This is a genomic window from Sphingobacterium hotanense (assembly GCF_008274825.1).
GTDB classification, from domain to species: domain Bacteria; phylum Bacteroidota; class Bacteroidia; order Sphingobacteriales; family Sphingobacteriaceae; genus Sphingobacterium; species Sphingobacterium hotanense.
In genome coordinates this window covers 230,686-288,356 of sequence record NZ_CP030848.1, presented here as the reverse complement: position 1 = coordinate 288,356, position 57,671 = coordinate 230,686, and the positions used below count along the sequence as shown (strand labels likewise).

Annotated in this window: 50 protein-coding genes (1 of these 50 running past the window's edge); 14 read left to right on the top strand and 36 right to left on the bottom strand. The window is 41.3% G+C overall.

Annotated features, from left to right (window positions below; translation table 11 throughout):
- From DSM08_RS01245 to mobA, 3 genes are all read right to left on the bottom strand, one after another.
- Positions 1 to 1,848: the 5' portion of a TonB-dependent receptor gene (locus tag DSM08_RS01245; RefSeq protein WP_149524437.1), read on the bottom strand. 324 nt of this gene lie to the left of the window's left edge; 1,848 of the gene's 2,172 nt are visible here — the first part of the coding sequence; the start codon lies at positions 1,846 to 1,848; its stop codon lies off the left edge, out of view.
- A 452-nt stretch (positions 1,849 to 2,300) separates the two neighbouring features.
- Positions 2,301 to 3,566 (bottom strand): conjugal transfer protein MobB, encoded by a 1,266-nt coding sequence (gene mobB / locus DSM08_RS01235; protein WP_149524435.1) that lies wholly within the window; start codon positions 3,564 to 3,566, stop codon positions 2,301 to 2,303.
- A 4-nt stretch (positions 3,567 to 3,570) separates the two neighbouring features.
- Positions 3,571 to 4,005: a conjugal transfer protein MobA gene (gene mobA / locus DSM08_RS01230; protein WP_149524434.1), complete on the bottom strand. Its 435-nt coding sequence runs from the start codon at positions 4,003 to 4,005 to the stop codon at positions 3,571 to 3,573.
- Positions 4,006 to 4,500: 495 nt separating this feature from the next.
- On the opposite strand from mobA, the gene DSM08_RS01225 reads away from it, so the two are divergent.
- Entirely contained in the window at positions 4,501 to 4,938 is a 438-nt protein-coding gene (locus DSM08_RS01225; RefSeq protein WP_149524433.1) for a DUF3408 domain-containing protein, read from the top strand.
- 25 nt (positions 4,939 to 4,963) lie between these two features.
- On the opposite strand, the gene arsB is transcribed toward DSM08_RS01225, so the two are convergent.
- From arsB to DSM08_RS01200, 5 genes are read right to left on the bottom strand one after another with little or no spacing between them, the layout of a single operon-like run.
- Entirely contained in the window at positions 4,964 to 5,995 is a 1,032-nt protein-coding gene (gene arsB, locus DSM08_RS01220) for an ACR3 family arsenite efflux transporter (protein ID WP_149524432.1), read from the bottom strand.
- Positions 5,996 to 5,998: 3 nt separating this feature from the next.
- Complete coding sequence (locus tag DSM08_RS01215) at positions 5,999 to 6,613, bottom strand: low molecular weight phosphatase family protein (protein WP_149524431.1); 615 nt, start codon at positions 6,611 to 6,613, stop codon at positions 5,999 to 6,001.
- A gap of 19 nt (positions 6,614 to 6,632) precedes the next feature.
- On the bottom strand, positions 6,633 to 7,097 hold the full coding sequence (locus DSM08_RS01210; RefSeq protein ID WP_149524430.1) for a DUF6428 family protein: 465 nt from the start codon (positions 7,095 to 7,097) through the stop codon (positions 6,633 to 6,635).
- Between the two features lie 52 nt (positions 7,098 to 7,149).
- Positions 7,150 to 7,716, bottom strand: a complete 567-nt coding sequence (locus DSM08_RS01205; protein ID WP_149524429.1) for a hypothetical protein — start codon at positions 7,714 to 7,716, stop codon at positions 7,150 to 7,152.
- Between the two features lie 4 nt (positions 7,717 to 7,720).
- Positions 7,721 to 8,047 (bottom strand): ArsR/SmtB family transcription factor, encoded by a 327-nt coding sequence (locus tag DSM08_RS01200; protein WP_149524428.1) that lies wholly within the window; start codon positions 8,045 to 8,047, stop codon positions 7,721 to 7,723.
- 403 nt (positions 8,048 to 8,450) lie between these two features.
- Between DSM08_RS01200 and DSM08_RS19250 the strand changes: the two genes are divergently transcribed.
- Positions 8,451 to 9,599, top strand: a complete 1,149-nt coding sequence (locus DSM08_RS19250) for an MSCRAMM family protein (RefSeq protein ID WP_246172387.1) — start codon at positions 8,451 to 8,453, stop codon at positions 9,597 to 9,599.
- Positions 9,600 to 11,971: 2,372 nt separating this feature from the next.
- Here DSM08_RS19250 and DSM08_RS01190 read toward each other — a convergent pair.
- Complete coding sequence (locus DSM08_RS01190) at positions 11,972 to 12,604, bottom strand: response regulator (protein WP_149524427.1); 633 nt, start codon at positions 12,602 to 12,604, stop codon at positions 11,972 to 11,974.
- Positions 12,597 to 14,510 (bottom strand): tetratricopeptide repeat-containing sensor histidine kinase, encoded by a 1,914-nt coding sequence (locus DSM08_RS01185; RefSeq protein ID WP_223110849.1) that lies wholly within the window; start codon positions 14,508 to 14,510, stop codon positions 12,597 to 12,599. The genes DSM08_RS01190 and DSM08_RS01185 overlap by 8 nt, the downstream gene beginning before the upstream one ends.
- Positions 14,511 to 14,720: 210 nt before the next feature.
- Between DSM08_RS01185 and DSM08_RS01180 the strand changes: the two genes are divergently transcribed.
- On the top strand, positions 14,721 to 15,182 hold the full coding sequence (locus DSM08_RS01180; RefSeq protein ID WP_149524425.1) for a hypothetical protein: 462 nt from the start codon (positions 14,721 to 14,723) through the stop codon (positions 15,180 to 15,182).
- A 271-nt stretch (positions 15,183 to 15,453) separates the two neighbouring features.
- Positions 15,454 to 16,464, top strand: coding sequence for an OmpA family protein (locus DSM08_RS01175; RefSeq protein WP_149524424.1), 1,011 nt, complete (start codon positions 15,454 to 15,456; stop codon positions 16,462 to 16,464).
- A 473-nt stretch (positions 16,465 to 16,937) separates the two neighbouring features.
- Here DSM08_RS01175 and DSM08_RS01170 read toward each other — a convergent pair whose 3' ends face one another.
- The 16 genes from DSM08_RS01170 to DSM08_RS01095 form a co-directional block, all read right to left on the bottom strand.
- Positions 16,938 to 17,513 (bottom strand): ferritin-like domain-containing protein, encoded by a 576-nt coding sequence (locus DSM08_RS01170; RefSeq protein ID WP_149524423.1) that lies wholly within the window; start codon positions 17,511 to 17,513, stop codon positions 16,938 to 16,940.
- Positions 17,514 to 17,970: 457 nt separating this feature from the next.
- Positions 17,971 to 18,744, bottom strand: coding sequence for a hypothetical protein (locus DSM08_RS01165; RefSeq protein ID WP_149524422.1), 774 nt, complete (start codon positions 18,742 to 18,744; stop codon positions 17,971 to 17,973).
- Positions 18,745 to 18,765: 21 nt separating this feature from the next.
- Positions 18,766 to 19,563, bottom strand: a complete 798-nt coding sequence (gene traN, locus DSM08_RS01160; protein ID WP_262713921.1) for a conjugative transposon protein TraN — start codon at positions 19,561 to 19,563, stop codon at positions 18,766 to 18,768.
- A 40-nt stretch (positions 19,564 to 19,603) separates the two neighbouring features.
- Positions 19,604 to 20,851 (bottom strand): conjugative transposon protein TraM, encoded by a 1,248-nt coding sequence (gene traM / locus DSM08_RS01155; protein ID WP_149524420.1) that lies wholly within the window; start codon positions 20,849 to 20,851, stop codon positions 19,604 to 19,606.
- Positions 20,841 to 21,257: a hypothetical protein gene (locus DSM08_RS01150; protein WP_149524419.1), complete on the bottom strand. Its 417-nt coding sequence runs from the start codon at positions 21,255 to 21,257 to the stop codon at positions 20,841 to 20,843. Before DSM08_RS01150 ends, traM begins: the two co-directional genes overlap by 11 nt.
- Positions 21,257 to 21,877, bottom strand: coding sequence for a conjugative transposon protein TraK (gene traK / locus DSM08_RS01145; RefSeq protein WP_149524418.1), 621 nt, complete (start codon positions 21,875 to 21,877; stop codon positions 21,257 to 21,259). Before traK ends, DSM08_RS01150 begins: the two co-directional genes overlap by 1 nt.
- 12 nt (positions 21,878 to 21,889) lie before the next feature.
- The gene (gene traJ, locus DSM08_RS01140) at positions 21,890 to 23,083 is read right to left on the bottom strand and encodes a conjugative transposon protein TraJ (protein ID WP_246172386.1); all 1,194 of its coding nucleotides are present in this window, start codon (positions 23,081 to 23,083) and stop codon (positions 21,890 to 21,892) included.
- Positions 23,084 to 23,109: 26 nt separating this feature from the next.
- On the bottom strand, positions 23,110 to 23,736 hold the full coding sequence (locus tag DSM08_RS01135; RefSeq protein ID WP_149524416.1) for a TerB family tellurite resistance protein: 627 nt from the start codon (positions 23,734 to 23,736) through the stop codon (positions 23,110 to 23,112).
- Positions 23,726 to 24,385, bottom strand: a complete 660-nt coding sequence (locus DSM08_RS01130) for a hypothetical protein (RefSeq protein ID WP_149524415.1) — start codon at positions 24,383 to 24,385, stop codon at positions 23,726 to 23,728. The genes DSM08_RS01135 and DSM08_RS01130 overlap by 11 nt, the downstream gene beginning before the upstream one ends.
- Positions 24,386 to 24,396: 11 nt before the next feature.
- Positions 24,397 to 25,077, bottom strand: a complete 681-nt coding sequence (locus DSM08_RS01125) for a conjugal transfer protein TraI (protein WP_149524414.1) — start codon at positions 25,075 to 25,077, stop codon at positions 24,397 to 24,399.
- A 1-nt stretch (position 25,078) separates the two neighbouring features.
- A complete protein-coding gene (locus tag DSM08_RS01120; protein ID WP_149524413.1) occupies positions 25,079 to 27,562 on the bottom strand; it encodes a TraG family conjugative transposon ATPase in 2,484 nt (827 codons plus the stop codon).
- Between the two features lie 10 nt (positions 27,563 to 27,572).
- Positions 27,573 to 27,896 carry a DUF4133 domain-containing protein gene (locus tag DSM08_RS01115; protein WP_149524412.1) on the bottom strand — a complete coding sequence of 108 codons (324 nt, stop codon included), beginning with the start codon at positions 27,894 to 27,896 and terminating at the stop codon, positions 27,573 to 27,575.
- A 13-nt stretch (positions 27,897 to 27,909) separates the two neighbouring features.
- Positions 27,910 to 28,185: a DUF4134 domain-containing protein gene (locus DSM08_RS01110; protein WP_246172582.1), complete on the bottom strand. Its 276-nt coding sequence runs from the start codon at positions 28,183 to 28,185 to the stop codon at positions 27,910 to 27,912.
- Positions 28,186 to 28,356: 171 nt separating this feature from the next.
- Entirely contained in the window at positions 28,357 to 28,791 is a 435-nt protein-coding gene (locus DSM08_RS01105; protein ID WP_149524410.1) for a hypothetical protein, read from the bottom strand.
- A gap of 672 nt (positions 28,792 to 29,463) precedes the next feature.
- Positions 29,464 to 31,140, bottom strand: a complete 1,677-nt coding sequence (locus DSM08_RS01100; RefSeq protein WP_149524409.1) for a RagB/SusD family nutrient uptake outer membrane protein — start codon at positions 31,138 to 31,140, stop codon at positions 29,464 to 29,466.
- An 8-nt stretch (positions 31,141 to 31,148) separates the two neighbouring features.
- Positions 31,149 to 34,247, bottom strand: a complete 3,099-nt coding sequence (locus DSM08_RS01095; RefSeq protein WP_149524408.1) for a SusC/RagA family TonB-linked outer membrane protein — start codon at positions 34,245 to 34,247, stop codon at positions 31,149 to 31,151.
- A gap of 462 nt (positions 34,248 to 34,709) precedes the next feature.
- On the opposite strand from DSM08_RS01095, the gene DSM08_RS01090 reads away from it, so the two are divergent.
- The 6 genes from DSM08_RS01090 to DSM08_RS01065 all read left to right on the top strand — a co-directional run bounded on the left by DSM08_RS01090 (position 34,710) and on the right by DSM08_RS01065 (position 41,821).
- Positions 34,710 to 35,216: an RNA polymerase sigma factor gene (locus DSM08_RS01090; protein WP_149524407.1), complete on the top strand. Its 507-nt coding sequence runs from the start codon at positions 34,710 to 34,712 to the stop codon at positions 35,214 to 35,216.
- A 691-nt stretch (positions 35,217 to 35,907) separates the two neighbouring features.
- A complete protein-coding gene (locus tag DSM08_RS01085; RefSeq protein WP_149524406.1) occupies positions 35,908 to 36,813 on the top strand; it encodes a toprim domain-containing protein in 906 nt (301 codons plus the stop codon).
- A gap of 11 nt (positions 36,814 to 36,824) precedes the next feature.
- The gene (locus DSM08_RS01080) at positions 36,825 to 37,175 is read left to right on the top strand and encodes a plasmid mobilization protein (protein WP_149524405.1); all 351 of its coding nucleotides are present in this window, start codon (positions 36,825 to 36,827) and stop codon (positions 37,173 to 37,175) included.
- 13 nt (positions 37,176 to 37,188) lie between these two features.
- Positions 37,189 to 38,286 (top strand): relaxase/mobilization nuclease domain-containing protein, encoded by a 1,098-nt coding sequence (locus DSM08_RS01075; protein ID WP_187773936.1) that lies wholly within the window; start codon positions 37,189 to 37,191, stop codon positions 38,284 to 38,286.
- Position 38,287: 1 nt separating this feature from the next.
- On the top strand, positions 38,288 to 40,276 hold the full coding sequence (gene mobC, locus DSM08_RS01070; RefSeq protein ID WP_149524403.1) for a conjugal transfer protein MobC: 1,989 nt from the start codon (positions 38,288 to 38,290) through the stop codon (positions 40,274 to 40,276).
- Between the two features lie 1,341 nt (positions 40,277 to 41,617).
- Positions 41,618 to 41,821 carry a hypothetical protein gene (locus DSM08_RS01065; RefSeq protein WP_149524402.1) on the top strand — a complete coding sequence of 68 codons (204 nt, stop codon included), beginning with the start codon at positions 41,618 to 41,620 and terminating at the stop codon, positions 41,819 to 41,821.
- Between the two features lie 411 nt (positions 41,822 to 42,232).
- On the opposite strand, the gene DSM08_RS01060 is transcribed toward DSM08_RS01065, so the two are convergent.
- The 4 genes from DSM08_RS01060 to DSM08_RS18975 all read right to left on the bottom strand — a co-directional run bounded on the left by DSM08_RS01060 (position 42,233) and on the right by DSM08_RS18975 (position 46,711).
- Entirely contained in the window at positions 42,233 to 43,354 is a 1,122-nt protein-coding gene (locus DSM08_RS01060) for a hypothetical protein (protein WP_149524401.1), read from the bottom strand.
- A 127-nt stretch (positions 43,355 to 43,481) separates the two neighbouring features.
- On the bottom strand, positions 43,482 to 44,228 hold the full coding sequence (locus tag DSM08_RS01055) for a LytR/AlgR family response regulator transcription factor (RefSeq protein ID WP_149524400.1): 747 nt from the start codon (positions 44,226 to 44,228) through the stop codon (positions 43,482 to 43,484).
- A gap of 7 nt (positions 44,229 to 44,235) precedes the next feature.
- The gene (locus DSM08_RS01050; protein ID WP_187773935.1) at positions 44,236 to 45,219 is read right to left on the bottom strand and encodes a histidine kinase; all 984 of its coding nucleotides are present in this window, start codon (positions 45,217 to 45,219) and stop codon (positions 44,236 to 44,238) included.
- 1,192 nt (positions 45,220 to 46,411) lie between these two features.
- A complete protein-coding gene (locus DSM08_RS18975) occupies positions 46,412 to 46,711 on the bottom strand; it encodes a hypothetical protein (protein ID WP_187773934.1) in 300 nt (99 codons plus the stop codon).
- A gap of 112 nt (positions 46,712 to 46,823) precedes the next feature.
- On the opposite strand from DSM08_RS18975, the gene DSM08_RS01045 reads away from it, so the two are divergent.
- From DSM08_RS01045 to DSM08_RS01035, 3 genes are all read left to right on the top strand, one after another.
- Positions 46,824 to 47,432: a Crp/Fnr family transcriptional regulator gene (locus DSM08_RS01045; protein ID WP_149524398.1), complete on the top strand. Its 609-nt coding sequence runs from the start codon at positions 46,824 to 46,826 to the stop codon at positions 47,430 to 47,432.
- A gap of 335 nt (positions 47,433 to 47,767) precedes the next feature.
- On the top strand, positions 47,768 to 48,286 hold the full coding sequence (locus tag DSM08_RS01040) for a MauE/DoxX family redox-associated membrane protein (RefSeq protein ID WP_317131793.1): 519 nt from the start codon (positions 47,768 to 47,770) through the stop codon (positions 48,284 to 48,286).
- Between the two features lie 29 nt (positions 48,287 to 48,315).
- Positions 48,316 to 48,603 carry a hypothetical protein gene (locus DSM08_RS01035; protein WP_149524396.1) on the top strand — a complete coding sequence of 96 codons (288 nt, stop codon included), beginning with the start codon at positions 48,316 to 48,318 and terminating at the stop codon, positions 48,601 to 48,603.
- Positions 48,604 to 48,648: 45 nt separating this feature from the next.
- Here the strand turns inward: DSM08_RS01035 and DSM08_RS01030 are convergent, their stop codons facing one another.
- The 3 genes from DSM08_RS01030 to DSM08_RS01020 all read right to left on the bottom strand — a co-directional run bounded on the left by DSM08_RS01030 (position 48,649) and on the right by DSM08_RS01020 (position 54,649).
- Positions 48,649 to 49,956 (bottom strand): RagB/SusD family nutrient uptake outer membrane protein, encoded by a 1,308-nt coding sequence (locus tag DSM08_RS01030; RefSeq protein WP_187773933.1) that lies wholly within the window; start codon positions 49,954 to 49,956, stop codon positions 48,649 to 48,651.
- Between the two features lie 70 nt (positions 49,957 to 50,026).
- Positions 50,027 to 53,236, bottom strand: a complete 3,210-nt coding sequence (locus tag DSM08_RS01025; RefSeq protein ID WP_187773932.1) for a SusC/RagA family TonB-linked outer membrane protein — start codon at positions 53,234 to 53,236, stop codon at positions 50,027 to 50,029.
- Between the two features lie 21 nt (positions 53,237 to 53,257).
- Positions 53,258 to 54,649 (bottom strand): TlpA family protein disulfide reductase, encoded by a 1,392-nt coding sequence (locus DSM08_RS01020; protein WP_149524393.1) that lies wholly within the window; start codon positions 54,647 to 54,649, stop codon positions 53,258 to 53,260.
- 419 nt (positions 54,650 to 55,068) lie between these two features.
- Between DSM08_RS01020 and DSM08_RS01015 the strand changes: the two genes are divergently transcribed.
- Entirely contained in the window at positions 55,069 to 55,320 is a 252-nt protein-coding gene (locus tag DSM08_RS01015; protein WP_149524392.1) for a helix-turn-helix domain-containing protein, read from the top strand.
- On the opposite strand, the gene DSM08_RS01010 is transcribed toward DSM08_RS01015, so the two are convergent.
- The 3 genes from DSM08_RS01010 to DSM08_RS19100 form a co-directional block, all read right to left on the bottom strand.
- On the bottom strand, positions 55,317 to 56,186 hold the full coding sequence (locus DSM08_RS01010; protein ID WP_149524391.1) for a HEPN domain-containing protein: 870 nt from the start codon (positions 56,184 to 56,186) through the stop codon (positions 55,317 to 55,319). The genes DSM08_RS01015 and DSM08_RS01010 overlap by 4 nt on opposite strands.
- 374 nt (positions 56,187 to 56,560) lie before the next feature.
- On the bottom strand, positions 56,561 to 57,364 hold the full coding sequence (locus DSM08_RS01005) for an IS3 family transposase (RefSeq protein WP_223110848.1): 804 nt from the start codon (positions 57,362 to 57,364) through the stop codon (positions 56,561 to 56,563).
- A gap of 20 nt (positions 57,365 to 57,384) precedes the next feature.
- Positions 57,385 to 57,651, bottom strand: coding sequence for a transposase (locus tag DSM08_RS19100; protein ID WP_185218669.1), 267 nt, complete (start codon positions 57,649 to 57,651; stop codon positions 57,385 to 57,387).
- Positions 57,652 to 57,671: the final 20 nt, after the last annotated feature.

Below are 57,671 nucleotides of genomic sequence, written 5' to 3'. Positions count from 1 at the left end.
ATTTTCGGTATTTGTTCCGTTTTCAATCAATCGGGTATCGGTAAAAGTGTAGCCCAAAAACAATTTAAAATCATCATAACCGATTTTGATATTTGTTTCTGTTCCTTTGGTATGAATGTAGCCCGATGAATTGATGAACTGATATGTATTTGTAGCTATATTTTGAAGCAACAAAGGGTTATCCAAATAGGTGTAAAAGAATAAATGATTTATGCTGAATGTCCAATCATCGCCAATATTAGTACGGTAATTTATATCTGCATTTGCTCCGTAGCTTTTTTCCAATTTATTGGTATTATCGTCAATAGGCATTACGTTTTGATATTGTATGCGTTCGCTTTCTTCTGTAAAAATGGTTGGTGTTTTGTAGCCAAATCCGCCCCCGATACGTGAAGTCAATCCGTTTGCAATCTGAAACAATGCCGATACTCTCGGTAAAAAAACAGCTCCGTAATCTATCACGTAATCCGTTCTTAAACCTGTTTCCAATTGAAGCCAATCCGTAGCCTTAAAAGAATTTTGAACGAAAGCCCCGAATGTGGTTTGGTTGTAATCTCTCAACGGAAATGCGGTCATCTGCTTTTCTTTAAAATTGTCCGTCCAAATATTAACGCCTGTTACCCATTCTGACTTTTCTTTGCTGTGGGTATAGCTTGCTTCCGTAAAAGTGGATGTTTGCGTTCCCTCAAACTCGTAATTGGGAATAGCTGTATTGCGGTTAAAATAACTTACGCTGTTCTTTATCTGTACAAAACTGTTTTCGTTTACCGTATGGTCAAAAACAAATTGGGTAGAATAGCGTTGTGTTTTGTTTTCTTCAAAATATTGGTGTGCGTTATCGCCTTTGCCTTTGATGTAAAGCATATCGCCACCCAAACGGTTTTCAATGGTGGTGTTAATGCCGAAGTTCATTTTTGTTTTATCATTGAAGTAAACAAATAATTTAGGGTTCAGTACATACCTTTCAAATTGGGGAATGGCAGAAAGCCCGATTTGTGCAGGGTCGTAAGCTCCGTTGCGATTATGCGAAGCAAATATTGTCGTTCCGATTTTCTTAAACTTCTGTCCGTAAAAACCATTGATGTCTAAACCCCTGCCCGATGTTCCGTTTAAATGAAAACGCAAATCCCTTTCTTCCGTTGGTGTCTTGGAAATCAGATTTACCAAACCTGCTATTGCTCCACCACCGTACAGCGTAGATGTTGAACCTTTAATAACTTCAACCTGCTTTAAGTCAAGCGGTGGAATTTGCAACAAACCCAATCCGCTCGAAGCACCCGAATAAATAGGAAAACCGTCTTTTAAAATTTGCGTATATCGTCCGTCAAGCCCCTGAATACGAATACTTGCATTGGCACTTGTGGGCGATGTGGTTTGTACGTGGATGCCTGTGCTTTCTGCCAAAAGCATACGAATATCCCCTGCTTTCATATTGCCTTTTTCGTCTAACTCCTCACTTCCTATAAACTCAATACGTGTGGGGATATTTTGGATAGTTCTTGTACTTCTTGTTGATGAAATAACGATTTCTTCCAAATCTTCCGATTGTTCATAAAGTAGGATTTCAATCGGAGCTGTATCTTCTAACGGAAAATTAAAGCTGTCGGTACGTTGGGCAAAACCGATATAACTAAATTGAATTTCTTGCAAACCGTTTGCAATACCTGTTAATATAATCTGTCCGTTTTCATCGGAAATTGTGGCGATTGTAGTGCCTGTTACCTGTGCGGTTACGCCCATTAAAGGCTCTTTTTTTTCGCTGTCTTTAATTACAGCTTTGAACGTATTTTGTGCATATACACAAAGGTTGAGTGTCATAAAAAATGACACAAAGAGTATTTTTTTCATTGAAAAATAATGCTTAATATTTAATAAATAAGTAATAACGGTGGAAAGCACCGTAACAAATCAGTTTGGGCGGAAAGCACCATATATTAAGCCAATTGTGGAGGATGCCAAATAGAATAAGGAAAGTCTGAAACAGACGGTGCAGGTATTGCACCTGCTTTCTTTACAGGTAGTTGTATAGAGTTTATTGTCGAAAAATAAAAAGAGTCTATTACAAATCCTGTACAGGTATTACACTTGGAAAAAGGCGAGCAACACGCCATTACGCAATCATCATCGTTTTGCTCTTGGCTACTTGTTGTTTGCTGTTCGGTTTCAAGACATTTATCTTCCATAAAGCAAGGTGCGGTCGATAAGACCAACACTAATAATGCTAATATGTATGATAAATACTTCATATTGCAAATGTATTGAAAATATCTTTTAAACCTCTTCCGACAAAGATAATTGTATTACAATCTCCTCCCTCTTTTCTTTTTCTTCTTCATCCGGTTGGCAAACTGTTCTTCTTCGTAATTCACGCCCTGTGCAGCGGGTAGCAAGCTGAATAATCCTAAATCGAAATTAGTCGAATGCTCCTGTGGAATAAACTCAAAAAGGTCTTTCGTTGGCAAATCGTCCAATGTATTTGTTTTGGAAACAGGGCTGTTCTGTATTTTTAATTCGGGTTTGTTTCCGTTGTTCCACCAATCGTTGAATACATTAGCTGATAGGTTTCTGTCTAAAGCTGAACCGTTCCAAACACTACGGCTCTCGTGGTCGATAAAAGTTATACCGTAAATCCGTCCGTTGTCGTTTCTGCGAACAACGGTATTAATACCGTGTTCGGTCAATTGTTTTCTAAATTCTATTTCGTTGCTTGTCGTGTGCATAGCCAATTCAACGGTATTCTTTAAAACTGACCTTGCGGGATTGGTTTTCATTTTTTCTTTGGACTGTTCAAAGTGTTTTTGCAGTTGTGCAATCCCTGCATCTTTTCCGAAAAGCGATGCTTTAAACGGATTGCTTGCCTTGTTTCCGTTTTCGTCCAATGCCACATATACCAATCCGTTTACGGTCTGACCGTTCCGCTCGCCTTTTACTTCTTCCGCTGTAATGTTGAATAGCGACAGCAAAGCATTATAGCTTCCCATAGTCGGAAAGCTGTAATACTTTGGCAAGTGACGAACTACCGAAGCAATTTGGCTCTTTATATCGCCACGCTGATAATCAACAGGTTTAAAAACTTTATTGCCCTGTTTCTGCTCCTGCTCGGTTGCTTTGTGCAGGTTGTATTTCGTTTCCAAATCCCGACAGATAGCCATTGAACGTGGGTGGTCGTAATCATCGGGTATTTTCTTTCCGTCAATGCCTACACAGGTCGAAACGATATGGATATGCGTTCGGTCAATGTCTGTATGTTTGAAAACGATATAAGGCTGATTGCCGTAGCCCATACGCTCCATATATTCCTGTGCCATTGCCGTAAACTGCTCATCGCTTACCTTGTCTTTCGGGTCTGGGTTCAGTGAAATATGCCGTACTGTCTTTTCCGTTTTGATGTTGGCAGACAAATACGGCTCAAAACATTTGTTGAAATATGCAACGGAATACCTGCCGTTCATTGTGTCAGGTATCTTGTTCAGCAACAAAACCGTTCCGTTTTCCGTTTCCACGTTCTGCTGATTGTACAAGATTGCTCCGTACATATTGCTTCCCTTTCCGATTTTTGCAATCATAATTTCACTCTTTATTTAGATATTTCTTTTCAAATTCATCGGTAAGAATTAAAACTTTTAACAACAATTCTTTCATTTCTGCCGTCTGTTTTTCCAATTTATAGAGGTATGCAGATGCTTTTTTCTCCGAAAAATTGGCGTTCAACAGCTTTACAAGCTGATTGTAATTGGTTGCTATTCCCCGAAACTGACCGAAAAATTTGGTCAGTCCTGTGTGATATTCAACTGCACCCATATCAATTTTAACGGTCTTAACCGTCTTTTGAAAGATGCAAGCCGTAATGAAATGTGCCATTATCTTCATTCCCGATTGGTCAAAGAGGGCAAGGAACTTGGCATTGTCCTCTGCATTCAGGTTAATGGAATACCGATTGACGGCAGGGTCATTCTTCGGTTTCCTTCCTGTTTTCCTAATCTGTTTTCTGTTTTTCTCTTCCATAATAATCCATTTTAATTTTTAATAAACGTGCGACTTCGGAGCCGTTTCCAGCCCCCTGCAAGGGCAAGTGCTTTTGAGGTGCCGAAATTTATTTCGAGTACCTCAAAAGATAACTTGCTCTGAACAGGAGTTCAGAAAAATCCGTTTTGCAAAACGGATTGGAGTTAGCCGAAAAAAACAACCGCTTCCGTTACAAAGTTCGACAAGAGTGTTTGAATAACAGCTATTTACAAACACGACAATGAACGCCAAATAGTGCCACTGACTACCATCCTGATTAAGATTGGGACTGCTTTTATTTCCTTTGTATATGGTTAGCTGGCTGATTGGCTAAGGAGTTAATCAATGGATTAAAGTGCTTGCAGGCAATCCATTGGCTTTTTAGTTAATGAAACAGCTAATTAAAAATATGCAGGTGTATAGATACAATGGTATATATAATGGGCTGTTCAGCTAACCAAACAGCTAATATGAAACAACATTAAAACAAGTGATATGATACACGAAGACGACAAAAAACAGCAACCCGAAGCACAGGATTTTTCTTTAGAAAATTTTCTTGGCTATGAAAAGAAACAGCCTGCACAGAAACAGCATCGGGACGACCTTACAGCAAACGAAAAAACTGCGGAAACGGAACACACAAGACCGTCAGCAAGCAATGCCAAAAGAACGACATCAAAGCCAAAGAAGCTGACCAAAGAGGATTACTGCGGACAGTTCTTTAAAATCCCGAACACTACGGCAAGCAAAGGAAAATCGGTCTATGTAAGGCAGGAACACCACGAAACATTCAACAGGCTTATAAACATTATGGGCATTGATAAGCTGACGATTTATGCGTATCTGGACAACATTATTGAGTACCATTTTCAGGAGTTCGGGGAATTGATTAAGGAAATCTATAACGAGAAGCACAAGCCATTGTTTTAAATACTAAAGTGGCAGGGCATTAAATCTAATTGTAATATTTTTTCTTTAACCATAAACTTGCCCTTACCAATAGTATCAACACAGGTACTTCGACCAATGGTCCGATAACGCCCACAAATGCCTGTGGCGAATGAATACCGAAAACCGCTATGGCTACGGCTATTGCCAATTCAAAATTGTTTCCTGTGGCTGTAAATGCGATAGATGCGTTTTTGTCGTAAGGAACTTTAAGGGATTTATTGATGAAGAAGCTCACAAAAAACATCAGTACAAAATAGATTACTAACGGTATGGCTACTTTTACTACATCCATTGGCAACTCCAATATTTTATCGCCTTTCAGACTGAACATTAATACGATTGTAAACAGTAAAGCATATAATGTAATGGGCGATATTCGGGGTACAAATTTCCGGTTATACCATTCTATACCTTTTGATTTGATAAGGAAATAACGGCTTAGAAAACCTGCTAAAAATGGAATGCCTAAGTATATCAATACGCTTTCGGTTACGTCTTTCATTGATACGCTTACATTGAAGTTGGCTAATCCTAATTTTGCAGGTAATACGTTGATGAATAACCAAACTAAGAAGCTATAAGAAAGTATCTGGAAGATGCTGTTTAACGCAACTAACATAGCTGTATATTCTCTGTTTGCTTTAGCTAAGTCACTCCAAACGATTACCATTGCGATGCACCTTGCCAAGCCTATCAGTATCAAGCCTGTCATATAATCAGGTTCGTTCCTTAAAAACAGAACGGCTAACCCGAACATCAGTACCGTACCGATTACCCAATTGAGCAATAAGGATATTCCGATTACTTTTTTATCCTTAAACGCTTTGGGTAATAATGTATAATCTACTTTTGCCAATGGCGGATACATCATCAGTATCAAGCCTATTGCCAACGGAATATTGGTCGTACCTGCGGACAAACTATCTGTTAGATTGGAAATATTGGGAAAGAAATAGCCCAAGCCCACACCTAATGCCATTGCAAGGAATATCCATAGGGTCAGGTAACGGTCAAGAAATTTTAGTTTTGGTTGCATCGGTTATTTTTTAATCATTGAAAAAACATAGAACATTTCAGTTGCTATCTGCAAACTTCTCTCTGTATAGACTTTTGTCTGCTCTGTTGTACCGTCTGAAATTTTCGGATCTTCAAATGTGATAGGTATTCTCTTTTCTGCCCCTGCAATGAAAGGACATCCTCCGTCTGCCTGCGAACAGGTCATAATGGCTGTGAATGCCGATACAGGATTGAAAGGGCTATCGTACTTTTTTGAAAAACCGATTATAGGTAAAGTATTTTCACTATACTTTATAGCATATACAGGATTATTATTGTCTGCAATTTTAAAGATGTTTAAACCCTGATTAGTCAATGTTTCTGCAACTTTTGGAAATAGTGCCGTTTCTTCCGTACCGCCCGAATAACAATGCACATTCGGAATATGGTAATATACACTTGCCACCTGTGCCCAAACCTGCGACAAATGGCTTCTGCGTGAATTGTGGGTACAGATGAAATTTAGATTTATTTCCTGTCCGCTATTTACCTTTTGCTGTATGTAATCTACCAACGGCTGTAATACGGTTTTACGTTCCTCGCTTATGGTCTGAACATCAGTTATTCCCTTTATGGTTTCAGCTAAATTTTTATACATTACGATTAGTTTATAGGGTTTAACAACAGCCCGAATTAGGTGTACAGCAAGCACTGTTCAGCTCTGATAATTTTACTTTTTGTTTTTCGGCAGGAATACCGCAGGCATCACTTGCCAAGCAAGCGGTTTGTTTGTTCTTCAGTACAAAATGGTTTCCGTTAAAATCCAAATCGTATTTACCGATTGTTTCGCTCTGATATTCTACTTCTATTTCGGCATCATCAATGCCCAATTTTTCTTCGGATAATTTAATGATGTTTAATAATTTGGTTGGTTTTAATCTGTGTTCAAAATCGTTGGCATTCCATAATTGGAAATTGACGACTTGCTCGTTTCTAATTGTTCCGCCACAATCAATAAAGTGTTTGGTAATAATACCTACTTCCGTAACGTGGAAATGTTCGGGAACAAAAGTTCCGTTTTCTAATTGAAATTCAACATTGTCTAATGTTGGTAAGATTTCTTTGATGTTTGATAGTTTCATTGTTTTGAGTTATTGTTATATAGTAATATTACGATTGTTATAAGTAAATTTTTTAGCAACATTTAAGTCGCAACTTATTAAAGTAGAAATTGAATTTTGGAAAGTAAACCAAGATATGTAATAGGCTTATTAAAACGGCTCCGAACAACAGGTTTACAGCTATGGCTCTAAAGATATGAAAGCTCTCTACCTGCTGAAAGTTGTTCGTTAATGTAATTCCATTACTGTCAAGGTTTATTTTAATCACTAAGAATACTGCTATACTTGCGAAATGAAAACCGTTTACCAACAGATGTATAATGTATTCCCAACGTGGCAAACCTCCCATAAATTGACGGCTGTCTTTCTCTACATAAGCATCAATAATCAATGTGATAATATCAGCGACTACCAAAATAGAACCGAATAAAAACAAGCTATTGTTTTCTATGTTGATGAATAAGGAAATAAGAATACCTGTAAACAGAATAGCCCTAACGGTATGCGTAAGATGTTCAAATTTGCTTTCCTTATGTTCGTATAAACGGTATTTGTATAAATGCAGAAATACACCGTCAAACAATGCCAATATTGAATAAACTATCAGTAATACTATTGAAAGGATAAATGCAACTTCCATACGGCTAACAACATTTTTGATTGGTTACGGTAAAGATGATTTTTGAAAAATATTCTTTCAGTAGGTCAAAGGTTTTTTCATTGATGCAGTAGCAAATAGAATTACCCTCAATATTTCCTTTTATCAATCCTGCGTTTTTCAACTCTTTTAAATGCTGTGAAACGGTAGGCTGTGCCAATGGCAGTTCATCAACTATATCACTGCATATACAGGCGTTTACTTTCAATAGATATTCTATAATGGCTATCCTTGCAGGATGCCCCAATGCTTTTGCGACTATCGCAATTTGGTTTTGCTGGTCTGTGAAATGGTCTGTTTTGCTTGCTCCCATTGTTTTTGTATTTTAATATCGCAATATTACAATAATAAATTTAAACACAAAAGGTTTTTTCGTAAAATTCTTTTCAAAGAAAAAAACAGAAAAAAAAGAAAGCTGTTCAATCAAGACGGACAAGCGGAAAACCAAAAGGAAACGGAATAAGTCCCGAAGGGTGGCAGGGCAAACACAACAACTCGGCGAAGCCACCTTTTTGCCCTGCCATTATGCCGTAAGCTTTTGGTTGGGCGGTGTGGTGGCTGTCCGCCTTACCTTTGCTGCCTTTTTGTTCTTTTTTGGGTACACTTTTCAAATATTCCTTTTATCAAAATGCCTTTGACTGCCAAAGACTGCCACTAAATGCCAAAGGCAAATGGAGTAAACTTCTATGGTTTACATTGGGGAAAATTTTGAACCTATGGCACAAAAAGTAATTACCGACAAAGAGCGGAAAGAGAAAGAACAATCCGAGCAAAGAAAGAACACACCTTTTATGCAGGTCGATAAGAACAGCGACCCAATTTCCAATTTCATTGCCAACTTTAAACGTCAATTCAAAGACACAAAGGGTTTAGGTCTTGGCAGGCTGTTCGGGGGCAAACCTGCTGAACCACCAAAGCAACCGGCCGAACCCGAAAGCGTAATAGGTGCGACAAAAACTGTTATGCGTTCGGATTATAAAAATGCTGAAAACAATCAGACCGTACAGCGAAACGAAAAGCCGTTTTATAATGTTTCGATAAGACCGCATTATAACCTTTCGTTCTTGGGACGACGGCTGCAGGGGCGGACCTCCATTAGCCTGGATTACATGAATTCCTATTCATCATGGATGGGCTTCGCCGAAGGCGAGGTACGCTACACGATTCGCCCTTCTTGGGAACTGTCGGGTACCTTCCGATATACACAGATTCAGCAGCGCTTGTGGGGACATGAGATGTACAACACACAGTTCCGAGTCGGTGTGCGAAAAAATTTGCAAAAAATCAATCAGCCCGCACACCATTCCGTTGAAATCCTACTCTATTCTGACCTGGATAATGACGGCCAATTTTCAGCACATGAGTCGCCGAAGCCGAACGTCGTTGTCAAGTTGGGAGATAATATAGCTATTACTGACGAACAGGGAAGAGTGAAGTTTAACAATATGCCAAAAGGAACCTACAAAATGGAGATTGTTTCAGCTTCTAAATGGAAGGCATCGGGTTTCCAAACAATCTTATTGACAAAGAACACGGATTTAAAGGTTCCTCTAATAATGCTACAGAAAGTAAGCGGAAAACTCATCGAGAATAACCATAAGTACAAAACGCAGCGCACAGACATACATGGAATAAAAGTATACGCTAAAAATCACCTCGGGCAAATCTACGAGACTTATACAGATCAAAACGGACATTATCTGTTCAATCTTCCACCCGATGATTACTCGATCTTTGTAGAAAACAGAAGCTTTAATTTTACTAAGAATCAACAAATGATTACTGTTTTTGCTGACAAAGATGTGAATGATATCGATTTTGCCTTTGATGCGAATAATATTGATATCGAAGTTCAGAAGTTCTAGCTGATTTTAAGCTATTACTATCCAAAGCGCGACTAAAACACACGTTACTAGCTAGAAACAAACATAGTTATACCCTCGCAAGAGTACGTTGTGCTGGTGAAATCGAAAAGACTCCTATTGCCCTGGACATCGACGGGCTTAAAATCCAATTGACCCAAGCCATGGAGACTTGTCCATTTTGGATGGTTAGTTCTTTTCGGGCTGCTCTTGAATGAATCAGGTTATTGGCCTTCGGTCACTAAAATTGCGGAGGTCGATGGGTAACTGTCCAACTTAATGACATTTATCCGATTAGAGGGTGCTAGATCTTGACTTCCTGTAAGGTGGTCCGCCTATCTTGTATGCTGTCGCGACTGCGAAGCACGAACCACCCGATCTCGAACAGAAATAGTTGCTCTCTTCTAAAAAAAGAAAATACATGTGACCTCGCCATGGGAAAAAAGATAATCCATATATTTAATCAGCTCTTCGTCTACTGCAATATAAGCACGTTTCAATCAAGCTCCTTGGATCTTAACTCTAGCAATAGCAGAATTCTCAACAACGATTTTCCCTTTTGAGCCGCAAGAATCGGTTCCTTCGAGGGATTGATCATCTAGTATTTAGTCATGGTAATAAAGCATTGTATGATATTAGACACAACACTAGCATGCATTAATTTGCTCCTATTGCTTCGCACAATTCAATGTGCTTAACAAGCCTGTTCTGTTTAGCTTTCAAAATTCGCAGTCGTGCAAACAAAATTTCTTATTCCCCGTATTAGTAATATTTACAGGGTACCTGATGAGGTATTGATGAACACGACAGAAAATATATAGGCAGTCAATAAATTTGAACATAATGTGAAAACTCCTCAACATACTCCCTTCGCAGATGAGCTGACTGTATTTATGATCAGTGTCGCGCTCTGGCTGATTCTGATTTTTGGAATCGATTATCTGTTAGGTCTAAACCAAGATCTGCCATTCTAACTTTGCTCAGGTGCGCGGTATTAGGTAGCTGTACCGACCTCTGTCAATACTTTTTGACGGTCATGGGATAATGCTAATTAAAAAAATCGTTGATCGAAATTTACGGAAATGGCATCGCTGATGGGAGGTAAACTCGATAGTTCTTACATCCTACAATCATGCCGCAGTCTCACTTAGTCAATAATATCTGTCATGATCAGTATTTGCACAATATTCCCGACAGACAAATCGAACATCTATATCTCGTGGGCTTTTACTAGTTTTATCCAACACTTTTCTAAAATAGTTAATTAATTGGCCTGGCGGATCATTTGCTGCCGGACTAGTTTTCTTCAGTTCAAGGATCCAGGCGATTGTTCAATCAAATTTTCATTGGAATTCAAGTATTGATTTTTCATGGTCTAAAAAAGAGGGGTACAAATTTTTTGATTCTATTTCATTTTTTTTATTTTTATAAGACTGCTTCAAAACAATTAATTCGAGCCTGGCGGAGTGCTCTTCGTTAGGCTTTATTTCGCAGTTTTCCATACTGTAATGATAACTTGTACTGAGGCCTAGCGGAAATATTCACCCTAGGCTTCTTTTATTAATATCGTCGCTGAGTTTTCTGATCTCGGCTAGCAGTGCTTCATCCAAGAATTTCAGTATTTGCAATAGTATTTACTCCGGCACCAGGGTTCAATAGGTTACAAGTGATGTTCAATTTTTCAGAAAGACAACCTTACTCACAGTCTCAATATGCTGCTTTTTAATAATAATTCACTAAATTCACATAAAATTTAGAGGTTAATTAATAAAGCCTGGCGCCAATTGACGCTGGGCTTTCTTGGATTTCAAATAAATTCTTAAATTTGAATTCTATCAACTTTTTGATAGGCACACTCAGTAGTTTATGTTTATCAGCCCAACTTTTGCATAACGAGTTGGGCTTATTTATTGATATTCACGGTTAGATTCTCATCAGCTGATTTTCTCTAGGACAATCCCTTTTTTGATTGAAATGCGCTTGTCCACAATTAAAAATCGTCGGTGTTGGGTAGAGTTCTGCTCGTTAATTTCCAAGAGGTCAATCGCAGAAAAAGAACTTGAAAGACGAATACCCCGTTTGGCCCAAACTCACATTGTAGATCTTCGCCTGCCTATAGAACAATTGCCACGGTCCCAACTTGAAGCTTTCAGTCTGCAGATGATATCCATTTTGACAAACAACGCTTTTCTTTTAGCAAGCTATCTTATCGACTTTTTCGAATGGTTCGCCGAGAATGATTTTCTTGGGAATCCGCGCTGACAAGCGCTTACCGTTGCCTTAATCAGTTATCGATAGGCTAGCGAGAAAACCTTAACGTACTCTCTCAGGGGAGCTGAAGCTACTACGCAACCAAACACCGAGGCGTCAAAGACTTAAATCAGCTGATTCTGTGATGCAATCTTTATCAGCTCAACCATATTTTTAGCTTTAAACTTCTGCAATATATTCCTGCGATGAGTTTCTACGGTTATCACAGAAATAAATAATTGTTCGGCTATTTCAGCAGAAGTATTACCTTTGGCAATTGCCTGAAGAATTTGCTTTTCTCTTTTGGTTAATCTGGGAAGCTCAAAATCTGTAACTGAAGTCCGTAGCATAATCTCCTGCACTTCTCTGCTCAATGCCAGATCGCCGTTCAGCGCTTTTTCGATACCGTCAATTATTTCCCGTGAATCTGCATTTTTTAAAATATATCCGTTTCCGCCATTTTCTAAAAAACGAAAAATAATACTACGTTCAGCTTGATTGCTTAATGCAATGACGATAGATTTTGGCGCTTTTTGTTTGATTATTTTGCAAAAATCCAATCCGTTTCCATCGCTCAAAACAATATCCAGCAAAACGACATCTATTTTGTTTTCCTGAATAAAATCTATGACAGCAGCTCCTTTGGTAAAGGAAAAAACGTGAAATTTAGTATCTTTTTCTAATAGTGATTTCAATCCTTCTAAAATCATTGGATGGTCATCAACTATGGCAAGTTTTATCTTATTTTTATCATACATAGCATTCCACATTTATGGTAGTTCCTTCTCCTTTATTCGAAGTAATTTCAACCGTTCCGTTAATCAATTGAGCTCTATTTTGTATATTCTTTATGCCTAATCCATATACGATTTCAGATTTATCAAACCCTATTCCGTCATCTTCAATGGTTAAATTCAGTATATTCTTATTTTGGCTGATTTGCACAATAACATTGGTTGCCTGAGCATATTTTGTAATGTTGCTAATGCTTTCCTGTGCGATACGATACAACGCCATTTGTGTTTTAAAGGGAATGTTTTCTGATAAATTAAAGGCTTCAAACTGAATGGCAAACTGTTTTTGTGTCATCGCTTCGCACAATTCTTTTAGAGCGATTTCCAAACCAAGGTTTTTCAGTGTTTCGGGCATCAGATTCCTGGAAATACGACGCATTTCAACAATAGATTTATCTAATTTTTCAATTACCTTTTCTTTATTAAACGAATCATTAGCCGAAATCGTCATTCGTATATTTGCTAACATACCGCCCATACTATCGTGTAAATCCTGTGCAATTCGTTGTCTCTCCTGCTCTTCACCTTGTAATATGGCTTGTGTTGCTTCGTATTTACGTTGATTTTCTATATGAAGTAAATCCTGCTCATGACTCAGACTGATTTGTTTGTTTAACTTCTGTTGTTTCTTGTAATTGATAAAAATTAAAAAAGCAATAACCAAGCTTAATATAAGAGCAATGCCCAAAATAGTAATTCGCAAATTTTTGTTTTTACTCAACAACTCATTTGCTTTTTTCTCTTTTTCTAAATCGTTTATTTTTTGTTGTTTATCAGCTGTTTGATGCAAAATTTCCAGTTCGTTAATTTTTTCTAACAATTTGTTTTGTTGTAAGCTGTCACCTAACAAACTCGCTTGCTTCATCCATTGATAAGCCTCTTTATGCTCTCCCAAAATATCGTTAACCGCAGCCAATTGCGTATAAGTTATTCTGCGATTTACAGCTTCTTTAGCTAATACTTTTTCAGCTAAAATATGCTCTAATTGTGCTTTCGCTTTGCGATAATCTTTTTGCATCAAATACACATTGTACATTCTAAAATACAACATGTGCAATAATTTCGTTTGATTGCTCTCTTTAGCTAATTTGGCTCCTTTACTTAGACTGGCTAATGCGTTATCAAAGTCCTGAATAGTAGTATAATACATAGCTTCCTGATAATAATAATTAGGATAATGCTGTGATTCAGGAAAAGGCTTCATAAGTTCTTTTGCCTGATCCAAATATATTTTAGCCGTTTTACTATCGGGTTTGTAGCAATAATTACTTACCAAATTTAAGTAAGTAACCACATGCACACTATTCTTGATTTTTATTTTTTCAAGTTGTTCTAAGGCTTTTTTGTGATATTCTTCAGCCTTGTCAAATTGCCCAACCGACATAAATGTTAATCCTAGCTGTGTATAACTATAGGCTAACAGTTCTATGTTATTACTTTTTTCACTCAACGGAATACAATATTCTGTCAGCGTTTTAACCATATAATCATATCCTTTGTCTTCTACTTGTATATAAGCATAATTATACCATGATTTAATTAAAAAAGCGATGTTGATCGAGTCGTTTTCAAGAGCTTTTATAGCTTGTTCGTAATATGTTTTTGCTTGTGATTTACTACTTTGGTTAGCATAGAAAACACCTTGATAGTATTGTAAAATTCCTTTAGCTAATGAGTTTTTTTGAGAAGATGATAGTACTTTATCAAGTGCTTGTTTACTTTTTAAACTATCTGTTGGTGCCCAATATTCAGACAGTAATAGCGTATTATACAAGCGAACACTATCACTTTTCGTATTTTCAATGGTACGATTAATTTGTTTTACATAAGCTACTTCGTCTAAAGGGACAAGTTGTTGGGCTTGTATCATATTGCCTAAAAACAACATAACTATTATGATCAGAAAGTTTTTATACATCACTAACTAATTAAACCGCAAATATCCAAATAAAAGAGCTGTCATTTCTGTTCCCAAAAAAATCATGGTAAACCATTAGAAAAAATATCAAGGTTTTCGATGATTGTCATGATTCTATATTATATTGAAATTTGCTTTTCATCATAAATATTGAAAATAATCATGAAAAAAGTAAACACAAAATTTGCTCTTTTAGCACTTGCATCGGTATTAATATTGGGAACACTAACTATAAGTTGTAGTAAAGATGATGACAACGGACACGAACAACCAGCGCAAGGAACTATTGATCCAGCAGTAGGAACGTATAAAGGAAAATTAAGCGCATCTAATACATATAATCGTTATGAATGGTTTGATGCTATTGTTATCGTTACCAAAGAAGGAGGAAATAAATTAAAAATTACCGCAAAATCAGGCGAAGAATATTCGTATGTAACACCTAAAACTTTTACTGTTGAAACTTGTGCTTGTTTTGGCGAAAACACACAGGATATTGTTTCCTTAACAGGTAGTTTAGAAGGTATCTTTCATTATTATGGTTCTAATAAAAACATTAGTGTGAGTACAGATGAGCAATCCGCAACAGATGTTCGCTTTCGTTTTGAAGGTGTAAAACAATAAAATCAGGTTCTGATTTAAATTATTATCTTTAGCCTATCAAACCCAAATAATAGTATAATGAGAAAATTTCACCCATTTTTTTCCATCGGAACAGTAGGAATGATTGTAATAGCCTGCGTTCATCTATTTTTAGCATTAGGTCTGTCATTGATCTCGATTCACGCTGTTTTTTTTACTCTTTATCCAGTATTCTTGACTTTTTTGACATTAGGAGTTATCCTCACCGTTAAAAAACAAACGATTTTTGTATAATAAAACTGAGTATATTAAAATGAGAAAAAAAGTCCTTATTCTTGCAATATCTGCATTGATTGTATCTTGTAATCAAGCAAACAAACAACAAGAAAATGACAAGTCCATTGTGGTAGAAACTTCTGTTGAAGCAGACGAAGTTAAAACAGAAGAAGCTAATTCTTCGGCTGAATTCAACATAGAAGATATCGCTTTCTCTACTGCCGATATTGGCGATTTTCCTTTTATTAATTTACCTAAAGGATTAGAAGCTCGAAAAGGTGCCATACAAAAAAACTTTGACGTTTGTTTCTTCCCTATAAATGGTGTAATGACACCTTTTGAAGGTAAATTGTATAAAGCAAATGTTACTGCAGTTCGAGGCGAAGAATATTCGCAACGCTACTTTGAGAAAAGCATGGAGGATTATTTGCTTGCCGTCGGAGCGGTTAAGGTTTTTGATGGAGAAATCACCAAAGAAGAATACGAACGTTATAACAAACAAGACCCTAATAAAGGTGGTTCGGGAGATATGGGGTATTGGAATCAAAATATGAAGTTTTATGTTATTCGTTCCGAAGAAAAAGGAAACATTTATATTCAATTCACTTCCAATAATGCAGGAGGAACATTAAATGTATTACAAGAAGAAGCTTTTCAACAAACCATTACCAAAGTAACGGCTGACGATATTGCGAAAGACTTGACCGAAAAAGGTAAGTCGATTTTATATATCAATTTTGATGTAGATAAATCAAATATCTCTACCGAAGGAAAAGAAGTGGTAACGCAAATTGCAGAAGCATTGCAAAACGATAAAAGTCTGAAAATTGCTATTGAAGGGCATACCGACAATACAGGCGATGGTGCACACAATAAAAAATTATCAAATGATCGTGCAAATGCTGTAATGAACGCTTTGATAACAAATGGAATTAATAAAGCTCGATTAACCGCAAAAGGTTTCGGTGCTGAAAAACCTTTGGTAGCAAACGATTCCGAAGAAAATAAAGCAAAAAACCGTAGGGTAGAATTAGTAAAAATAAATTAAGGCCAATACCCTCGATTATTTCCAATTTGTATATTATTTCATTGCGGCATCTTCATGAGAGTTTCTATTAAGAAATTTGATAGGTGGTTCGATGCTGTAAAATTAGCTCGTCAGATAAACACGTCATTGTTCGCAATATGCTCTTAAATTTATTAGGTATAAAATCGATGCGTTTGAGGCTTTAGATATTTCAATAAGGGCGAAGCAGGACACGGATAGGCAACAGGCCATTGCTGCTTGCAATCTGAGCGCATCTGGGCAACCATGGCTCAACTATGTACCCTTTCTATATATAATCAATATCCGAACGCAGTTGATTTCCATCGTATATTGCTTGATCGATTGTCTAGAACGATATGCTGTATGTATTCTAGTTAATTAATAGTTCGAATTGGTTTTGGGGAGTTTATTTACAAAGATTATTCATTAAGATGGCGGAACTAGAGTCCGCCATCTTTTGGATTATGCCTATTCTATTTTTTATCAGCCTTGCTATTCAAATTAGTGTCGGCGAGCGATGTTAAGCTCTCGTCGCACGCTTTCTCTTCCTTAAGCGTGGTCAATAATAATTTGAGCGCTTCTTCGTGTTTCAAGACCTTTGCGAAGGCCGCCAGTGTCCCATAAGAAGCTATTTCATAGTGCTCAATTTTTTGAGAAGCTGCAATTATTCCCGCATCACGAACTGCGCCGGGCGCTGTTTCTTCCATGATACTCTCTCCTTCCTCGATGAGTCCCTGCATGGCGTCACATTTTTCAGCTTCAGCTTTCACCCCGATCGATTTAAAAACCTCTTGCAATCGTTCGACGTGTTGTTTGGTCTCTTCCAGATGTCCATTGATCGCGTCTTTCAGCTTTTTGGATGAAGCATTTTTCTCCATTTTAGGCAATGCTTTAACTAATTCCTCTTCCGCCCATAAAATATCTTTCAGCCCATCTTCGAATAATTCTTGAAGATCTTTTGCAGCATCCGCTTTCGCTTTTACCGTTGCCTTCTTCTGAGAAGCCGGCTGTTCATTTTTCTTCGTTTCTTTTTTAGTTGTTGTTGCCATAATTAAGATGTTTATGTTTTCTGTAGAACAACCATTTCCATATATGGTTTGGCAACTACATGAAATTATTGCCGAGGGCACCATCATATTGCGCCGATCGCTAACTCCGGCAGCAGCTAGCCAAGACCGGGATAGCAAGCGATAGTTTGATATCATCTATCTAAAAAATTCGATTTGGCTTCCGATATCGCTGCGGAACGATGGACGGTATCGAAGATACCCCATCTGGTGCAGATCGATTATGCACTGGTGGTAGGTAGCGACCGATACTCTTGCCGCCTGTGCACCGTCGCGCGCGAACATGCGCAAAGGAGAGCGGTATTCATGCTCATACCATCGTTGGAGCAGTGCAATATACACGGCTAAGTGCGACTTGCCTATCCGCGGGTCTTGAGCGGATTTGCGGAAAAACAGATGCAAGCAACAAGAAACATTCATCCCATCCATATCCTTATAATTAGAGCCTCTTTCCTTTTGATTGCTTAGCGGGTGGTTGCTGATCTATCTGACGTTTTTGTTTATTTTCCATCTGCACATCTTGCGCACTTTGCTGTCCGTGCTTGTCTAAGTTCATCGAGACGAACTCTAGGCGCATCGAACCATCGTAAATTGCCACGGACTTAAACTTGGGATTCGCCTCAAGAGAAACTTGCCGCGACCCTTGTTCCAACATAAAGGTTACATCATGGCGATTCCCGCGTTCTAACGAAGCGATAAGATATTCTTTGCTGTCCGGATATTGCAGATCGCTGATGGGAAACTTCTCTAGCTCTCGAGGGAGATCAAACCCGTAATTTTCATGATAATGGCGAAATTTCCTATTACCCTCCAAATCAACTGTTTTAAAATCAAGCTGCACCCATGCCCGATAGCGCTCACCCTCCTTGTTAGTTAAATCTTTGTGTACAGCCCTCCCCTGCAAAAGATTATAGGCCTCTTTTAAAGTGAACCGATCTCTTCCGTTCACATAAAACCGCTGCTTGATGCTCTGCAGGCTCGCGCGGTTGGTGATCTTCAACTCATAGGAATTAAAAAAATACATGTCGGACTGTTTAGATTTAGAGAATCTTAGTTGCGCAGCAATTCGTTCGGCTTCGTCTTCTCGCTTAAAATTAAGTGTAAATTGATCTTGTCCTTTTTTCATCGCTTTCTGCAAATTAGCATTCATCGAATCGCCAAATCCGCTATACAATAATTGGTCTCTGAGGTACTCATAATTTTTTTGGTTCATAGTAATTTTCCTTTCTTATGTTTAGTTTAATGGAACCGCTTTGATTAAGTGCTTATTCTTTATCACCAGTTGTTGGTGGCGCCCTCCTTGATCTTCCCAAAGCTGCAGTCGTAATTCTTTCCCTTTGCCTAGCGACAATTTAGGTGTCACTAGCACTACTGAATGTGCAGAACGTCTTTCCAATCGTCTGACATCACCCAAGACATACAGCGGAGGTATCTCTATTTCTTGGTAGGCCCCACGTCTCGCACGTTTTCCATCGCTGCTATAGAGCGCTAGCCGACTGATATCAAAGGGAATGTAGCTCTTATTGGTAAGCTTAACATGAAAGTACATCTGGTCCTCGCTGATATAAATCCCATTAATGCGCAGGCCAATCTGTTGCCTTTCCCGGCCGACCGACATACTAGGCACTAGCAATTGCGATACCTTTAGGGCACGAGCGTGATACCGCTGGCGAGCCTGAGTAGCGCTATCATTGACGGCGTCTGGTTGTACAAGACCAACCTCCCAGATGAGTTTTGTGGGGTTTTGCTCGTAGGAAACATTGAAAACATGCAGACTACCATCCGCGCACAGCACGGAAAGGTTAGTGTTCTCAAAGCCGGATCCCGATGCTTTTATTTGGAGTAGGTCAGCCGCCATGGGTGACCGCTGAGCCAGAATGTCCGCGCTTCCTCGGTCAAATACCGTAATTGGATGGGCAAACAGAATATTCGTAGTTTGCTTTTCATTAATCTTTAGTGTATCTCGGTGCACACGTGCATAAGTTTTTATCGTAGACTGCGCCGAACATAGCTCTGCCATGAGCAGTGGCATGTAAAGTAAAATGTTTAATAGGAGTTTCATAGGATAATGATTATTTAACAATGGATAGGTCTTTTAAAAGCAAGCGATAATCCGACTTAAGTTCTATTCTAATACGCCTAGCTCTCTTGGAAAACAGGGACTTTGCAGCCTGGATTCCGGCGCTGGTAGCCTCAGAAATTAGTGCAGAAGAGATATTTTGTCCAAGTCCTATTGATTGAATGGATTGATCTGCTGATCTGATGATCACCTCCCGGTCCAGCATCTCTGGCACATATATCCCTTGAATACCATCAATGTCATGAACCTCTAACTTAGTATTTACAATGCGACCATTCACATTGATGTGCCCGACGCGGATCTTCATCCGTTCACCATTTAACTGAACAGCTCCATATACAAACGTGCCTTTGGGAACCTTTACACTTCCGGCATGGTAGTCTTCTAGGAGCCTCATCTTCAGCACCGATCCATTTCCAACAACTTGATTCTCGTGGATGACGGCAGCTACTGCGTTGTAAGCAGGCATATCAGCAGAAAATACACTGGAATAAAACCCGCTGGTCAATGAAGAATCTTGCATATGCTCCTGTATTAGTGTTCCTCTACTGGAGGCTTCTCGCTCTAAGTGGCGCTGTTGCGTAAGCTCAATTTCTGAGGAGGATGCGTTTGGGCCGTCCTTCGGCCCTTGAATTTGGATAATTTTATCTAACATCGTGTTCAGCTGCTGTATTTCAGGATCTGGCTCAGTTTCCAGCGTCGAGTTTGAGTGATAAAACGGAGTAGCTCTTGCTGGTCTTGCCAGCGATTTGCGACCATCTTCTTCCAAGGGTACCTCGATCCGCTGATCAGCAGTGGAGGAACGATCAGAGGAGGCATCAAAATCCGAAACTTCGTGGAGACTGCGATCCAACTCCGCCAATTTTAAATAGAGCTGTTTTTCATAATCAGGCCCCTCATCATTTGCCTCAATAGAGTGTTCACTTACTGGATATAAACCATCGATTTGTTCGGTCCAGTTGTCCATAAGTGGTTTCCATCGGTTGTAATGCTCGGCGCTGTCCTTTTCCGATTTACGGTAGTGGTCCAATTTGGACATTTCACGGTCCCTGTTGAGATCCGTCGACGGAAGCTGCATTAACCCTCCATGCGATGCTGTATTGGCCTGTTGGGCGGATGTCCCTGATTTCATCGCCCAAAAGATGACAACCAGAAAAGGGGAACACAGGAATGGCAGGGTAAGCAAAAGCCGTTTTTTAGCCTGTGTAACTTTCAGCGGTAATCTAATTCTAAAAGTCATGGTAACGATTTTTATAGTGTAACAATATCAGTTTTGCGCTATCTAATAGCCCTGGGCGTTTGTTCATAATGCTGTCATGGAGATGTTTCCCCGGCTCGCTTCGGCTCAGACTGTCCATATAGCGGCAGAATCGTTCAATTCGGCGATATTCTTTCTCCATTATCGGCAGTTCGTCAGCTGGGAAAGATACCTCTGGCCAAGCAATTGGCGCTGTTTTTGGAAAAACAATGCTATCCAACATTGACGGGCGATAAACAAAGCATTGAATGATGATTACTAGGAAAACAATAAGAAGAAACAGGGCAAGGCGTGGTCCTGGCCGGAGCAACTTTTTCTGATCCTTCCTTGCCAGCCCATATAGGAACCGATTCGGAGGAAACTTGTTAAAGAACTTTAATTGTCCCATCAGTATCTGTTTTGAGTGGATAAATCTCTATTACGAACGGTCCGCCAACGCTCAATAAGAAAACCGTGGGGATTGTTGTCGCTACGGGACACTCTTCTTAAATAGCCTTCGGTAACCAACTCTCGATGGGTTATACTGCGTGGGCGAATAATCTGTTGATTTGAAAAGCATCGGAAACGGTAGGGATACTCTTCCACATCGACCTGTACGCTGTCCACCCGAATGGTTTGATTGACGTTGCCTGAAATCAGGCTTGCATAGAAGCCATTTTCCTGTAGGTCATCATAAGCGCGCTTAGCACTAACGTCGGCCAAGTACAATGCGTTCTGGAGATTATATTTGATGGCTTTCTCGTCCGGATCTAAGGTGAAGAAATAACGGTGGAAGCTGCGTATGTGCTCACGCGCTTCTACGGGAATATTGTCTCTGGTACTGGATGCAAAAACCTGAAAGGCCTTCCCATCGGCCAGTACATAGATACGGTCCTGCGTTCGACTTACCAGTCGGTAGGCGAATCCCAAAGCGATTACTAGTACAAGAGTGCTGGAAATAATTACCAGCACCACCGTCTGTCGCAGCTGACGAAAAGCCGTATCGATATTTTTTATTTTTTTGAACATATTTTTCATTTTTTAGGGTGATCCTTTCATTTTTTCGCGCATATAATCTTCTGAACGTTGGGGGCGTTCCTGGGGCTTATCGGAACTTGATGGAGTTCCGACAGCATCTGCAATGTGGCTGACGGCATGCTGCGCTCCTGCCAGAGCCACACCAGCGGCGCCGCCAACAGCTGCAGCTCCAGCATTTGCCGTAGTAGTGAAAGCCGTTGAAACTTGCCGACTATAGGCGTCGCCCATACCAGCACTGACAATGTAACCAGCAACGGCGGGAACTGTAAAATACCCCACGATTCCGATGAGCAAGAAGATAAGATAGGCCACATCGGTACGACTGAAAAAGGTATCGCCCGCATCTTGGATCTGGGCGAGATCAATCTTCAGCATATTCTCCTGTATACGGCCGATAATGCTACCAAAGATGTTCGCTACGGGCAGCCATAAAAAAACTTGTATATATCGGGCCAGCCAACCGCGAAGCAGATGTGTAAATCCATCAAAAACACACAGCCCAAATACCAGCGGCCCCAAAATAGCTAGCACAATCAGCTGAAATGTGCGTAGCGTATTGATACATAGTGCGGCAGACTGAAAGAGCACCGCTAGGATCTCGCTCATCCATTCTTTAACACTGTTGCGAAAAGCGTATGACGCTTTGGCCATCGCGAACTTAATATCATTGCCAACCCCCTCCAACATGCCTTCTCCCGAGGGGGAATCATCGTAGGTATACTTATACCAGCGATCCCTATCACCAGCACCGTCGTGGCCGACGTACATTTGCCAGGTGTCGGTTTCTTTTATCTGCTCCTTTTTTGCTTGTAAAAGTTCACTTATCGCTTTATCTGATCTGCCCACCATTTGGCCCGTGGCCTGCACGATCGGCTGCAGGACCCCATTAATAAGCCCAACGACACTAGGAAAGAAAGCGATGCAAAAGCCAAGAGCGAACGGCCGAAGCAAGGGATAGAAGTCGATCGATTCGGCCCGCACGATATGTCGCCAAACTCGAGCACCGATATACCACAGCGCCGCAAACCCGGCTATACCTTGCCCGGCCCCGACCAGTCCGCTGCAGAGCGGGATCATTTCTTGATATAGTTGGTCGAGCACCTGCTGCAAACTCGCTATCTCGCCGGCGAGATCTTGGGCCCTGCCCCCTTGGGGTAGAGCAAAGAGTAAAAGCGAGGGTACTAAAGATCTTCTCATAAGCATATATTTTTGATAAAAATTTATCAGCGATTCATCCTCTCACCCCAGAGCACGTCATTGTATTCCTTCATCCGCTGAAGGACCAATAGCTTGTTACGGGAATCAAAGGCGTTTATCGATAGTTTGCGTTCTCTTTGTTTTTCCAGCAGTGCGTCTATCGCTTCTATCCTTTCTGAGTCGCTCATTCGAAAATTACCATCTGCAAGGATTGCAGTGAGCTCTTCCAAGGTTTCCACACTTTCTTTAATAGCCCTACGATGTACACGCGCTATATATTGGAGTTCATTGGAATTAAAACAATCGGAGCGAATGAAGGATAGATAAGAGCGCTTGGTTTGATCCAGGAGTTGAAGCTGTAGACTGATTAGTTCGGAGATTCCATAATATTTTTTAACCGTCGGATTAACTTTTAGCAATCCGTCAAGGAAAGCTTTGTGCAAGGAGAAATTACCCTGTGTGATATCCTTAACGCTTCCATAACCTTTCGAAAGAATCTCATATCCCTGTTTCATCTGACGTAGGACATCCTTGAATTGCGCCAGCTTTTCTACGTTCAACAGTAATTGTGTGACTTCGTGTTTTTGACCCGAAACGTACGCAGGTAAGTGAAAGATCAGCAATGCTAGGATCCACCTCGCTTTAGTTTTCATCCACAACCTCCTTTCCTAATAAAAGCCGATTAAGTCTATGATACTCGCGTTTCTGCGACCCTCTTGCGGCTATCAGCGCATCTAAGTCCGTAACGAGGGTTTTTGAAAAGGCCAACTCAGATTCCATTTCAGCTAAACAACGATCCAGAAAGTTTATACGTTGGCGGTCGTTCATCGCTAGTTCCGATGCGGATAGAACCGTTTTGAGCTTTTCCTCTCGCCTCATCCTATCTAGGTTTATTCTCGATAATATTCCACGGAAATACTGTTTTTCCGATGCCGCCAAGGCACCATTTTCGGTTAGTTTAGCTGCAAGTCGCAGGTTATAGGAAATACGTAAATTTATTCTCTGAAATTTTTGCTCATAAGATACAGGGATAGCGCGTATCATGCCCATACGGACTCGTTCGAAAAAAGTGCGATGCTGCTCAAGTTCTGACTTTTTGCTGCTTGCGACAGCAGCCAGACCCGCGGCAAGGACATCATAACCCTTCTTGATATAATCGGTATACACATTGGCTGCGAGAACCTGTTCTAAAGAATACCGATTTTGAGTCCGCTTCTGCCGGAGCCACTCGGCGGTGTTTTGCGCATTGGTATGGGTTACAAAACTTGCCAACAATACTGAAATAATAAGTTTCTTATCCATAGGATTCATTTTTAGTTTAGTCCATAAATAGATCGGAGATGTTGGTCGTCCAGTACATTTTTTTGCCGATTCAGACGCAGGATATTAGTCTGTTGGTTGAAAACTTTCATGTCAAAGTAGTTCGTTTCCATGCGCTCACGCACCTGCTCGATCAGCGACAGACGCTCAGCATCGCTCATTTGAGTAGTGAAAGATTGGATCACAAGGGTAAGCATGTCCACATTCTCCATACAGTCTTGCAAAATGCCTTGATGAACTTGTTTAATGTGGGCCTTGTCGGCCACACTAAATAGCGGATCTGAGGAGAAATTCTTCCAGGCTCGTTGATATTCTTGAAGAATCGATTTCTGCAGGGCCGCCATTTCAGTAATCCGGCGATAATACCGGATCACAGTTTTCACCTTCGTTAGTTCATTGTAATATTCACTATAAAGCTGGCGCTGACGTTCAGACCATTGTGTGATTTCTTGAAGTCGAAGTTTAGAGAGCTTATTTTCTAATTCTTTCTGAGCGTTCTGCAGCCATATTGTTTGGTTCTGAAGCCGCTGCACCCGGAGGTCGACTGCTTTGATGACCCTCTTGATCCCAGCTTTAATGACCTGAGCGATCGCCAGCTGACTATATCCCTGCGTTATGGGAACACAAACGAGTAGGCCGACCAGCAGTATTTGTGAGAATTTTCTATTTTTCATATCAATCTCCTAGTTTTACCTGTCCGCTTCTAATGGCATTAGCTAAGTTGCGCAACCCGCTATGCAGGCTGCCGCCCGCCAGACGTACATACTCGCTGAGCATTAACTTTTCTTTCTGTTCGGTACTGAAAATCAGATATTCTTCCAAGGACACCTCGGTACGAAACACTCTGCTTACCACTCCTCCTAAACTGATAAATACTTCTTTGTATTTTAATTCCGGATCATTGGAGCGGTTCAGAGAAAGCACTTGGGCCTTTTCCTTTTCCGTGAGTCCCAAGAGCTCTTGGATATGATCGAACTTATTCTGGTATTTGCTCTGATCGAGCAAGATTTTGCAGTCGCTGTTGTTTATGATAGCCTGTTTAACGATTGGCGAAGAAATGATATCGTCAACTTCCTGTGTAACTACAATCGCTTCGCCATAAAATTTTCGAACCGTCTTGAATAAATATTGTATATACTGGGCAAATCCTTCCTTCATTAGCGCTTTCCATGCTTCCTCAATTAGGATTACTTTGCGAATGCCTTTTAACTTACGCATCTTAGAGATGAATACTTCCATAATGATCAAAGTAACCACTGGAAAAAGAATGGGATGGTTTTTAATTTGATCCAGTTCAAATACAATAAAGGGCTGCTGAATAAGATCCAGATTTTTTCGTGCGTTCAGCAAGTAATCGAACTCTCCGCCTAAATAGTAAGGTTTTAGAACATATAGAAAGTTGTCCATATCAAAATCTTGTTGCTTGACATGTTCTCTTCTTAGCTGATGGTGGTAAACCTCTTTGAGATATTCGTAAAAGGTATTGAACGACGGAAAAATATGGGTGTTAGTCCCCAAATACTCGTAGAATCCGGTTATCGCATTAGATAAGGCGACATATTCGGATCGCCTAAATGTTTCATCATCTTTTTTCCAGAGTGCCAACAGAAGCGATTTGATGCTCTCTTTTTTCTCGGTATCTAGTGAATCGCTCGCCTCCAGATAAAAGGGGTTGAATTCAAGAGGCTGCTGTTCGCTGTAGGTGAAATAATAACCTGAGACCATCTCGCACAGACCCTTATAGCTGTGACCAACGTCAACTAAAACGATATGGCTGGACTGCTGCAAATAGGTCCGCACTAGATGATTTGTAAAAAATGATTTGCCGCTTCCGGAGGGTCCAAGAATGAACTTGTTTCGGTTCGTACAAAATCCTTTTGTTATCGGCTCATCGGAAATGTCCACGTGCAGGGGATTGCCGGTCAACCGGTCTCCAAGACGTATTCCTACCGGACTGTTCGAACTTCGAGCAGCCGTCTCCAAATTCAGCAGGCAAGCAGCCTGCGGTGCAAAGGTGTGGAACGTATCGTTCATTGGAAATTCTGCGGCATTACCGGGTATGCCGGCCCAAAAAATTTGTGGCGCACCGACGGTTTCCAACTTGGTGACAGCATCGATTTGAGACAATGCTGAGGAGACACGATCTTTTATCTGCTGCAATTGCGATTTATCGCTGGCCCAGACCAAGAGGTTAAAATGTGCTTTGATAGGTTGTCGCTTCAAGCTGGCTGCTTCCTGAAGAAACGCATCAGTTGCCTGGCGCGCAAATGCATTTTCTCGAGAATATGCTGAAAGCGATTGAAGCCGAAGTCTCCTACGCTCAAATCTCTCGATCGTTTTGATGCGATTATCAATAAAGATATATTGGTTATAGATATGATCGCAAGGGAGCAGTTGACCGATGCTCGATACGAAACCGATTCCTAACTTGGATCTTTCCGTCGAATATCGACTATAGTCAATTCTGCTGCCACATACATTAGGAAGGTCGTTGACGTCCGAAAGCGAATATAGCTGACAGAAACGATCGCCAATCTTGAGTTCTTCGCCGATCGTTATATCATTAAGTTGTAAAGGCTTTTCGGTAAGGGACAAGGTTAGGTAAGCCTCAATAAATCCTTTCTTGTGCGTGTCGCTCAGAAGCTCCTCTTTTATCAACCGCTTAGTTTTTACCAAACCGCTATCGTTCAAAATACGTATAAACTGAGAGCAGATTCCCTCGAAATCTTTTAGCCATTTTTCTTCCAGCAGCTCCGTCGGAATAAATTTCCCAGAAACCAGGCTGCTCGTTAGTGAGTTCACTGTTTTTCTGCTGCTCGAACATCGGGTTAGCATCATAAAGCAGCGATGTTTAAGGAAAGGCCTACCGTTGAAGTGTTCTTCACTGCACCGGTCTAAATGGCTGAGGCTGCCGTCATGGAAATCCGCAGTATATTTTGCTAAGTTGAACCAGTCTTGTTTATGAAAAATGGTCCCCTCAGGAAGCGTGCGTATCGCCTTAATCCACGCTTGATGGAGCGACTCGTATTCCAGATCCGACAGCGTAAATATTTCAGGCAGCGTTACCTCATAAGCAATGGTTACATCTCCCGATTTGCTGAGTATGCAATCGTGCTCCACGTCCATTATAGGGAAAATATCTTTTAAATTGATGCCCATAAGATTGAATTTATGATTTGTTAGGTCGGATAAATACACGGCGCGAGTCGATGTGTAGGCTATTGGGCATGCGACTTATCGCCAGCTTTTTCAATAGGCCAAATTGACCATATCGGTTGCTTAAAAGGTGAATGTATCGTACCCAGAAAAGCCCCGCGATGAGCACGCCGGGCACACTCAGGTAGGAGGGAACGCCAAAAAAGTGCATGATCGCAAACAGCAGGAGCAATGCTACCAGACCAATAGCTAGATACGTGATGTATTGGGCCTTAAATCCCTTGAACATAATGGGTTGGTTAACCCCTTTATTGATGGAGTAAATTGAGTTTGCCATAGCTCTGCCTGAGTTAAACGCCAAAGAATGATTTGATAACCGTTGCCACGACAACCAGAAAAACGCAGCTTCCGAACCATGCTGCCGCCACCTTACCAGTATCGGGGTCGCCGTTGTTCCATTTCTGAAAAACCTTAACGGCACCGATAAGACCAAGTATAGCCCCTACAGCATACATCAACTTGGTACCTTCCTCGAAATAGCTACGCACCTGCTCGTTGGCGGCATTGATTCCGGCGATACCATCTTGAGCATGGCTATGTAATGTGCAGATAAAAAGTAGGAGCATGCAGCTCACGCGATGTGCTGTGGGTATGAACCACACCGGTGGTTTCCCCATCCAATCTTTTTTAGTTGTTTTCATAAAAAAATAGTTTTCGAGTTTAATAGAAAGGCCCGTCACCTCACATTCCATAGGTGATACGCTGGGCGTGGGGAGCGGGTGAGGAGCCTTTGTGGATTATTTAGCTAATAGCGCGTCCCATGCCAGGTCAGGGACGAAATCAACTTTCGCCTGCTTCAATTCGTTTTTTACCAGTGCTATAAAGCCCTGCGATCCGAGCATACTTAATATTTCAGGATATTGAATTAATAGGCCGGCAAGTACCGACATGATGCCTTCCCGGTCGATCGTTTCACCTTGATAGGGTTCGAGGTAAAATCGGAGCTGGCTAACAAACTCGTCGTGGATTGTCCCTTGCTCCGCGTTCTGGTCCCCTATAGCATCCTGCAGGGGAGATGGATTAAGATCTATGTCTTCATTTTTCAAGCTCCCGGTTCTGAGGAGCTTTTTAAAATCCCCATTACTGAATAACATAAAAATAACTAGGTAGTACAACAAGACAACAAGCAGTAGAGCCGTCAAAAATTGTAACCAAGTGATTTCTTGAAACATAAAAGCCTCCTTTTTTAATTTTTGGTCTAAATTGCTGAATATGATGTGGCAACATCACCGATGTTTAACCTTTGCCATAGCAAAGCAAAACCATATTGCCAGGAAGCGCAAGCACAAATTTATTCTGTACCCTAAGTTGTACCTCCTCAAGCAATGTGCTGTGGGCAACCTGCTGGAGAGGGATAAAGGCTGTTAATCCCTCCCACTCGAGTTATCTTCTAGGGTTGACTCGAACCGTATTCAGAGGGTATATCGGAAGTGACTGCTGAGTCCCCTATCTTTCATCAGAGATGATAGATCAAATGACCTGGGGCGATGCGGGCTGAAAAGATGTGGTGGGATTCTACAGGTAGAATATACATCTGTTTGGGAAGAAGCAGATTGTCGAGATTCTCCGCTGAAAAGCTCGAGTGGAAGGTTGTCGGTCGATACTTTTAGTCAATGGAGCGCCTAAATTAACGTTGGCAATATCCCAAAAAAATAACGCGCCGATCTCGATAAGCTGAAATAAAAAAATAGCCAGCCCCTTTTTGGGCTGGCTATTGAAAGAAGTTAATTGAGTTCACTGGGCAGCGATAAATAAATTTCCCATAAATGCGTAGAGCTGTTTATAGGTTATCACGCCAAACAATGTTGAACAGCTACGAGTATGATCTTTTGAACTTAGAGTGCTTACCAACCTGGATTCTGACCTAAGTTCGGGTTTCTGTCGATCTGAGTCTGCGGCACGGGCCATAGGTAGTTTTTAGGGCTCTCGAAAGCTCTGTTCCACTGTACTACCAAATATCCTTCTGCATTCTTTCTATACGCGGAGCTTGCTAGCTGCGCAAACCAAGATGCTTTTACGCCTTCAATATCTTTACCCAATCGATCACCTTCTTTCCATCGGCGAACATCAAAATAGCGCTGCCCTTCCAGAACAAGCTCGATGCGACGTTCACGGCGGATTTCCGTACGTATATCCATGCCGTTCTGCGCTAAAAAATTCAGGTCCATATGTTTCATCCCCACGCGATCCCTTAGCAGATTGATCGACATATCCAAGTCGGCTTGCGTTAATTTACCTTGTTCCATTCGTGCTTCTGCATAAGTCAATAATACTTCTGCGTAGCGGATATGATGGATATCGTTATCATCCCGGTTGTAGTTGGGCACAGCAGACAGCTCTACATATTTCTTATAATAATAGCCAGTTGTAGTTACCGATCCGCGTCCGTCCTGGGTAAATTTGGGTACCATAAAAATACTTGGATCTGGATTCTGTGCTACGGGGCGACCGTCATATCGTCCTCCCCATTGATCTCCGGGCACCAAGATGGTCTGGGTCATTCGGGGATCGCGATTTTTAAATACATCTTCGTAGGTCGCATCGCTGTAAAGCGGTGATTTCTCGATCGGCAGCCCATCGATACACAGGTAGGAATCTACCAGTGATTTAGTCGGCACGAAACGCGCAAATTGGTCGGGTACTTGAATCTCTCGACTTAAATTGTGCATGATCACGTCCATTTTGTGGAGTCTTGCGAACAAGGTCTCTTGATTTTTTCCAGATGCCAATTTCCCATTTCTAGTGAATAGGTCGTAATAAGACGTTTTGGGATCGCCCGTCGTATAGAGCTTGTACACCCCCATATCCATTACCTGTTTTGCTGCTTTCTCGGCTACCTCATATCGCTGATAAGCTAGTGCAATTCTGGCTTTCAACGCAAGCGCTGTTCCTCTGCTAATGCGGCCAAGGTCTTTTCCTGTCGGGATCTTTTCGGGAAGAACCGCTGCTGCCTCATCAAGTTCTTTAATCAAAAAGTCCACGACTTCCTCCTGCTTTTTTCGCCCTTCATAAAGCTGAGGGTCATCGGGTTCTAAGGGCAATAAGATAAGCGGGATATCGCCATAGAAGGATGTTAAGAAGCTATAGCCTAGAGCACGAATGACTCGTACCTCTGCTGCCAGACGTTCGTTAGCTCCAGCTACGGTCTCTTGAGCTCGCTTATAGTTTTCCAAAAACACGTTACATTCTCTAATGTCTCGATACATGTTGCGCCACTCGTTATCCACTGTGGGCTGCGTCACCGGAAATACGCCAGAACCGATATCCTTATACTCGGTGGTAGTAGGCCACATGGTGTTCTCCCCCATATTCTCCATATCGATGATGTTCTTGGCTTTGACACGCGAATAAATTCCCGTTACGGCCATTTCCAATTGTTCCTGCGTCTTCCAATAGGTTTCATCGACAATTTCGTCTTGAGGGACGCGGTCTAGGAAATCACTACAACTATTTAGGGCCACCAAGGGAACAAAGATCCATACATGTTTTAAACGAGTGATATTTTTAATGATATTTTTCATGGAAGTTACTATTTAAGATTAAGATTGACACCTACGACATATGTTTTCACCTGCGGGTAAAAGTTACCCGTATTTCCCGATGGAATTTCCGGGTCGTAGCCATAAAAGAAGTCTGTTTTGGTAAATAAGTTATCTGCCGAAACAAATACCCTCATCTTTGAAACTCTCACTTTCTCCATCCATTGGGTCGGGAAACTGTAACCGATCTGAATATTTTTTAATCGAAGATACGAGGCATCTTCTATCCATTTGGATGATAGGCGCGTATTATGGGTTCGCATGTAAACCAGCCGTGGATAGGAAGCATCTAAATTGTCGGGCGTCCATCGATCGAGGTGCACCTCTTGAGGCATCGCACTGTTGTTGATGAATGGATGGCGTGCTGAACCGCCTAAATAACCGTCGGCTTTACCCACACCTTGTAAAAAAAAGCTCAAATCGATGCCCTTGTAGGCCAGATCGCCCCTGAATCCGTAGGTGTAACGTGGGATGTCGCTTCCCAAGATAACGCGGTCGTCCTTCGCGGTAATTTCTTTTGCGTCAGGATTCTGAGGAACATAAATCAAATCACCAGGGGCTACCAGATCTCCTTTTTGAAATGGAAAGTTGGGAACTAACTTGTCCCCTACCAACGTAAAGTCGCTCTGCTGTGCTATCCTATCCGCCTGAAATCCATAGAATGCATCCAACGGATAGCCTTCTAATCGAACTTTATCCCCTAAATTGGTCGCATAATTCTCCAACTTGGTAATCTTATTCTTCACATCCGAGAGGTTAAAGTTTGCGGAATAGCTAAGTTCGCCTACCTTGTCCTTCCATCCTACTACAACTTCCCAGCCCTTATTCTGTACTTGTCCAGAATTCTGCGCGGGGTATCCTGTGCCTACGCCAATTACATCGGGCAATGGAGGATTTAAGATAATCGACTTGGTATTGTTGACGAAGTACTCGCCCGTTACGCTCAATCGGGAATTCAAGAATGCAAGGTCTAGGCCCACATTCGATTTTTCTGAGGATTCCCACGTGATGTAGCGATTCGGGATAAATGTCTGCCGAAACCCTACTTGTCCTTCATCGCCTATCGGATTGTTACTGGTGATCTGTACCGAGGAAAGGGTTGCCATGTATGGAAAGTCGCGGCCCACTTTATCATTACCTTGCGTACCGTAAGAAAGTCGCAGTTTGGCGAAATTCCAGAAGCTCTTCATATCCTGAAAGAAAGATTCTTCGGAAAGCACCCACCCCGCCGAGAAGGATCCGAACCAGTTCCAACGAACATCCGGGTGAAAGCGCGATGATCCGTCGTAACGAAAGTTACCTTCCAAGAGATACCTGCTTTGATAGTCGTAATTTAAGCGACCAAAGAACGACATGAGTGCATTCTGGTTACTGGAACTGTTATTTAGCTGATTCTCCGTTCCTACTGCCAGGGATTCCAAATCCTGAACAGGCAGGTTTTGGCGAGACGCCCAAAAATCGGCGCCAACCGTTTCTTCTAGCGAGTAACCCAGCAGGGCGGTGAAGTTATGTTTTTCTAAGATACTTTTTCGATAGGTCGCCGTCCCCACAAAGGTTTGGTAGGTCTGCGAATAATGATCCATGCGGATGTTATTTGGATAATTTGAGCGATAGATCAATTTATCATCATCCGGACTATAGTAATTAATGGTCTTGAGTAGTTTATTACGCTTTGAGTTATATTTTACCAAACCGTATTGTCCGCGAAGATCAAGTCCGGCCATCAGGTTTACAGTAGCGGAAATGTTCGCTGTTATTTCCTGTGAGGTAAAACGATCGGTTCCACCATCTGTTGCGATCGCCACGGGGTTACTTTGGCCACCGTGATATCCCCAACTACCATTTGAAAAACGCACCGGCACCAGCGGTCGTATGGAGGTTGCCATGGATAAAGGATCATTTCCTGAGGCCGATCCATTATATCCGCGATCGACATAGCCTAAATTTCCGTCGAGCTGCACGCGATCTAGAATTTCGGTGCTTAACCGTATTCTAGCATTGTGCCTGCCCGCTTTGAAATTATCACCGATGACCAGTCCACCTTCCCCCAAGTATCCATAGGAAGCGTAATAGCTGGTTTTATCCTTTCCTCCTTGGAGGCTCAGGTTATAGTTTTGCTGAGGGGCTGATTTTTTATATACTTCCTGGATCCAATCGGTATTGGCGAAATAGTTTAGGTCAGAACCATTTCGGGCAATCTCGATCTGATCTTGGGAGTAGGTAGGGCCTTGCCCAGCATTTTCGTTTGCTTCGTTTTGAAGAATCATATAGTCCACGGATCCGAGGAACTTAGGCAAAGCTGTGGGGGCTTGCCATCCGTAATAGCTATTGAAGTTTAAGCTCGGTGTTCCCGATTTACCTTTTTTGGTCGTAACTAAAATGACGCCATTGGCTCCGCGCACACCATAAATTGACGAGGAAGCAGCATCCTTGAGGACTGATATATTTTCGATATCCTCGGGATTTAGAATATTCATGTTACCTCCGGGTATACCATCGATAACGATCAGTGGGTTAGCATCGCCCCAAGTTCCAATACCGCGAATGCGGATTTGTGGCGCAGAATTCCCTGGTCCAGTGTTGTTGTTCTTAATGGTCAATCCTGGTAATTGTCCCTGTAGCCCTTGCCCTACGTTGGCAATAGGCCGGCTTTCTAACTCATCGCCAGACAGGGTAGCTACTGCACCGGTCAAGTTCACTTTTTTTTGCGTTCCGTACCCTACTACAACCACCTCTTCCAACGCTTCATCACGAGGATCAAGTGAAATTTCCATGTTATAGGAATCCACCGTAAGTGTCCTGGGTTCAAAGCCGACAATGGTCACTCTGAGCTGGTGACCCACCTGTCCTTCGATTTGGAAGCGACCTTGTTCGTCGGTTTGTACAGAGCTTCCGGTGGATAAATTACTTACCGATGCATTGGGAACTGATTCGCCGGAAACGCTTCTCACGGATCCTTGTATCGTTCGTTGTAAGGAGGCATGGTGCAAATTTCCCAGGTCTTTGCTGAGGAAGGGTGGTTTTGCATCTGCCCGTGAATGAAGTGCTAAGCCCATCGCTGCGCATAGCAATAAATGTCTTTTTTTCATAGGTGAGTTTTATATTTCCTTTGGCAGGAAATGGTTATAGATTAATTAGCTAGGATGTCCTAACGCGCGCAAAACTAAGAAAAAAAAAGATGCATTGTAAAGTCATCCTGGATAAAGGTTAGGTTAAGAAATCATTAAGAATCGGTTTACGCGACGCTCAAGAAGGAACAAAATGTTCAAATGTTGAAAGGCAACGTGCCATATCTGGCCGATAATTTCATTTTTTTTTCGCTGTAGCTCTCCATCTACAGCATAATTTCAACGATTCGGGAATTTTGAATGCAGTGAAGCAACATAAATCGCCATTTTGGCATAACGCTTGCTATTTCATTGGCATTACAACCATTAACATTGAACAGGCTAGCGCGTGGCGCGAGGCTTTCTCGCTAGCACAGTTATCTAATCCGTCTTTGGCCAGAGACATAGTCAACAATTTGTAGGGATAAACTTAACTTTTAAAACATGAACAATGATTTTTTTAAGAAGGAAGTGCTGGCTCATTCGGCAGCGCTTATGCAATATGCGACTAAGTTTACAGGAAATGATGAGGACGCCCAAGATTTGGTTCAAAATACGTTATTAAAAGTTGTCCGAAACCATACAAAATTTGCCAAGGGCACCAATGTCCTTGGGTGGATTTATACGATTATGAGAAATACCTTCATTAATGATTGTCGTAAATCTACCTTAGCGCAGAAATATCGATCTTATCGACAGTCTCAAGAAAGCAAAGTCTTAACCTCTGTATCGAACCACGGGGAAAGAAGTTTTATAAAAGGTGAGATTCAGGAGGCGCTTCAAAGCTTACCCGAGAAATATTATCAAGCATTTATGATGCATTTCGAGGGTTATAAATATCAGGAGATAGCGGCATATCTGGATATTCCTGAAGGCACGGTAAAGACTAGAATTCATACTGCTCGGAAAATCCTTCAGCAAAAACTCAAAGAATATCAGTGGAATGTTTAAGGACCTTGCCTGATTCATCTTTTCATCATCCATCCGATACTCATACGTGCCCTTTGCTTCTCAAAGCCAATTAGTCCTTAAAAACTCGATTGGCCTCTTTTAGATCGGAGAGGTATGAGTAACAAGGTGAAAAAGTATTCGAAATCGTCACCAACAAAAAAGAAAGCTATGTTCTAGCTATTATGATTATATTTATATCAAATAATTATATTACCTCATTCGAGGAAAGTTAGCGTAATTAGCCAGCCTCGCCCGAGGTTGGCTAACCTTTTTCCATCGTCTTTTTATTGGTTCATCCTCGTCTTCTAGGTTATCCCTTTCCCCTGAATTTGGAAAAAGCGCACCTGGACATATGAAAAACTAATATTTGTGAAGCCCGATTCGGAATCTATCTGAGCAACCAGGTCCTGGCTTTTTATCTCAAGCAGTCCAATTACAAAAACAATATAGCAGAACATTCACCCACTGAACTCCGATGCGATGAGCTAACGCTAGGGCTGGCGAGTCTGTGGGCACTGAAGGTTCCGCTCCACAGGCAGTGACCAAAATAGCTTTCCTGGCCTGTTTATGAGATGCCGTATCCTATCTCGCAACGGGCACCCCTATCGTTTTTTTGCGATGTATTCCTTTGTTGACCATCACTCACTAATTTAGTTTTACTCAGAGTCGTTCAGAAATTAGAAGAATAGGTATGACGTTTCAAAAACTAAAGCCCGACTTGAACGAGATAAAGGGAATTGACATGGTGAGTTATCTCTCAAGTCTTGGCCACGAGCCCACACGAGTTCGTGGGGATAATTTTTGGTATCTTTCTCCTCTGCGCCTTGAAAAGGAAGCTTCTTTCAAGATCAATCGACGGTTGAACAGATGGTATGACTATGGAATGGGTCAGGGAGGAAATATAATTGATTTCGCTATGCGATACAATCAATTCACTATTGGAGAGTTTTTGGACTCTATTAACCACGCCTCGACACTCAAGCAAAGGCAGCGAGCAGAGGACCCCGCATGGAATACCCGAAGCGGACTGAGGATTGTAGAGAACCGCTCCTTGCGCCATGATGCGTTGCTTAACTACCTTCAAGAAAGGCGCATTTCAATCAGCATCGCCGACCGCTATCTTCGCGAGCTTCATTTTGAAATCGACAATAAGACATATTTCGGTTTGGGCTTTCCTAACCGTTCTGGTGGATACGAAATTCGCAACAGTTTCATGAAGATTAGTAGCTCCCCTAAAGATATTTCTACTTATATCCGGGATCATCCCAAGGTGGCAGCCTTTGAAGGCTTTATGGATTTTCTCACTTTTCGAACCTTACATCGAGATTTAGATGAGAACAGAATGGATTTCGTTGTTCTCAACTCTGCATCGTTCTTCGATCGCGCCAAACCTCTGCTGGAGCAGCACCGAAACATCTCACTTTATTTCGACCAGGATCAGACAGGCAGAAATCTGACACAGATGGCACTTGCATCTGATCAAAGGTATATGGATGAAAGCAATCTATATAAAGAGCATAAAGATCTGAATGAATGGGCCTGTTCGATCGGGCGCTCGAAGAAAGTAGCATTCGGATCATTGAAGATAAAATCATAGGCAGCCCAATTATGAAAAAAGCAAGAAAGAAGGCAGTACGTTCCTTAAGCATTCGTATTCGTCTGACGCCGCAAGAATATAGTTTGCTGACCGGAAGACAACAGGCCAGCACGTGTCCATCGCTATCCCATTATGTTCGGCAAATGATTTTCCGACGGAGAATCATAAAAACTACTCGAAATCTATCAGAGGATGCCATGATGGACGCTCTTTCAAGAATTCAACGCGAACTAGAAAGGATTGGCGTTTATAACCCAAGTCTACGCTCCATTGATGATGCAGAAATCAATGAACTAATCAAATTATTAGACGAATTAAACCAACAAATTAAACACCAATGGAGCTATGTTCGCACGAATTGAAGAAGTAACCCAGATGAGTTCAATATTGAACTATAACGAGCAAAAGGTTCTTTCTGCGAAAGCGAGCTTGATCGACTGCTGTAACTTCCCATTGCCTTTACAGCAGATTACAAGCTCGTTCTATCAATCTTACCTCAAACATAGAAACAATCTTAATTTGAGGTCGAATGTAAAGAGCCTTCATATCATGCTTTCGTTTTCCCCGGACCAGACCAATCTTTCACTGGAACAATTGCGGGAGCTCTCGCGGGAATACATGGCCTTGATAGGTTTTAGGGACCAGCCGCATCTTACCTATCAGCACATGGACACTACAGTTCCTCACCTTCATATTGTGACCACCGCAATCGAAGCTAATGGAAATCGTATAGACACCAGCAACCTGTGGAGACGGCGTTCCCTCCCTGCTGTTGAAATTTTAGCAAGGAAGTATAGCCTTAACCGCACGCCGAAAACCATTGATCTGACCCAACTGGATAAAAAGCGTCCCACTCGATTGCAGTACGGAACATCGGCGACCAGACACAGTATGGAGCACATCATCCGGTTTGTTCAAAAACAGTATTGTCTCACACATCTAGCGGAGTGGAATGCTGTTTTGGCCTCCTATGGGATTAGAGCCGTAACCTTGGCAAAAAAATCTGCAGGAGCACACCCTGGCTTGCTGTACTTCAGTATCGATTCTCAAAACAAAAATATAGGTACGGGAATCCTCGCAAGCCAACTGAAGACCAAACCTACCTATAGGAATTTAGAGCGTATTTTTATGATGAACTCTTTCCGAATTTCTGCAAGGAGCAGGGAAACGCGAATCCAACTCAAGTTGCTTCTCACCAACCGCCAGATTTCTGATCATCAGCTAAGCTCTGAACTATCCAATCGGGGTATTGGCATCTATCACGCTCCTCTTCAAGATGGAGAAAGAAAGGTTATGCTAGTGGATCATATCCACCATTGTGTGCTGAGCTCGTTGAGTCAAGGACTGACAAAAGAAGCTTATCAACAAATTGCTAGCGTGTCAAAGCGCCTGCATGGCCCGAATGACCCTTGCGACCGGAATATTACAGAGCTCAAAACTAATACGCAGAAAGCACACAGGAAACGTTTTTAGCATGAATACGGGGGAAAATATAGAGGCGCTGCGAAAAATAAGCGACATGTGCAGAGTTTTGGCGTTCTGTCTTTTGATTCTGCATATCCTTTTGGTGGTGGAAGGCAGCTTTGCTATATCTCTTCTCGACTCGCCATGGGTAGGACGTCTGAAGAATATCTTGCTACAGACTTCCCTATTCAGAACTTACCATTTTGCGAAAATACTAGCTCTTGCATTTTTGCTGTTATCATTGATAGGCACCAAAGGGAGAAAAGAGAAAAAATTCAAAGTTGGCCCCGCACTGGTCTGTATCTTAAGTGGATTCATCCTCTACCTTTTGAACTCGGTCGTTTGGTTTACTCCCTTAACGCGTCAGATGCAGTCCCTGTTTTATACCTTCACTTCGATTGCTGGATTTCTGCTACTCATCAGAGGATTTACGCAGATCACTAGAGTGATTCGACAGCGCTTGTTAGCTAAAGACATCTTTAATCGCGACAATCAAACTTTTCCACAACAAGAGGAGCTCATCGAGAATGAATATTCTATCAATTTGCCCTGCCGCTACCGTTTGAAGAACAAAGTCCGCCGGAGCTGGATCAACATCATTAATCCTTTCAGGGCGCTCTTAGTGTTAGGTAACCCAGGCGCAGGCAAGTCCTACTTCGTTATCCGCCATGTCATCTCCCAACATATAAAAAAGGGTTTTGCCATGTTCGTATATGATTTCAAATACGATGACCTGACGCAGATCGCCTACCACCACTGGAAGCTCTCCCAACAAAACAAATCTGTTAAAAGTCGTTTTTTCTGCATCAATTTCGATGATCTGCGACGCTCACATCGGTGCAACCCTTTGGAGCCTTCTGCGATGACCGATATTTCAGACGCCGCTGAATCGGCGCGAACCATTTTGTTGGGATTGAACCGAGACTGGATAAAGCGCCAAGGAGATTTCTTTATCGAATCATCGATCAACCTTTTAACCGCCGTCATATGGTATTTACGCCGATACCAGGACGGTGAATTTTGCACCTTGCCTCACGTCATAGAGCTTATGCAATTGGACTACGATAGGCTTTTCTCTCTGCTACGCACAAATAAAGAAATTGAAGTGTTGATCAACCCCTTTGTGAATGCGTATATTAACAATGTAATGGAACAGCTGGAGGGACAAGTCGCATCGGCAAAGATTGCCCTTGCCAGGCTTTCCTCGCCCCAGCTCTACTTCGTGCTATCGGGCAATGACTTTAACTTGGATATCAACAACCCAATGGACCCCAAGATCGTGTGTATGGGCAACAATCCTCAGAAGATTCAAATCTATGGCGCAGTGCTATCGTTATACGTCAATCGTCTTATCAAGCAGGTCAATCGAAAGGGGATGCAGAAGTGCAGCTTGATTTTCGATGAATTTCCGACGATCTACCTCAATAATATCGACAGTTTAATTGCTACAGCGCGAAGTAATCGAGTAGCCACTTGTCTAGGCGTTCAAGACATTAGCCAGCTGCGAAAAGATTATGGCCGAGACCTTGCCGACGTCATCATGAACATCGTGGGAAACGTTATTAGTGGCCAGGTTTCAGGCGAGACTGCTCGTCAATTATCCGAAAGAGTGGGAAAGATTATGCAGAATAGGGAAAGCATATCGATCAATGATTCGGGAACTTCTATCAGTCATTCTCAACAGCTCGACCTGGCAGTTCCTGCATCTACAATATCATCTCTTTCCTCAGGAGAATTTGTAGGTGTGGTCGCCGACGAGCCGCAAACCCCTATAGAATTGAAAAGCTTCCATGCGCAAATTCTGAACGACCACAGTGCCTTGAAAGCTGAAGAGTCAGCATATGAGCCGATTCAATTGATCAACCCTATCGATGATTCTTTCGTAAAAGAAAACTATTTACAGATAAAAAAGGACGTTTCTGAAATAGCATTCTCTGAAATCGAACGATTACTCTCCGACCCCGAATTGCAGCATTTAGTACTTAGTAAGACGAAATGATTATCTGATGGAATAGACCACTAGCTGGCGCACGCAGAGTAAGGCAATCGAGCTCTGTTGATCCAGCCCTTATGAGATATTTCATCTGAATCTAAATCCATAAACTACCGATCCTCAGGGTTACAAATTACAACAGGCCGGATAAGTTGCGCCCTCCCTGCGGAGAACGTCACAAACCTTAGGTTATAATAGCTACGGCTCCTCTGTCATTTGAGTAATCTTTAGGGATCAACAAACCGTCTTCTTTTTAGGACAGAATTTATCGATTGTCGCCATATTGTAATTGTCTGATTTTTCCCTTCGGACTAATTTTTTTTCCATTTTCTTTAAGCTAGATAACCAAATATTAATTGTAACCGGAAAATAGGTCGATTGTAAATTTTGCATTGAAGTTGCAAGAATATTTCAAAATAACTATTAAACATTCACCATAACAACTAATATCATGAAAAGCATAGAAGAAAAAGCAGCAAATTTAGGATTAGAGAGAGGCTACTATTTACTCCTTATGGCCATTCTGGAAATGGATGAAGATGAAAAAAGTAAAGATGCGGCGTAGCCTACAGATCTACGCTCGCCTAACTATCCATGGGTTCTATTTATTGCCAACATAACAAGCAACACGTAGAGCCCTTTATTTTTTGTTGTGTAAAACGCATAAAATTTGCTTATTCTCCAGCACAATAAAATAAATGTAATTGAAATGGTACAACTGTAACGTTTAGCTGCGATACAAGGAAAGGTAAATCGGTATGTTTCCAATTGATTTACCGGATTTCTATTGAGACGCGAAAGGGCTTAGAACCATTAATATTCACAATCTGCTTGACGTTACCAAGTGGACTATGTTATACAAGAAAAAAACAACCACGCCCTTAAAGGTAATGGTTAAGATATTCCCAACATTGTTTATGAAAACATCGCAAACACATCCATTCTATATAGTGCTGTAGTAAATATACGTGATCGTATTACACGTTGAGCTAAATTTTATATTTTCACCAAAAAACGCCTACATGTAGGTATATGAACAACGTTGTTGGCCCCGACTGCAGAACCTAAATGCTTTATACAGAATTGAAGAAATCAACAAACGCCGTGACACTTTTCAGAACATACTAAAAGCGGTAAACGCACAGATAGATACTTACAGCGTCTAGCGACAGGATGTACAAATCCTAAATTAGAATTAGGCAAGTATTCATTTTGATGAACCGCCGGCTATAAGATCCTTCATTTAATCCTTTTTTGGCTATTATTGATTTCTGCCGAATTTCAACTGAAAATTTAAGTTGAATCACACCAATTGTTCATAAGTTTGTTTACAGATATAAAAAACCTATGAAAAAAACTTTGACATTCAAGCGTTATGTTACCCTAGAACAAGCGACTGATATCCAGTTAACTGCCAACTATATTTTAGAAATCGAAGACATTTTGCGTAAGATTGAAGAAGTCAAGGAATTTACATACAAAGGCTATTCTGACGAAAATTTTAGGAACCAGGTTTTGCTACGAATAAAGTTCGAGGTTGATTGGCGCTAAATCAACATTTCAGGAAAAAATCTTTTCACTTGAGATAAAAACGTTTATTTCTTCAAGGAGGTCAACGCGGCTTTAGCTTTCACAGACAATACTTCTCTACATGCTCTTATCACCGACATGGTGATGCAACAAGACAATGGTTGGGACGTATAGCTCAAGTTAGGGCCTCGCCGAACAGGCGCATATTAAAGTAGCATCAAATTATATTCCGGAAATTGAGGGTATGCTGAGCACTATAGAGTCGGAGCGCCGGTAAATGCTCGGAATATCAAAGAGCGTTATTCCCATGAACGACCATCTATCACTGATATGCTCCTATTTCTTGTGTCTTATTTTCAAATTATATTGAATCCATCATGGAACAGCTGCGGGGTCTACTAACCGACTCATCACCTCGGAAACCAACATATTTCAGTAATCTTTGATTTTTTCGATCATTTGGTTTAATTTATCAATTACTAGATTTTTATCCTTTTGTTCAGGATAGTACGACTTTACGCGAATGGATGAGGGGGAGAGCGTTGTCCTATTTTCTGTTGCGATATAGGGGATCATCGTGTTATAAACCATATTCAATGAACGAGATTCCACCATTTTTACTTCATCAGCTGCGCGTAATACAATTGCTAATTGATCGCCCGACAATCTGCATATGATTTTCTTGAACAGCGGCACAGGTGATTTGGGAACGTCGCGTTTTTGAATCAAGCCGACCGAAGGTGCTTCATAGAGATATTTGAGTTCCGCTTCTATCCAATTCACAAGATGCTTCTTTACAACCATACCGTACATGTCGTATGTGGTCTTGCGGCGAGCAGGCAGACGTGCCAACAACCTTTTGTAATCGAGGAATACAGTTATACGCTGATTACACTGGCTCATTTGACTGACCTCTTTGCTTACTTTTTCCAAAAAATAATTCACGATACCGTCGGCATTGAAATTCAGGTAAATTACAAATCGCTCGACTGCCGCAAATGTTCCGACTCTCCTTTGCCAATCCCAAGTTGCCCCTAACTTGAAAACGAAAAAGCAATAAGCGTGATTATAGTTGCGGCTTAAGAGGTTATCTCCAGGTATTGATAGGATATTTACACATCCATCCAAAATTTTTTCAGTTAAAGCGTGATGGGGAAGCTGCTTAACGGTTTGAGAAATATCATCGAAGATAGATAATAGCATCTGCTGGACAGCCGAATATCTAAATAGCGATTCGTTCATTGAAAAATGCTTCTCAAAAAATTCGATAAAATCAACGAACATGTCTATCATAAAAGCATATTCTTTATTAAAGGATGAGATCTCAATGGGACAACTAGATCTCATCACGCCCAGGCGCTCAGCGGGGTGACGTGCTTGCTGATAAAAAATGAAATAACCTTCATTCAAGGGGAGGTCAGTATCGGTTACAGATTTCTTGTTTTCCAATTCTTTTTTTACTAAAGCAATGGAATCTTCTAGGACCGGCACTCGGCTTTGCACCCATCCTATGAAGTCCTCTATGGGATATTTCTGATGCATAAACTCTTGCATAATTACTTCTATACAGATTAGCGTGCTGAATCGTTTGAGGTTCATAATCAATCGTCTTTATGTTCTTCAATAGAGATATTATAGAGAGTAGGGAAGCGTGATCACGCGGCCAGCAATTGCAGCCGCGCTAAATATTATTGCTGTTCAGGAACGTCTTGAGTTCGGGATGTTTGGCCAGCTCCCCTACAGGGATTAGCTTTTCCACATAATTCAATCGAATTTGGTTGTGGCTGTATGAATGGAAGTAATACACATTGAACAGCCTACCTTTACCGCATTTGATGAACCAGCGGCTGGGCAATTTGTCCATAATATGTTCAAACGTGCTGTTGGATATTAAAGGGTCTTTCCCATTGTTCAAATAGATGCACACGCTGTTCCCTGCCTTCTCCACGTGAGTAATATTGATAAAGCGCACGATGGTCCGTACATATCGATATGGGCCTTTTACATTGAAGTAATCATCATAATGCTGGAGTGAATCTCGGTCGCTCAGCTCTGGCAAATCACTTTTCATTTCTGCATCCAAACGCGAGAGTGCTATTTTCAAGCGGATGGGTGAGACTGGTTTTAGCAAAACATCCACCACATTCCTTTGATATCCTTGATCTTCATACTGCGGGTAGGCAGTGTACAAAATCGTCTTAAAGTTCAATTTCGGAAGCGATTCTAGGAATTCAAAGCCAGACATGCCCCCCAGCTGAACGTCCAGTATTAACAAGTCTATCGGATTAACGCGCATATATGTTAGTGCTCTTTTTGGGTCGGTAAAAGACTTGGTGACGTTGACATATTCTACATCTTTCATCATCTCAAGTAATCGCTCTATGCTCGCTTGCTGGTCATCGAGGATAATTGCTGTCCATTGTTTCATGTTTTGCTTAATTTAATGATCCACATTTGTATATACTAATCTCAGCAGAGTAACCTTGCGAAGTAAAGCCATGCACGAACTTGTGCCCGCTTCCGAATGTCATTTCTAATCGTCTCGAAAGATTACTCAGGCCAAGGCCGTGGCTGGCAAGCCCCTTGCGTACGGCGGGTATGGGGTTTCGGACATGTATTTCAACGCTATCTGGGGCTGGCTGAATAACGATCTCGACGGGCTTATCGGAGCAGTGTGCGTCACCATGCTTCAATGCATTCATAACCAAAGTCATAAGCGTCGTAGGAGGAAGCATCAGTGCGTGAACCGCGTCGGAAACCTGCCATGAAATATTTAGGGGGACATGGCTGACAAAGTTTTCGATCTGTACATACTGCCGGACCATTTCGATTTCTTCAACCAGAAGGACCGTCCTCGGAGCATCAGGGTGACTAGATTCCATAAAATAATGAATCAAGCTATACATCTGATCCATTTGATCGGCCAGTACGGGATGTGAGGCCTTGATTTGATATGCCCAAGACTGGAATACATTCACCAGCAGATGTGGAGGGACCTGTTGCGCTAAACTTGCATATTCATATTCCTGCCTTAGCTTCTGTTCATCGAGGCGCAGTTGCATCTCTTTGTTCATTTCAATAACGGTTCTGAGGCGGCTGTTGTATTGGAAGCCTAGGATCGCAAGAAAAGTAAAATGTCCGATGAGTATAAGATAGCTTTGCAGAAAAAGTATGGGATTGAAATCTTTGTTTTTCACCAGATATTTTCCATAGACAACTCCCAGACCATGGTAATCGTGATTAATAGCAAACAAAAGATACGCGACAAGGCTGTATATAATTAGTATCCAAGTCACTGTTTTAATGTATAGTTTCCTAGCAAAAAAATTGTCAAGGATGTAAGAAAGAGAGTAAAAGATTAACGCAAAAATCGGGATGGAAAGCAAAACGGTCAAGAAGCTGAGATTTGGATTACCCATCTTGTTAATCAGAAAGAAGTAAAAAGTATAACTTACCCAAAACCAGATATGCTGTTTAATCATCATGTCACACTTAAGTTTATAAAAAGCTCCAGAGGCTGAAGAAATAGCCGATTTTAACTAATCTACTAACAAAAATTTGTGCTAAAAAATTATTTTCGACAAACTTTCATATTGTGTCTTATCAATTTGATGCGATCGGTAGGTAAATTTGTCCAACAACATATATTCATTTTTAGCTTGCAAGGGAATTATTCTGTAGTCAGAATTCCAATTCAATAATTCAGACCGCGGGTGATAATAACGATGAAGATACCTCCAAGTCTCCCATAGGTGAGGAAATTTTACCAGATCTTTTTCAAACGATCGGTACAGATTACCGAGGCATTGATCATGAAAAACTTTGCGATTTTTAATGGTTTCGTTAGGAATTTCATATAGCTTAAGTGGTTGCCACTTGTGGGGGTCCAAAGAATGCTCTATAATCTTCGTAATTGGAAGGTTGAATAGGGAAGCAATATTGATATAGCCCGAGCGGACTCTTATTGACCCTTCCAACAATTTTACCTCGGCAAGATTTTTATTGGGATGATCAATACTTCCGAAAGCACCATCAGCGAAGACAAAAATATGAAATCCCATTTTCACAAATCGTCTTAGAGCAAAAAAAATCTTTGGATCTTCCGCTTCCTGAAAGCACAATTTTCCTTCTAGCGGTATCCGCTCTACTAACTTCGCATATATAGTTCTGTATTCCTGTAGGACACTTCGGGATACAATGAGACATACCGATATCCCCGCGATCATTAAGCGAAGTGGTATCCATTGATAAACTCCTAGATGAAAGGAGACCCACATTCTGGGAGCGGGTTGCAGCAAGTTCAGAACCTTTATTTCCTCTCTATCTTGATTCGCCCATTTTTGCAAAGGCGCGGCTCTTCTTCGGTAGCTATATTGGTGATAATTTGAAAACAGTTGGAATTGTTCCCTAAAATCGAAAATCCCTAAGATATGTTGAAAACTAGCGGACATAAAGGCAAATGTTTTCCATTTCTCAGCATCACTCCTTAAGGACCATAAATCGTGTAACCCCATTTTACTACTTTGTAAGCGCGAACGTAATTTTACTTGGAATCAACAGAAAACAGCCAAAAATCTCACAGCGTGCGCGAAACTACACGCTGCGAGCTGATTAAAAGGGAAATACGATATTGCATTTCCGATCTTCCGGATCTGGTTCATCTTCGATAAACTTCACTCTCTCTTCGCCTGAAAGCGGCAAATTCGAAAGCATTCCAAAGACCGATTCCATTTCTGTAGATGTCATAATACGTATCGAAAAGTTAATAAATACTCCGATCTCGCATCGGAATAGCGGCTTCTGGCCATGAAGACTTACAATCGATTGATTCAAATTTGTTCCATAAGAACCAAAATTCAAAATCTCTTTTACTAAGAGGCCATATTGTTCAAGCGAAAGGAGGTTTGTCACGTTTTTAGACACATAAAGCGGCTTCGCGTATACATAATGGTGCTTCAGGAAGGTTTGTAAAAATCATCGCCAGATAAATAGCAAATTAGGCAAACAAAAAACCAATAGGATTATGAACCAGATCACTCCCCTGAATAAAGACCTGAAGTTCTTCGTTGAATTTTGGAACGAGTCCTGCGTATTATCGGGCTACCAGGTGTCATGGATAAAATCACAATGCAAGGTGTTGCTAACCAAAAGGCATCAAATCCTATCCAATACAGTAAATAAGTCCCATTATTTTTATTTCGTTTCGCGCGGCCTTTTAGCGCATATCGAATATCTCCCTTCCGGCAAGCGCAAAATCTTCAACCTGGCTTATGCTGGAATGGCTCTTTCCACTACGGTAAATCTTTACAGCCAGAAACGTATTTCCGGCGACCTGGTATCACTTCGTTCTGGAGCAGTTATCGCCATTCCCTACTCCTCCATTTTAGCCTGTAGTTCTGAAGATGCGGCTATAAACGAGTTGATGTCGAGACTGATTCAACAACAATTACAGTTTCTGCATAGGCTTCGGATCGTATGCTGGAGCTTACGCCCATCAGAACGATATCAGCTATTTATTAAACTGCTATCCGAAGTCGATATTCGAATCAGTCAGTTCGAACAAGCCGATCTGTTAGGCATTTCCCGATCCTGCATTCAGCAACAAAAAAGGAAACTTCTGTTTCAAAAGTAAGCCCCTAAAAGCATTCGATTCGACCAAGAGAACATTCGAAATACAATGATCTAACCCTATCCTAACGGTTCTTTCGACTCTCAAAACAAATATACCGTCGCGTCCATCTTATAATAGCTCTCCTTATGCGCGCCGTTTTCAGGCTAAGGAAAAAAATCTTTTAGTAGCCTAATACGAATGGATCTGGAACAGTCCCCTTCTGAATGACATAATGCTTAAAATCGAATGTTATACAGAATCCTAAGTAGCTAAAAAAGCTCCACAATGATACGCTCTTTTTCCCTCAAAGAGTGACGAGATTTGAACTGTTGGGCAGTGCCTAGAAAAGGATCAGCATGACTGATCTCCAATTTGAGCTTAGCAATCGAAAGCATATGAAACGCATGTTAAACATATCTCACATCTACAGAATGATTATCATACTTCTATTGGCTCTTTGGTTACCCGTCACCATTGATAAGATATTAGATTTTTCGGCATTCAAATCTGGAATCCTTAACCAACCATTTCCTGATCTTCTCGGATATATCCTTATCTATCTCCTTCCTGTTCTGGAAATAGCAACGGTAGCCACTCTGGTCGTATCGAGATTCCAAAAGCTTGGATTGACCATGTCGATCTCATTACTAACAGCGTTCAGCACGTACATAGCTATAGCTTTACTGGGTACCTGGGAGCAATTACCCTGTGGATGCGGATCCGTTATAAACGGCATGAACTGGATGCAGCACCTGATTCTCAACCTTACCTTTTTGATACTCAGTGTATGGGGACTATACTTATGGAAAAAACAGCGTGGCAGTAAAGTCGGAGACGATACAGTCGCGGGCGGGTCGGCCAAAAGACGGTTATAAAAATATTTGTTCATTCAAAATTTAAAAAGATGAAAAAATTAAAAGTAAATGTATTATCGATTGCGGCATTAGCGATCGGAGTATTAACGATGTCTTTTAAGATGGTTGAAAAAATCACTCATGATGAGGAAATGGTATGGCGTTATACCCCTTCGACGCCAGCCGGGCATAACAACCCAGCAAATTATGTCCCCGCCAATGGAAGCGAAAACTGTCCCAATGAGTCGGATGTTCGCTGTACGTTGGAAGCGCCTGATAATGGAAGCGGACAACCAGATCTTTCACAAGCTACCAACATTACATTTAAAGCGAGGTAGTTAGCCATTAAAAAGCGGAACTTCGCGTTCCGCTTTTTCTTACAACTAACGTGGATTCTGCTGAATCCCGGTCATTTCAATGACGGCAGATGGAATGGGAAATACATACCTATTATCGTTAGGCGATAATACATACTCCTTATCTTCTATCTTCTTCTTCAGAGTCACAGCGAATCTAGGCTCTTTATTCAAGCGCTTTAAATCAGACCATCTCAGTCCCCTAAATACTAATTCTTTTCTTCGCTCATCCAAAATTATTTTTAAGGCATCAACCTCTGTCATTGTGGAATAGGGAATGTAAGATTCTGCTTTCCATCGTTTTGATAGTAGAGCATCCAAATCTTGTAGTCCTTTCTCGGTTTGACCTAGGCGGGCATAACATTCCGCCCTTATCAGAAACAGTTCGTCAGTCGCCAATCCGTTAAACAGTCCATCATCACCATTGTAACCTGATTTGTAACTGAAAGTCCCGTCGCCATTACTAATAAAAAACAACGTCCTTCGAAGATCATCGTGGTGGTAAGACGCAAACAACTCAGGATCGATTTTAGGCACCGGTGGATAAGGCAAAAAGTTCCAAAGCCGCACATGATAGATTACCTCTTCATTAAATATGGCAAATGGATTTTCGGCTGTCGTGTCTAACGTATTATAATTTATGAGCTGGCTATGTGAAGCCAGCGCCTCACTTGCAGAAGCTCGCGCTAGTTCATACCGACCTATGTTTAGATAAATCCTGGCTAAAAAAGCGTGTGCAGCAGTTTTTGTGGGCCTAGTTTTTAATGTAGTTGTTTCATTCAACAGAACTACTGCCTCTTGCATATCCTTTATGATTTGCTCGTAACATTCCGCAACCGTAGCGCGTTTGACCGGGATATTAAAATCCGAGGATAGCCTTAAAGGGATACCAAGATCAGATTTTGATGTTGTGTTATCCCATGCTTTTGCAAAAATTTGCAGCAAACTATATAAGGCGTAAGATCGGTAAAATAAAGCCTGTCCTTGCACATCGGCGATCTCCCGTTGTGTCCCCTGCTTGATTTCCCCATTGGCAATCGCGTCTAGAATAACGTTAGCGTTGTAAACGGCTACATACGGCAAAGACCAGTCGTTTCGTTCCATGTCATTAAATACATGATCTCCCCAAATATAACTCTGCCGATGCGATTGCCAGCTAAGTGATTGCCAGTCTTCGGTAAGCAAATAAAAATCACCAGCGGCGAACTCACCCGATGTAGGATGGGCCGTTATAAATACACTCGTATTGTTCAATAAAGCCTGAGCGTCTTTTACCGATGACAGGACAACCAATTTCTTATTTGGCTTTTCATCCAAAAATTTTTCACAACTCACGAAAAAAACACAGCATATTACGGCCACTATGTATAAGATTCTTCTTTTCATATCTTGTAGTAATTTTGATTTAAAATGTCGCTCTACAGCCTAAGGATATAGTTACCGGCAGTGGATAGCCTCCTGAATAATAATCTGGATCTAAGTCCGCCTTGTTAGCTCGCCATATCATTCCAAGGTTGTTCAGATAAGCGTAGATCTGTAACTGTTTAATATATTTCCCGGTTTTGTTATCGCCCAAACGATATGACATGTTGATATCTTGCAGCCTCAAATGATCGCCTTTCTCTACAAGTACAGTCGAATTGTTGTAAAAAGCGTCCCTCGCGGAGTTTGCCGGATAAGGTAAAGACGGGACATTTGTACTTTTCTCATCGCCAGGATTCTGCCAACGTTTTAGGTAGTCAGCATGGCCGCCCCTCCAGTTTGCGTATAGCGCCAGATAATCAATGCTACTTCTTCGGAAATAATATCCTCCTTTTAACGTCATCGTAAACGAAAGGGAGAAATCCTTGTAGAAGAATGTATTGCGTAAGGAACCAAACACGGTAGGCACAGCCGAACCGTGAAAAACTAGTGAGGACGGCGATCCAGATGTTATAGCGTAATAATCCTTGCTTATTTCACCATCAAGATAACCTTGGGGATCGCCATTCTGGGGATCCAGTCCCGCCCAAGGATAACTATAGATGCCGTAAACCGGCTTACCCTTAAAGGGAGAAACCAGAAGTCCATATCCTACATAATTAGCCGCCAGAGATGAACTTGACATTTCGTAATTAGTGACCTGGTTGGTGGTATAATTCAAGATCGCATCTGTTCGCCATTTAAACTGGCGCTCTATAATACGTCCATGCAGCACCAAATCTAACCCATTCCCTTTCATTTGCGCTACGTTACCCTTATATAGAAACTCAGCAGTTGGAGATATAACACCTGTGGTAGGATCAATCGGGGCTTGTCCGATCAGATCTATTCCCTTTCTCGCATAATAGTCTATACTACCTGAAAATCGATTGTTTTTAAAGCCGAAGTCAATTCCTAGGTTTAACATTCCTGATTTTTCCCAGCGTAATTCGGGATTTCCGGGGCTGAAAACGTAGGCATAATCAAGCCCGGTAAGATAGGTATTGCTGGCAGACCGCAAGGTTGTAAGCGCCGACAGCGTATTGTCGACATTACCATTGTAACCATACGTCGCTCGGAATTTGAGCACTGGCAACATGTCAAGCCTGTAGAAGTCCTCTTTATGCACTTGCCAGCTTAAACCTGACGACCACAGCGGTACCCCTTTCTGGTTGGTCGCAACACCAAATAAGTTAGAGGCATCTTTGCGCAGACTTGCCGATAACGTGTACCTATCTTTTAACGTATAAGCGGCATTTCCATAATAGGAAGTAAACCTAAATAGAACATCTTCAAAATTAGTATTATTCGGTATGCGCAACATTCCACGCAGATTGTTGTAAGTTGGAAGGAGGTCCGCATAGTTTACACTTCCGAATGTTAGAAGCTCGCCATTGTAACCATAAGTACGGTTTCTATTGGAAGTGGTATGGGTTTGTCGAATCTCCATACCCACGATTGCCGAAAGTTCATGTATTGCATGCCAGGTTTTGTTATAGTTTAGCTGCCCTCTTCCAACATGGGATTTCAAGTTTGATTGCCCTAAATCGAGAAACCCACCTGTGGGAACACGGTAGTTTATTACCGATCCATCCTGATAACTGAAAAGATTAACCCAATTGCGCGCAGGGAAACTATTAGGAACGGCATAGTTTCGGTCGTTCCCCGATTGCTGTTGATACTGATATCGTGCTTCCACCCCAAATCCATTGGAGAGTTTATATTGGATCCCCGCATTCAAACGGATATCGTTTTGTTGTGACGTATTATCTGCGAGATTCAGTTCTTCCAAAGGTCTGTATTGCCAATCAAGAAGTTTATCAGAGCCGACCGTATCAACATAAGCCAGACGATATTCATAAGGTATCGCTAATGGGTTTCCATTTGCGTCAGCTAGGGAAGCATATGGGTAAAATCCCTTCGGAGCGGAATTAATCATTTGAAGGCCCATATTATTATTTTGGCTATTGATTTGGGTGAAAACGATGCCAGCTTGGAGGTATAATCCTTCCAAGGGATTGAAGTTATTTTCCGATCGGAGCGTTAACCTATCCAAGCCATTACGCTTTAGGTTCTCCTGGTTCTTATCCCATCCAGCCGATAGCATGTAATTGTACTTATTTGAACCGCCGCTATAGCTCAATGCATACTGCTGATTGAGATTTGACTGATAATAATATTTACTCAGGTCATTGCGAACATCAACCTTCTTAAACGATTCAATTTGTTCATTCACTTCTTTGGAAGACAAGCTCCCGTTTCTTAGCTGCGAAAGAAGTTCAACGACCGGGGAAACCACGGGTTTTCTTACGTTGTTTAAGGTTGCATTGTAGTAGCCCTTATGAAAAAGATACAACTCCAAATCAATAAAATCAGCTGCGCTCAACATCGGAGCATAGAAAAGATTGGGCTTAGCTCCATAGGTTAGATTAGCAGAGAAATCGACGGAAGAGGGCCTATTGTATTTCCCTTTTTTGGTGGTTATTACAATTACGCCGTTGGCGGCTCGTACGCCCCAAATGGAAGCTGCCGCCGCATCTTTAAGAAACGTAATATTGTCAACATCATTGGGATTGATATTATCAATGTCCCCCTCGTAGGGGAAATTATCCAATATAATCAGTGGGGATGCATTTCCCATAATGGTGCTGCGCCCTCTTATCGATAAGCTTTTACCGCTTGACCTATTGTTGAAATTAAGGCTGCTGACTCCTTCTAAGCGACTGAGAATGTCCGTACTAACACTGCGGTTGATTAACTCCTGGTTTAGGGTTTCAAATGAGCCAGTTGCTCTCTCCTTAGGTAGGCTTTGGTATCCTGTATTAACGACGACTTCTTCAATCTTTGTTGCCCCCGCTTTTTTTAGTGTTACCACAATAAATAGCGGACTCGTATTTTTTATACTCACTCTTTGTTCGTGGTAACCTAGGTGGCTGACCAGAAGGGTATCCACATTTGAGATGAGATCAATCGTAAAGTTAGCGTCACCTTTAGAAATTACGGAGCCTTGTTTTCCCATCAACCGAACACTGCTACTCGTTAATGGACGATTGTCTTCATCCACGACTGCTAACGAAATTGTGCGCCGCGGGGTGGTTTGTGCAACACCGAGTGTTACGTAAAAGGATAAAATGGTAAAAATAATGTATTTCATACACATCGTTTCGTTAAATTCTTAGTTATCACTGATAATGAAAAACTCAATCTCTCGATTCCCTTTTTCCAAAGAAATACCCTGATTGCGAAGCGCTTCCTGAAGCGGTTTTAAGTTTTGGATGTCCGGTTGTGGAAACTTTAAATCAAGTGTTCCTCGGTAACTCATTTCGTCAACTACCGCTAGAGGCAGAATTTCATTAAGGTAGCCGGATAAGAAGTCAATTGTCTGGTTTTGAATATATTTTTCTTCATTTTGCTCACCGAACAGGTTATCTTTTCTTTCTCCGCCTTTAGAGAAAGCATGTTTGAGCGTGGGAAGAGCCGTCAGTACGTAGCAATCAATTAAACGCCTCTCGAAACGTGCACTCAAGCCAAAGAAATGTTGAAGATCGACCCCCACTCGTTCCCTTACTTTGTCGGGCGCGTTTAAAGGTGTAATTAATTCGTAAGTGAACAAATGGTTTTTGGAAGTCTGACCGTCTTTCGTGGTAACAAAAAGCGCTCGTTTCGCAGAATCTTTTATTTCATACTCAATACGTTCTTTAGGGAAGCTTTGAAGCTTTTGATACGCAATCGAGTATAATGTCAAGGCGCGGCAGTTGATACCATAAATCCGGGAAGTGTGGTTAATTGTATCGGATATTACTGCAGAAATAGATTGGAATAAGCCTGGAATCGGTTCTGAAAATAACGATCGATATTTAATAGAATTACCCTCTCCGCCATTCCCATCTATAAACAAAGGCTTCTTATGATCAAAATCTAATAGTTCTATTTTATTTGGAACGTCCAAGTTCCTACCCCCGATTACTGTCTTAATATTCGCTTTGTTAACGGGCTCGGCCCCTGTGATGGCCTCGATTATTCCCTCTTGATTCACCCATATATAATGGGGAATATATTTATGAGGAAAGTACTCTTGTAATATCGAGCTGTTTACTACCGTGGGCAGTTGCCATCGTCTTTCCTTAATAAATGCCTCAGCCTTTTGCACGTTGTCATTGGTGATAGGTATAATAACGACTTCATTAGGTAATTCTCTTTGAATAGTATCTAAATTCTGTAAAGAAGTGATACATCCTGGACACCACGTAGCCCAGAAATCAAGGATAATGGGTTTATTTTTATAGTCAGCTAATCTGATTGTTTGTTTGCCTTCGGGGTGGTTTATTACGGTCAATGAAAGATTCCACAGGTCTTCAGGAAGGGCATCTCCGACTTTCAGTTCAAGCACACCTGGACGCAAAGCACTGGTCCCGTCTTGGGACCAGGCTTCGACGTAACTAAACAAACTGAAACAAAGAGTAAGCATTGCCATGCAAAGATTTGAACGCTTTTTGAGACCGATATAATAACCCCGCAGCAAGAAAATATGGGTCATAGATAAATATGTCTTGATTAAGTTTTTCATAGAAAAGGTGTTGAGATAAGGATTATGGAAAATAGAAATCCAACTTATTGAATAAGGGTCATATTATTCTAAGCAGGAAAACATTTAACGGGATGTGACATAATGGTCACATGTCCTACTCGGGAGGAGAGATCAGGAGATTATAGGTATGCATAAAACATACCCTACCATAGATAATTAAACAAGAAAGGCCACTCCCTTGCGCCATGGTTGGGCGTGAGAAACTACGCGACCTAGAATCAAGGGAGGCCTTTCCAGAATATCTATTAGGAATGTATAAGTTTATAATTCGCATTCACATTGGTTTTAGGTTTCTCACGCCTACCAAATGAATGAACTGCAAATATAAAAAAAATACGCTAAAGTTGCAAGATCTTATAACACATAATTTGTTATTATTTGCTTTATTCCGTTTTAAAATGAATATAGAGAGAGATTTTGAACGGTTAAAAGAAATTGGGAAGTTCCTCAGACGTACACGTCAGGGGTGCGGATTGAGTCAAGATCAATTAGCTTCGCGGTGCGATTTAACTAAGAGCAACATCAGCAATATCGAGAATGGCAATAAGGATTTTAATTTTTCTACGTTTCTTGAGTATGCTAAAGGATTAAATAAGCATCCGAAAGAGCTTCTAGACAACGATTTTGCCTTTTTGAAGGCATGGAATTAGTTAATGCTGTTTAGTTTTTTAAGCGAATATTTAATAGTTAGGACTTTTAGTATCTGAATTTTTTCTAGAATAGATTTAACATCAGCTTTATTCACATAAAAATCTTGCTTATAACGAGCATCAATATAGCTTTTCTGTAAAATTTCGAACAATTCCTCTTCTTTAGAAGAACTTTCTGGATACAGAAAAATCTTATTTATCTCTTCGGAGATTTCTTTAGTATAATTTCGGTATTCCTTGATACTATGAGTTTTTGGTTTATAGCCATTGTATATTAAGCCCAATCCTGCATAGAATTTTTCAGCGGTTTGATGTAATAAGAACAGTACCTCGTTCATCGCTAAATCCTCTTCCAATGATATATCAAACGCGACCTCTGCAATACGCAGCAGCCTAACGCCACTTTCAATCCAGTTATTATAATAACATAATGCCTGTTCTCTCTGTTCTTCAATAGACAAAGCACGGGATTTTACAAAATCAAACGATTTTGTATCGAACAATAAGATACCACTTTCAATTATAGATTTAAAGAAATATTGGCCTCTTTCTAAACCGTAGTTTATATGTTTTAAGTCATGCACCAATGGATTAACTGGATGTCGAGAACTTCTAGTTCGATTTTCGATTCTGTTCTTTATTTCTAATTCTAAAAGTTTTGAGTCACGTGTTACAACCAGAAAATCAAAATCGCTACGATATGTATATGTAGCACCGTTTTCAACATACTCATCGTCCACCCAATCTCCCCTCGCAAAGCTCCCGAACAAAATGACCTTCTCAGGCACTGCGACTTCTTTAATTATTTCTAAAATTTTAAGAATATCGTTTTGCTTATCAATCGGTAAGTGGCTTAACTCTTCCATACATTAAAGATAATAAAAATAAGAGCTAGATAAAATTCCGATACAATAAATATGACGAGTCATCTAGCCAACTTTACCACCATTATTGAGAATTCTAATTTTTATCTCAAAACGGAATATAGAGATAGATCTAACTTTATCTGTCTGTGCCGAGCAAAAGAAATCAGAATTCACCTTTGGGTCTTTTCTTTAACATCCTCTAACTGATGTTCTATTGCTAACCCGTATACTTAAAAAGAAGTACGAACTTATTGCCGCATTTAAAACGGTCACGCGCTACCATGTAACCCTCCCTATTTTCGGACTGGCATCCAGGCGAGTTTTCAAATTTAAAAATAGTTGTTATCAATAGGTCAATCTTTTTTAAAGTTGACCTATTGATAACATGCCGCCGGCAGGGCATCGTATTCCATTGGTGTCTTTCCTCCCAATGACTCATGTGGTCTTCTGTAGTTGTAATCCTGAATCCATTCTTCTGCAAGTATCTGTACTTGCTGTGTATCTTCAAAGAGGTAGGCATCAAGGATACTTTCCCGAAACGTGCGGTTGAAACGTTCAATGTAACCGTTTTGCATCGGCCTGCCTGGTTGAATGTACTGTATATCTATTTCTTTGCCAGCACACCAATCTCGAAATTCCCTACTGATAAATTCAGGGCCGTTATCCGTACGGAAACGTGAAGGTTTTCCCTGCTCTTTTATGATGCGTTCCAATAGATAGGTTACTTTGTTTGCTGGCATACCGTGCGCAACCTCAATAGCGATGGCCTGTCTATTAAAATCATCAATGATATTCAGGGTCCTGAACTTGCGCTTATTGGTCAGTACATCGCTCATGAAGTCCAGAGACCATGTTTTAAGCGGCCTTTCTGGAATCGATAACGGTTGCTTTACCCGGGCTGGAAGTCGTCTCCTGACCTTTCTGCGACGGTTCATCCCCAAGAGTTGATACACCCTGCGGATTCGTTTGTAGTTCCACTTCAGTCCCTCGTGTCGGATACGTGAATAGTAAAGGTCCTGTCCTTCGGTTGGATACCGATCGGCCAGCTCTCGGAGCTTCGCTATCGTTTCGCTGTCGTCCTTCCTGTTCCTGTAATAATACATCGACTTGGGCAGGTTGACAACCTTGCAGGCCCTGCTGATGCTGATCTGGTGCATAGAAATAACATAAGCAGCCATATCCTTGCGCTGGCAGGGCCTCAGAACTTTTTTGAGAGTACGTCCTTGAGGATCTTGTGGTCCAGGGCGAGGTCCGCATACATCTGCTTGAGACGGCGGTTCTCTTCCTCCAGTTCCTTCATGCGGCGCAGCTCTTGGCTGTCCATCCCGGAATACTTCTTCTTCCAAGTGTAAAAGGTGGCTTGGTGGACACCCAACTCCCTGCAGATGTCCGAAGTGCTTTTACCCGATTCATGTTGCTTGATCGCAGAAACGATTTGGCTCTCGCTGATTCTTGTTTTTTTCATTGTACTGTTCTAAGTTACGA

What these genes read in the sequence shown, in the direction of transcription:
- mobB (WP_149524435.1), bottom strand. Translation starts at nt 3,566, where the DNA reads ATGATTGCAAAAATCGGAAAGGGAAGCAATATGTACGGAGCAATCTTG.
- mobA (WP_149524434.1), bottom strand. Translation starts at nt 4,005, where the DNA reads ATGGAAGAGAAAAACAGAAAACAGATTAGGAAAACAGGAAGGAAACCG.
- DSM08_RS01225 (WP_149524433.1), top strand. Translation starts at nt 4,501, where the DNA reads ATGATACACGAAGACGACAAAAAACAGCAACCCGAAGCACAGGATTTT.
- arsB (WP_149524432.1), bottom strand. Translation starts at nt 5,995, where the DNA reads ATGCAACCAAAACTAAAATTTCTTGACCGTTACCTGACCCTATGGATA.
- DSM08_RS01215 (WP_149524431.1), bottom strand. Translation starts at nt 6,613, where the DNA reads ATGTATAAAAATTTAGCTGAAACCATAAAGGGAATAACTGATGTTCAG.
- DSM08_RS01210 (WP_149524430.1), bottom strand. Translation starts at nt 7,097, where the DNA reads ATGAAACTATCAAACATCAAAGAAATCTTACCAACATTAGACAATGTT.
- DSM08_RS01205 (WP_149524429.1), bottom strand. Translation starts at nt 7,716, where the DNA reads ATGGAAGTTGCATTTATCCTTTCAATAGTATTACTGATAGTTTATTCA.
- DSM08_RS01200 (WP_149524428.1), bottom strand. Translation starts at nt 8,047, where the DNA reads ATGGGAGCAAGCAAAACAGACCATTTCACAGACCAGCAAAACCAAATT.
- DSM08_RS19250 (WP_246172387.1), top strand. Translation starts at nt 8,451, where the DNA reads ATGGCACAAAAAGTAATTACCGACAAAGAGCGGAAAGAGAAAGAACAA.
- DSM08_RS01190 (WP_149524427.1), bottom strand. Translation starts at nt 12,604, where the DNA reads ATGTATGATAAAAATAAGATAAAACTTGCCATAGTTGATGACCATCCA.
- DSM08_RS01185 (WP_223110849.1), bottom strand. Translation starts at nt 14,510, where the DNA reads ATGATACAAGCCCAACAACTTGTCCCTTTAGACGAAGTAGCTTATGTA.
- DSM08_RS01180 (WP_149524425.1), top strand. Translation starts at nt 14,721, where the DNA reads ATGAAAAAAGTAAACACAAAATTTGCTCTTTTAGCACTTGCATCGGTA.
- DSM08_RS01175 (WP_149524424.1), top strand. Translation starts at nt 15,454, where the DNA reads ATGAGAAAAAAAGTCCTTATTCTTGCAATATCTGCATTGATTGTATCT.
- DSM08_RS01170 (WP_149524423.1), bottom strand. Translation starts at nt 17,513, where the DNA reads ATGGCAACAACAACTAAAAAAGAAACGAAGAAAAATGAACAGCCGGCT.
- DSM08_RS01165 (WP_149524422.1), bottom strand. Translation starts at nt 18,744, where the DNA reads ATGAACCAAAAAAATTATGAGTACCTCAGAGACCAATTATTGTATAGC.
- traN (WP_262713921.1), bottom strand. Translation starts at nt 19,563, where the DNA reads ATGCCACTGCTCATGGCAGAGCTATGTTCGGCGCAGTCTACGATAAAA.
- traM (WP_149524420.1), bottom strand. Translation starts at nt 20,851, where the DNA reads ATGACTTTTAGAATTAGATTACCGCTGAAAGTTACACAGGCTAAAAAA.
- DSM08_RS01150 (WP_149524419.1), bottom strand. Translation starts at nt 21,257, where the DNA reads ATGGGACAATTAAAGTTCTTTAACAAGTTTCCTCCGAATCGGTTCCTA.
- traK (WP_149524418.1), bottom strand. Translation starts at nt 21,877, where the DNA reads ATGTTCAAAAAAATAAAAAATATCGATACGGCTTTTCGTCAGCTGCGA.
- traJ (WP_246172386.1), bottom strand. Translation starts at nt 23,083, where the DNA reads ATGAGAAGATCTTTAGTACCCTCGCTTTTACTCTTTGCTCTACCCCAA.
- DSM08_RS01135 (WP_149524416.1), bottom strand. Translation starts at nt 23,736, where the DNA reads ATGAAAACTAAAGCGAGGTGGATCCTAGCATTGCTGATCTTTCACTTA.
- DSM08_RS01130 (WP_149524415.1), bottom strand. Translation starts at nt 24,385, where the DNA reads ATGGATAAGAAACTTATTATTTCAGTATTGTTGGCAAGTTTTGTAACC.
- DSM08_RS01125 (WP_149524414.1), bottom strand. Translation starts at nt 25,077, where the DNA reads ATGAAAAATAGAAAATTCTCACAAATACTGCTGGTCGGCCTACTCGTT.
- DSM08_RS01120 (WP_149524413.1), bottom strand. Translation starts at nt 27,562, where the DNA reads ATGGGCATCAATTTAAAAGATATTTTCCCTATAATGGACGTGGAGCAC.
- DSM08_RS01115 (WP_149524412.1), bottom strand. Translation starts at nt 27,896, where the DNA reads ATGGCAAACTCAATTTACTCCATCAATAAAGGGGTTAACCAACCCATT.
- DSM08_RS01110 (WP_246172582.1), bottom strand. Translation starts at nt 28,185, where the DNA reads ATGCTCCTACTTTTTATCTGCACATTACATAGCCATGCTCAAGATGGT.
- DSM08_RS01105 (WP_149524410.1), bottom strand. Translation starts at nt 28,791, where the DNA reads ATGTTTCAAGAAATCACTTGGTTACAATTTTTGACGGCTCTACTGCTT.
- DSM08_RS01100 (WP_149524409.1), bottom strand. Translation starts at nt 31,140, where the DNA reads ATGAAAAATATCATTAAAAATATCACTCGTTTAAAACATGTATGGATC.
- DSM08_RS01095 (WP_149524408.1), bottom strand. Translation starts at nt 34,247, where the DNA reads ATGAAAAAAAGACATTTATTGCTATGCGCAGCGATGGGCTTAGCACTT.
- DSM08_RS01090 (WP_149524407.1), top strand. Translation starts at nt 34,710, where the DNA reads ATGAACAATGATTTTTTTAAGAAGGAAGTGCTGGCTCATTCGGCAGCG.
- DSM08_RS01085 (WP_149524406.1), top strand. Translation starts at nt 35,908, where the DNA reads ATGACGTTTCAAAAACTAAAGCCCGACTTGAACGAGATAAAGGGAATT.
- DSM08_RS01080 (WP_149524405.1), top strand. Translation starts at nt 36,825, where the DNA reads ATGAAAAAAGCAAGAAAGAAGGCAGTACGTTCCTTAAGCATTCGTATT.
- DSM08_RS01075 (WP_187773936.1), top strand. Translation starts at nt 37,189, where the DNA reads ATGAGTTCAATATTGAACTATAACGAGCAAAAGGTTCTTTCTGCGAAA.
- mobC (WP_149524403.1), top strand. Translation starts at nt 38,288, where the DNA reads ATGAATACGGGGGAAAATATAGAGGCGCTGCGAAAAATAAGCGACATG.
- DSM08_RS01065 (WP_149524402.1), top strand. Translation starts at nt 41,618, where the DNA reads ATGAAAAAAACTTTGACATTCAAGCGTTATGTTACCCTAGAACAAGCG.
- DSM08_RS01060 (WP_149524401.1), bottom strand. Translation starts at nt 43,354, where the DNA reads ATGCAAGAGTTTATGCATCAGAAATATCCCATAGAGGACTTCATAGGA.
- DSM08_RS01055 (WP_149524400.1), bottom strand. Translation starts at nt 44,228, where the DNA reads ATGAAACAATGGACAGCAATTATCCTCGATGACCAGCAAGCGAGCATA.
- DSM08_RS01050 (WP_187773935.1), bottom strand. Translation starts at nt 45,219, where the DNA reads ATGGGTAATCCAAATCTCAGCTTCTTGACCGTTTTGCTTTCCATCCCG.
- DSM08_RS01045 (WP_149524398.1), top strand. Translation starts at nt 46,824, where the DNA reads ATGAACCAGATCACTCCCCTGAATAAAGACCTGAAGTTCTTCGTTGAA.
- DSM08_RS01040 (WP_317131793.1), top strand. Translation starts at nt 47,768, where the DNA reads ATGACTGATCTCCAATTTGAGCTTAGCAATCGAAAGCATATGAAACGC.
- DSM08_RS01035 (WP_149524396.1), top strand. Translation starts at nt 48,316, where the DNA reads ATGAAAAAATTAAAAGTAAATGTATTATCGATTGCGGCATTAGCGATC.
- DSM08_RS01025 (WP_187773932.1), bottom strand. Translation starts at nt 53,236, where the DNA reads ATGAAATACATTATTTTTACCATTTTATCCTTTTACGTAACACTCGGT.
- DSM08_RS01020 (WP_149524393.1), bottom strand. Translation starts at nt 54,649, where the DNA reads ATGAAAAACTTAATCAAGACATATTTATCTATGACCCATATTTTCTTG.
- DSM08_RS01015 (WP_149524392.1), top strand. Translation starts at nt 55,069, where the DNA reads ATGAATATAGAGAGAGATTTTGAACGGTTAAAAGAAATTGGGAAGTTC.
- DSM08_RS01010 (WP_149524391.1), bottom strand. Translation starts at nt 56,186, where the DNA reads ATGGAAGAGTTAAGCCACTTACCGATTGATAAGCAAAACGATATTCTT.
- DSM08_RS01005 (WP_223110848.1), bottom strand. Translation starts at nt 57,364, where the DNA reads ATGGCTGCTTATGTTATTTCTATGCACCAGATCAGCATCAGCAGGGCC.
- DSM08_RS19100 (WP_185218669.1), bottom strand. Translation starts at nt 57,651, where the DNA reads ATGAAAAAAACAAGAATCAGCGAGAGCCAAATCGTTTCTGCGATCAAG.